Below are 55639 nucleotides of genomic sequence, written 5' to 3'. Positions count from 1 at the left end.
GCCGTGGCCGCGACGACTTCGGCAATGAGCCGCAGGTGTCCGAGGACGATGTGCTGATCCCCGTCGCGGGCATCCTCGACATCCTCGACAACTACGCGTTCATCCGCACCTCCGGCTACCTCCCGGGCCCGAACGACGTCTATGTCTCGCTCGCCCAGGTCCGCAAGAACGGTCTGCGCAAGGGCGACCACGTCACCGGCGCGGTGCGCCAGCCCCGCGAGGGCGAGCGCCGCGAGAAGTTCAACGCGCTGGTGCGGCTGGACTCGGTCAACGGCATGGCGCCCGAAACCGGGCGCGGGCGGCCGGAGTTCGGAAAGCTGACGCCGCTTTACCCGCAGGACCGGCTGCGCCTCGAGACCGAGGCCGGCGGGCTGACGACCCGGATCATCGACCTGGTCGCGCCGATCGGCAAGGGGCAGCGCGGTCTGATCGTGGCCCCGCCGAAGACCGGTAAGACCATGATCATGCAGGCGATCGCCAACGCGATCACCCGCAACAGCCCCGAGTGCCATCTGATGGTCGTCCTCGTCGACGAGCGGCCGGAAGAGGTCACCGACATGCAGCGGTCGGTCAAGGGCGAGGTCATCTCCTCGACCTTCGACCGCCCGGCCGAGGACCACACCACCGTCGCGGAGCTGGCGATCGAGCGGGCCAAGCGCCTGGTCGAGCTGGGCCATGACGTGGTCGTCCTGCTGGACTCGATCACCCGCCTGGGCCGCGCCTACAACCTGGCGGCGCCGGCCTCCGGCCGCATCCTGTCCGGTGGTGTCGACTCGACCGCGCTCTACCCGCCGAAGAAGTTCTTCGGCGCCGCGCGCAACATCGAGGACGGCGGCTCGCTGACCATCCTGGCCACCGCGCTGGTCGAGACCGGCTCGCGCATGGACGAGGTGATCTTCGAGGAGTTCAAGGGCACCGGCAACATGGAGCTCAAGCTGGACCGGAAGCTCGCCGACAAGCGCATCTTCCCGGCGGTGGACGTCGACCCGTCCAGCACCCGCAAGGAGGAGATCCTGCTGGCGCCGGAGGAGCTGAACATCGTCTGGAAGCTCCGCCGGGTGCTGCACGCGCTCGACTCCCAGCAGGCCATCGAGCTGCTGCTGGACAAGATGAAGCAGACGAAGTCGAACGCCGAGTTCCTGATGCAGATCGCCAAGACCACGCCCACTCCGGGCAACAACGGCGACTGAGCGGACATCCGCCGGAACGGACCGTGGCCGAGGCCCCCCGCATCGCGGGGGGCCTCGGCGCGTTCCATGAGAGGTGGGTCACAGCGAAAAACCGGGCCCCGGACCGGCTTTGATCATGTTATCGCCCGCGAAAGGGCAGGTCAGAGCGGTAAGGCGGACGAAGGGGACGAACGGAACGCCGGGCCGCCCGCCCGAAAAACGGCCACCGTGCGTATGCAACCCTGGCGCACGGCCTTCCATCTGTCAGGTCGGAATACGGGCCGGAACCCAGGCTGACTCCAGCGCGAATCCGCGACGCCACGCCTGACCGTGACGGCAGGGGGTACTCGGGGCAACAAACAGGACTGAGGAGCACATGGCCGAGGACAGCAGCAACGCACCGGTGACCCCGGGCCACCGCCGCGCCCGCGGGGCGACGGCCGGCCGCCGCCGCAAGCGGCCCAGCACACGCCGCAGGGCCGTGCTCTACACGGTGTGGACGCTGGCCGCCGTGCTGGTGCTGGGCGGCGCCGGACTCGGCTACCTCTACTACAAGCTGAACGGCAACCTCACCGGCGTCGACGTCAACGCGGCCCTCGGCGCCAACCGCCCCGAGAACGTCGACAACGGCTCGATGGACATCCTCGTCCTCGGCTCCGACTCCCGGGCCGGCAAGAACGCGGAGTACGGCACGGACGAGGGCACCTCCCGCTCCGACACGGCGATGATCGTCCACGTCTACAAGGGCCATAAGAAGGCCAGCGTCATCAGCATCCCGCGCGACACCCTGATACAGCGGCCCTCCTGCACCACCAAGGACGGGCAGCAGACGCCGGCCGTGCGGGCGGCCATGTTCAACAGCGCCTACGAGGCCGGCGGCCCGGCCTGCACCATCAAGACCATCGAGTCCATGACCGGCATACGCATGGACCACTTCCTCGAGGTCGACTTCTCCGGTTTCAAGCAGTTGATAAACGACCTCGGCGGCGTCGACATCACCACCACCGCCCCGATCCACGACCCGAAGAGCCACCTCGACCTCGAGGCGGGACCGCACACGCTGAACGGGGAGCAGTCCCTGGGCCTGGTGCGCACCCGGCACGGGGTGGGCGACGGCAGCGACCTGGGCCGGATCAAGCTCCAGCAGGCGTTCGTCAAGGCGCTGCTGGACCAGATCAAGCACGTCGATGTGTTCGGCAACCCGAAGAAGCTCTACGACCTCGCGGACACCTCCACCAAGGCGCTCACCACCGACTCCGAACTGGCCTCTGTGAGCAAGCTGAAGGGCTTCGCCGAATCCCTCAAGGGCATCGGCTCGGGCAACATGAAGATGACCACGCTGCCGGTCGAGTACGACCCGCAGAACCCGGCCCGGGTGCTGCCGATGGAGCGCAAGGCCCAGCTGATATGGACCGCGCTCAGCCACGACCAGCCGGTCCCCGCCTCCGCGACCAAGGGCTCCGCGGGCGACGCCACCAGCGCGGGCAAGGTCGTCGAGTAGCGCCGGGGGAGGGTGTCGAGCGGCGCCGGGGGAGGGCCGGGAATATCCCGGCCCGTACCCCGGTTTTGGGGGATGCGGCCAGTACTGGCAAACTGGATCGTCGGTCCCGGTTCACGACAGGCAACCCGCCCGTCGACCCGGTACCCTCCCGAACCTAGGAGATTCCCTTGAAGCGCGAGATCCACCCGGAGTACGTCGAGACGCAGGTCAGCTGCACCTGTGGCGCGTCCTTCACCACCCGTAGCACCGTGAGCGGCGGCGCCATCCGCGCCGACATCTGCTCCGAGTGCCACCCGTTCTACACGGGCAAGCAGAAGATCCTCGACACCGGTGGCCGTGTGGCGCGGTTCGAGGCCCGCTTCGGCAAGAACGCCGGGTCCGCCAAGAAGTAGCGACCCGCTCGGCGCCGGTCTTCGGTCGTCCCTCCCCTGGGGCGACCGGACCGGCGTTTTGTCGTCACCGGCCCTCCCGGCACTTCTTCCGCAACGCCACCCAGCAGACCACTCAGGGAGCCCTCCGATGTTCGAGGCGGTCGAGGAACTCATCGGCGAACACGCCGACCTCGAGAAGCGACTCGCCGACCCCGCGGTCCACGCCGACCAGCGGGAGGCACGGCGGCTCAACAAGCGTTACGCCGAGCTGACCCCGGTGATCACCGCCTACCGCGCCTGGAAGCAGGCCGGGGAGGACATCGAGACCGCCCGGGAGCTGGCCCAGGACGACCCCGACTTCGTGGACGAGGTCAAGGAGCTCGAGCTGAGCCGCGAGGAGCTGACCGACCGGCTCCGGCTGCTGCTCGTCCCCCGCGACCCCAGCGACGACAAGGACGTCATCCTCGAGGTCAAGGCCGGGGAGGGCGGCGAGGAGTCCGCGCTGTTCGCCGGCGATCTGCTGCGGATGTATCTGCGGTACGCCGAGCGGGTCGGCTGGAAGACCGAGATCCTCGACGCCAACGAGTCCGACCTCGGCGGCTACAAGGACGTTCAGGTCGCGGTCAAGACCAGGGGCACCGGCGAGCCCGGCCAGGGCGTCTGGGCCCGGCTGAAGTACGAGGGCGGGGTGCACCGGGTGCAGCGGGTGCCCGCCACCGAGTCCCAGGGCCGTATCCACACCTCCGCGGCCGGTGTGCTGGTCACGCCCGAGGCCGAGGAGGTCGAGGTCGAGATCGGCCCGAACGATCTGCGGATCGACGTCTACCGCTCCTCCGGCCCCGGCGGCCAGTCGGTCAACACCACCGACTCCGCGGTGCGCATCACCCACCTGCCCACCGGCATCGTGGTCTCCTGCCAGAACGAGAAGAGCCAGCTCCAGAACAAGGAGCAGGCGCTGCGCATCCTGCGCTCGCGGCTGCTGGCCGCGGCCCAGGAGGAGGCCGAGCGGGAGGCGTCGGACGCGCGCCGCAGCCAGGTCCGCACCGTCGACCGGTCCGAGCGCATCCGCACGTACAACTTCCCGGAAAACCGGATCTCGGACCATCGGGTCGGTTTCAAGGCGTACAACTTGGACCAAGTGCTCGACGGCGAACTCGATCCGGTCATCCAGGCGTGCGTCGACGCCGACGCGGCCGCCAAGCTGGCGGCCGCGGGCTGAGCCCCGTACCTCTCGAACGCTTCGTGCCCTTGTCCGGACCAGCTGGAGGAATTCAGTGAACGTGCTGCTCGCCGAGGTGGCGCAGGCCACTCAGCGGCTGGCCGACGCGGGCGTGCCCTCTCCGCGCTTCGACGCGGAAGAGCTCGCCGCCTTTGTGCACGGCGTCAAGCGGGGAGAGCTGCACGGCGTGCCCGACGCCGACTTCGACGCCCGCTACTGGGAGGCGGTGGCCCGACGTGAGGCCCGTGAGCCCCTTCAGCACATCACCGGGCGCGCCTTCTTCCGCTATCTGGAGCTCCAGGTCGGACCGGGGGTCTTCGTGCCCCGGCCGGAGACCGAGTCGGTGGTCGGCTGGGCGATAGACGCGGTCCGCGCCATGGACGTCGTGGAACCGCTCATCGTCGATCTGTGCTCCGGTTCCGGGGCCATCGCCCTGGCGCTCGCCCAGGAGGTGCCGCGCTCCCGGGTGCACGCCGTGGAGCTGGACGAGGGCGCCCTGCGCTGGGCCCGCAAGAACGTCGAGGGGTCCCGCGTCGTTCTCCATCACGCGGACGCGTTGACGGCCCTGCGCGAGCTCGACGGGCAGGTGGACCTCGTCATCAGCAACCCGCCGTACATCCCGCTGACCGAGTGGGAGTACGTCGCGCCGGAGGCCCGCGACCACGACCCCCAGCTCGCGCTCTTCTCCGGTGAGGACGGCCTCGATGTGATCCGTGGCCTGGAGCGCACCGCCCACCGGCTGCTGCGCCCCGGGGGCGTGGTGGTCATCGAACACGCAGACACCCAGGGCGGCCAGGTGCCGTGGATCTTCACGGAGGAGCGTGGCTGGGCGGACGCCGCCGACCATCCCGACCTGAACAACCGGCCCCGGTTCGCCACCGCGCGGAAGGCCATGCCGTGACGGCGGCACCGCACCACACATTGGCCACGTACGAGGAGGTCCGTTAAAGATGGCACGGCGATACGACTGCGGGGACGCGACCGACCGCAAGACCGGCCTGCGCGAGGCCGCCTCCGCCGTCCGCCGCGGCGAACTGGTCGTGCTGCCCACCGACACCGTCTACGGGATCGGCGCGGACGCCTTCAACGCCGAGGCGGTCGGCGATCTGCTGGAGGCCAAGGGCCGCGGCCGCAACATGCCCACCCCGGTGCTGGTCGGCTCCCCGAACACCCTGCACGGACTGGTCACCGACTTCTCCGAGATGGCCTGGGAACTGGTGGACGCCTTCTGGCCCGGCGCCCTCACCCTCATCGCCCGGCACCAGCCCTCGCTCACCTGGGACCTGGGGGAGACCCGGGGCACCGTCGCGATCCGGATGCCGCTGCACCCGGTCGCGATCGAGCTGCTCACGGACTTCGGCCCGATGGCGGTCTCCAGCGCCAATCTGACCGGCCACCCCTCCCCGCAGGACTGCGACGCCGCCCAGGACATGCTGGGGGACTCCGTCTCGGTGTACCTCGACGGCGGGCCGACCCCGGCCGCCGTGCCCTCCTCGATCGTCGACGTCACCGGCAAGGTGCCGGTGCTGCTCCGGGCGGGCGCGCTCACCGCCGAGCAGCTCCGGGAGGTCGTACCCGACCTCGAGGTGGCGAATTGACAGCCCCTGAGGGGCGTGGCATAGCGGAACACCGTGAGAAGAACGCCGAGGCCACCTTCCGCATCCTCCACGTCAGCACCGGCAATGTGTGCCGCTCGCCGATCACCGAGCGGCTGACCCGGCACGCCCTCGCGCACCGCCTCGGAAGCGCCCGCACCCGCGGTCTGATCGTGGAGAGCGCCGGCACCTGGGGCCATGAGGGCGCGCCCATGGAGGCGCACGCCGCGACGGTCCTGACCGACTTCGGCGCCGACCCGGCGGGCTTCCTCGGCCGTGAGCTGCTGGACGAGCACGTCATCCGCGCCGACCTGGTGCTGACCGCCACCCGCGACCACCGGGCCCAGGTCATCTCGATGGGGCATTCGGCGGGGCTGCGCACCTTCACGCTCAAGGAGTTCACCCGGCTGGTGCGGGCCATAGACCCCGCGACCCTGCCCGACCCGGAGGAGGCGGGCGGCGTGGTCGAGCGCGCCCGCGCCCTGGTCCAGGCGGCGGCCGCGCTGCGCGGCTGGCTGCTGGCGCCCAACGAGGACGCGGACGAGGTGCACGATCCGTACGGGGCGCCCATCACCTTCTTCCGTTCCATCGGGGACGAGATCAACCAGGCCCTGGACCCGGTCGTCACGGCGCTGACGGGCGTTCCCGCGCCCGCGTAGCCCCTCGGCGGTCCCAGGGGCTCACCATGGGGTTTTCCGGGCCGCACGGCGCGCCCGGAGGCCGTGTGGGGCCTACATTGGGGGTGACCACTTATGTCTGTCTGTGCCCCTCTTCGTCCCCTGTTGTCCCTTCCCGAGGCTGTGAGCACGCCATGGCCGTCACCCCCTGGGGCCCCGATTTCGGAGCGCTCACCCGCCAGGACCCGGAGCTGGCGGGGATCATCCTGAGCGAGATCGACCGCGTCTCCGGCGGACTTCAGCTGATCGCGGCCGAGAACTTCGCCTCGCCGGCCGTACTGGCGGCCCTGGCCTCGCCGCTGGCCAACAAGTACGCCGAGGGGTATCCAGGCGCCCGCCACCACGGCGGCTGCGAGATCGTGGACATCGCCGAGCGGGTGGCCCAGGACCGGGCGAAGGCGCTGTTCGGCGCCGAGCACGCCAATGTGCAGCCGCATTCGGGGTCCTCGGCGGTGCTGGCCGCCTACGCCGCGCTGCTGCGGCCCGGGGACACGGTGCTGGCGATGGCGCTGCCGCACGGCGGCCACCTCACCCATGGCTCACCCGCCAATTTCTCCGGCCGCTGGTTCGACTTCATCGGCTACGGCGTCGATCCGGCGACCGGTCTGATCGACTACGAGCAGCTCCGCGAGCTCGCCCACGCCCACCGGCCGAAGGCGATCGTCTGCGGTTCGATCTCCTACCCGCGCCACCTGGACTACGCCGCCTTCCGTGCCGTGGCCGACGAGGTGGGCGCGTATCTCATCGCCGACGCCGCCCATTCGATCGGTCTGGTCGCGGGGAAGGCGGCGCCCTCTCCGGTGCCGTACGCGGATGTGGTGTGCGCAACGACACACAAAGTGCTGCGCGGGCCGCGCGGCGGAATGCTGCTGTGCGGTGCGGAGCTCGCCGAGCGGGTCGACCGGGCGGTGTTCCCGTTCACCCAGGGCGGCGCCCAGATGCACTCCGTCGCGGCCAAGGCGGTGGCCTTCGGCGAGGCCGCGGCGCCCGCCTACACCGCCTATGCGCGGCGGGTGGTGGCCAATGCCCGGATGCTCGCGGACGCCCTGGTCGCGGAGGGTCTCGCGGTGACCACGGGCGGCACCGACACCCATATGATCACCGCCGACACGGCCCCGCTGGGCCTGGAAGGGCGCACCGCGAAGGGCCGTTGCGCGGCCGCCGGAATCATCCTGGACACCTGCGCCCTGGCGTCCGCCACGGACCCCCGGGGATGCGTGAAGGGGCTGCGGCTGGGCACCGCCGCGGTGACCACCCAGGGAATGGGAGCTCCGGAAATGGAGCGGATAGCCGCCCTCATGGGAACCGTGTTGCGGGACGAGGGCGTGGTACGGGAAAAGGTGGCGGAACTGGCCGGGAGATTTCCGCCCTATCCGGACGAGGGTCGAATCATGCAACCATCCGAAGGTGTAGGACGTCTGTAAGTACGTTCACCGCGAGGCGTCCGACACGCATAGGGTGTGGGGCTGTGATGGCCAGCGATACCTCTGGGGCAGCCTGTGCGTGAATACCTGCTGACTCTGTGCATCACGGCCGCGGTCACTTATCTGCTGACCGGGCCGGTGCGGAAATTCGCCATCGCGGCCGGTGCGATGCCAGAGATCCGTGCCCGTGATGTGCATCGCGAGCCCACGCCGCGGCTCGGTGGCATCGCCATGTTCGGCGGGCTGTGCGCGGGGCTGCTGGTCGCGGCCCACCTCACCAATCTCAAGGACGTCTTCGAGCTGTCCAACGAGCCACGGGCGCTGCTGTCCGGCGCCGGGCTGATCTGGCTGCTCGGCGTGCTGGACGACAAGTGGGGCGTGGACGCGCTGATCAAGCTCGGCGGCCAGATGATCGCCGCCGGTGTGATGGTGCTCCAGGGTCTGACCATCCTGTGGCTTCCGGTGCCCGGTGTGGGGCCGGTCTCGCTGACCCCCTGGCAGGGCACGCTGCTCACCGTCGCCCTGGTCGTCATCACCATCAACGCGGTCAACTTCGTCGACGGGCTCGATGGTTTGGCGTCCGGGATGGTGTGCATCGCCGCGGCCGCGTTCTTCATGTACGCGTACCGCATCTGGTACGGCTACGGCCTGGAGGCGGCCGCGCCCGCCACCCTGTTCGCCGCCGTCCTCATGGGGATGTGCCTGGGCTTCCTGCCGCATAACGCGCACCCCGCGCGGATCTTCATGGGCGACTCGGGCTCGATGCTGATCGGGCTGGTGCTGGCGGCGGGCGCCATCTCCATCACCGGCCAGGTCGACCCGGACGCGATGAAGCTGTTCGAGGGGTCGGAGCAGGCCGCGGTGCACGCCACCGTCCCGGTCTACATCCCGCTGTTGCTGCCGCTGACCGTCATCGCGGTGCCCTTCGCCGACCTGGTGCTGGCCATCGTCCGGCGCACCTGGCGGGGCCAGTCGCCGTTCGCCGCCGACCGTGGCCATCTGCACCACCGGCTGCTGGAGATCGGCCACTCGCACAGCCGGGCCGTCCTGATCATGTACTTCTGGTCGGCGCTGATCGCCTTCGGCGCCGTGGCCTACTCGGTGAACTCGGCGGGTGTGTGGTTCGTGCTCGCCATCGTCGCGCTGAGCGGGGTCGGGCTGGTGCTGTTGCTGCTGCCGCGGTTCACCCCGCGGGTGCCGCGCTGGGCGGAGGCGTTCGTTCCACCTCGCTACCGCCGCGCCAACCGGATCGGCCGGGCCGAGCAGGGCGCCGGGAGGCCGGCCGAGGCTCCCGCCGAGCCCGTGGCGGCCACGGCCGGCGCGGGGTCCGCGGCCTCGGAGCCGGAGATGATCGCGCCCGATCCGGTGGGCCCGGGGATGAACGGCGGAGCGGACAACGGGGCGAACGGCGCTGTGAACGGCGCCACCGCGATCGGCGACCGGTCCCGTTTCATCCATCGCCGCAGGATCGGATCACCCCGGTAATCCCCCTGGTAATTCCCCCAGAAAACGCCGGGAGATGCCGGTCGGGAAGGGCGCTGAAGATCACAGGACGGCGTCAGCACGGTACACACCGCATAACTCTCCCGTGTGACGTGCAGCACATCTGGTGGGTAAAGACCTCATCAAATAGTTTGTGATACCGTTCACTAAACCCGGTGCTTAGACCCGAGGGGCCGTAGGGCGATGGCTCTTCGTCGTGAGGTCTCCTCTGTCCCCGGGGATACGCTCGTCCACGACGAATCGTTGCTTCCGACTCTTGCCGGAGAAACCCTTCATGCAGTCCAACGACGCCAGAACGCTCCTGAGTTGCGCCGTGCCCACAGCCGTCGCCGGTGTGGTCGCGGTCGCTGTCAGTTCTGTGCTCGCAGGTGGCAAGGGAGCGATCGGTGCGGGCTTCGGCACATTCGTCGCCATGGTGGTGATGGCTTCGGGGTTGATCGTGCTGGAGCGAACCGCCAAGCACCTCCCGCATCTGTTCCAGGCCATGGGCATGTTGCTCTTCATCACCGAGTTCCTGCTGGTGGCTGTCGTCCTCGCGGTGTTCCAGAACACGACGCTGTTCAATGTCAAGGCTTTCGCGCTCGCGCTGCTCGCCGCGACGCTGGTGTGGGTCGGCGCACAGACCCGCGCTCATATGAAGGCCAAGATCCTTTATGTGGATCCGGAAGCCGAGGACGAACGCAAGCCCGGGGGGGCGAAGAAGTCCGCTCCCGCCGGGTCCGCGCCGTGAGAAGTAGGGCCGGGATAAGAGCATGTGCGCTCACCTGCTATCGTCCGGTGCCATCTGAGGCACAGCGGGCGCAGGTAGCCGAACTCCCGGAATCCACGGGATGGAGTCGGCGGCCCATGCAGCTGATGCCCGACATACCACTCGGCCATGCGCCGATCAGCCGCCCCCACATTCGCAAGACCAGTCCAGTGCCGTTCCGTGGCCGTGCGCCGCGCCGACACAACGAGGTTGCCGTACCCATGCGCCACGCTGAAGGAGCTCGCGGTGAGTTCTGACCAGACGCTCGCCTTCGAGACGAACTGCCACATCTTCGACGGGTGCGGCTTCCCGGCACCCGGACTTCATTCGTTCAAGTTCGAGCCGCTCTTCTCGGTGGGCGGGTTCGACTTCAACAAGCCGATGCTGCTCGCTCTGCTGGGCACCGTCGCCATCGTCTGGTTCTTCTGGGCCGCCTTCGGGCGGGCCAAGGTGGTCCCGGGCAAGCTCCAGATGGTCGGCGAGGCGGGGTACGACTTCGTACGCCGCGGGCTGGTCTACGAGGCTCTCGGGAAGAAGGAGGGCGAGAAGTACGTCCCCTTCATGGTCGCCCTGTTCTTCTTTGTGTGGATCATGAACCTGTGGTCGATCATCCCGGTCGCCCAGTTCCCGGTGACGTCGATCATCGCCTTCCCGGCCGGTCTCGCCGCGATCGTCTACATCCTGTGGATGTACCTGACGTTCAAGAAGCACGGCTTCGTCGGCGGCTGGAAGAACATCACCGGCTATGACAAGCAGCTCGGCGCGATCCTGCCGATGATCGTCGTGATCGAGTTCTTCTCGAACGTGATCATCCGGCCCTTCACCCACGCGGTCCGGCTCTTCGCCAACATGTTCGCCGGCCACCTGCTGCTGCTGATGTTCACCATCGGCACCTGGTACCTGCTGAACGGCATCGGGATCGCCTACGCGGGCGCGTCCTTCGTGATGACGATTCTGCTGACCGCCTTCGAGCTCTTCATCCAGGCTGTCCAGGCGTACGTCTTCGTGCTCTTGGCCTGCAACTACGTTCAGGGCGCGCTCGCCGAGCACCACTGAGCACACCTGCTTCCCAGACCAACAGACGTCCGGTGGCCAACCCCCACCGGCCCATGAAACGCAAAGGAAGAACCGGCATGTCCGCTCTCCAGACCCTCGCCGCCGACGGCATCACCGGCAACCTCGGTTCGATCGGTTACGGTCTCGCCGCCATCGGCCCCGGCGTCGGCGTCGGCATCATCTTCGGTAACGGCACCCAGGCCCTGGCCCGTCAGCCCGAGGCCGCCGGCCTGATCCGCGCCAACCAGATCATGGGCTTCGCTTTCTGTGAGGCGCTCGCGCTGATCGGTATCGTCATGGGCTTCCTTTTCAGGTCCTGAACGGGCCGCTTTAACCACGACAGACGGAAGGCACTGATGTGAACGCCCTGGTACAGGTGGCGGCTGAGGAGGAGAACCCCCTCATCCCGCCGATCCCGGAGCTGGTCATCGGCCTGATCGCCTTTGCCATCGTCTTCTTCTTCCTCGCCAAGAAGCTCCTCCCGAACATCAACCGGGTTCTGGAGGAGCGCCGCGAGGCGATCGAAGGCGGCATGGAGAAGGCCGAGGCCACTCAGGCCGAAGCCCAGCAGGTCCTCGAGGACTACCGAGCCCAGCTCGCCGACGCCCGTCACGAGGCCGCGCGGCTGCGCCAGGAGGCGCAGGAGCAGGGCGCCGCGCTCATCGCCGAGATGCGCGCAGAGGGCCAGCGGCAGCGTGAGGAGATCATCGCTGCCGGTCACTCCCAGATCGAGGCCGATCGCAAGCAGGCCGCTCAGACCCTGCGCCAGGACGTGGGCAGGCTCGCCACCGACCTGGCCGGCCGCATCGTCGGTGAGTCGCTCGAGGACGTGGCCCGGCAGAGCCGCACCATCGACCGGTTCCTCGACGAGCTCGAGACAAAGGCGGCCGACGGCTCGAAGGCAGAGGCCGGCCGATGAACGGAGCGAGCCGGGAGGCACTGGCAGCCGCGCGCGAGAGCTTCGACGCCCTGACGGACAACACCGCCGTCGACGCGACGAAGCTCGCCGATGAGCTGGCCGCCGTCACCGCGCTGCTCGACCGCGAGGTCTCGCTGCGCCGGGTCCTCACCGACCCGGCGCAGCCCGGCGAGGCCAAGGCCGGGCTGGCCGCGCGGGTGCTGGGCGGGCAGGTCGGCGGGGAGACCATCGACCTGATCTCCGGCCTGGTCCGTTCCCGCTGGTCGCGCTCGCGTGACCTGGTGGACTCGATCGAGGAGCTGGCCGACGCGGCCGACCTGGTGGCGGCCGAGCGGGCGGGCACCCTCGACAACGTCGAGGACGAGGTGTTCCGGTTCGGCCGGATCGTCTCCTCCTCGGCCGAGCTCCGGGGCGCGCTCACCGACCGGCGGGCGAGCGTCTCCGCCAAGGCCGGGCTGGTCCGCGAGCTGCTCGGCGGCCGGGCCGACCGGGTGACCGAGCGGCTGGTGATCCGCCTGGTGACCCATCCGCGGGGTCGTAGCCTGGAGGCGGGTCTCGACGAGCTGTCCAAGCTGGCGGCGGCGCGCCGGGACCGTACGGTCGCGGTCGTCACCTCGGCGGTGCCGCTCAGCGACCGGCAGAAGCAGCGGCTCGGTGAGGCACTGGGGAAGCTGTACGGACGGAAGATGCACCTCAATCTCGACGTGGACCCGGCGGTCCTCGGCGGGATCTCGGTGCGCATCGGCGACGAGGTCATCAACGGGACCATCGCGGACCGCCTCGAAGAGGCGACCCGGCGGATGGCCGGCTGACACAGCCACCAACTCAACAAGCATGTAAGCGGCCCGAGTTGGGCCGTAGTCAGATACTTCGGGCCCAACAAGGAGAGCAGGGAACCCAGATGGCGGAGCTCACGATCCGGCCGGAGGAGATCCGGGACGCGCTGGAGAACTTTGTCCAGGCGTACCAGCCGGACGCGGCCTCGCGCGAGGAGGTCGGTACGGTCAGCGTTGCCGGCGACGGCATCGCGAGGGTCGAGGGTCTTCCCTCGGCCATGGCGAACGAACTGCTGAAGTTCGAGGACGGCACCCTCGGTCTCGCCCTCAACCTCGAGGAGCGCGAGATCGGTGCGGTCGTCCTCGGAGAGTTCAGCGGTATCGAGGAGGGCCAGCAGGTGCACCGCACCGGCGAGGTCCTTTCGGTCGCCGTCGGCGAGGGCTATCTCGGCCGCGTCGTCGACCCGCTGGGTGCTCCGATCGACGGCCTCGGCGAGATCGAGACCGAGGGCCGCCGAGCCCTCGAGCTTCAGGCCCCCACGGTCATGGACCGCAAGTCGGTGCACGAGCCGATGGAGACCGGCTACAAGGCCGTCGACGCGATGACCCCGATCGGCCGCGGCCAGCGCCAGCTGATCATCGGCGACCGGCAGACCGGCAAGACCGCGCTCTGCGTCGACACGATCATCAACCAGCGCGACAACTGGCGCTCCGGCGACCCGAAGAAGCAGGTCCGCTGCATCTACGTCGCCATCGGCCAGAAGGGCTCCACCATCGCGTCCGTGCGCGGCGCGCTGGAGGAGGCCGGTGCCCTGGAGTACACCACCATCGTCGCCGCCCCGGCGTCCGACCCGGCGGGCTTCAAGTACCTCGCCCCCTACACCGGCTCGGCCATCGGCCAGCACTGGATGTACCAGGGCAAGCACGTTCTGATCGTCTTCGACGACCTGTCCAAGCAGGCCGATGCCTACCGTGCCGTCTCCCTGCTGCTGCGCCGCCCGCCGGGCCGTGAGGCGTACCCGGGCGACGTCTTCTACCTGCACTCCCGGCTGCTGGAGCGCTGCGCCAAGCTCTCCGACGACATGGGTGCCGGTTCGATGACCGGTCTGCCGATCGTGGAGACCAAGGCCAACGATGTCTCGGCGTTCATTCCGACCAACGTCATCTCCATCACCGACGGCCAGTGCTTCCTGGAGTCCGACCTGTTCAACGCCGGTCAGCGCCCGGCCCTGAACGTCGGTATCTCGGTCTCCCGAGTCGGTGGCTCCGCCCAGCACCGGGCCATGCGCCAGGTCTCCGGCCGGCTCCGGGTGGACCTCGCCCAGTACCGCGAGCTCGAGGCGTTCGCCGCCTTCGGCTCCGACCTGGACGCGGCCTCCAAGGCTTCCCTGGAGCGCGGTGCGCGCATGGTCGAGCTGCTGAAGCAGTCGCAGTACGCCCCGTTCTCCACCGAGGACGAGATCGTCTCCATCTGGTCCGGCACCACCGGCAAGATGGACGATGTCCCGGTCGAGGACATCCGCCGCTTCGAGCGGGAGCTGCTCGACTATCTGCACCGTGAGCACAAGTCGCTGCTGACCAGCATCGTCGAGGGCGGCAAGATGTCCGACGACACCATCCAGGCGCTGAGCGAGGCCGTCGACTCCTTCAAGCGGCAGTTCGAGACCTCGGACGGCAAGCTGCTGGGCGAGGGCTGAGCATGGGTGCCCAGCTCCGGGTCTACAAGAGGCGGATCAAGTCCATCTCTGCGACCAAGAAGATCACCAAGGCGATGGAGATGATCGCCGCCTCGCGCGTCGTCAAGGCGCAGCGCCGGGTGGCCGCGTCGAGTCCGTACGCCAGTGAGCTCACCCGGGCGGTGGGCGCGGTTGCCACCGGTTCCACCACCCAGCACCCGCTCACCACCGAGGCGAAGAACCCGACGCGGGCCGCGCTGCTGCTCATCACGAGCGACCGTGGTCTGGCCGGCGGCTACTCCTCCAATGTCATCAAGGCGGCCGAGCAGCTCACCGAGCGGCTCAGCGGCGAGGGCAAAGAGGTGGACGCCTACATCGTCGGCCGCAAGGGCGTCGCCTACTACGGCTTCCGTGAGCGCAAGGTCACGGAGTCGTGGACCGGCTTCACCGACAACCCGACCTACGCGGACGCCAAGAAGATCGCGGGCCCGCTGATCGAGGCGGTCTTCAAGGACACGGCCGACGGCGGCGTGGACGAGCTGCACATCGTGTTCACCGAGTTCGTCTCGATGCTGACGCAGACGCCGGTCAACGACCGGCTGCTGCCGCTCAGCCTCGAGGAGAAGGCGGACGAGGAGAAGGCGAAGGGCGAGATCCTTCCGCTGTTCGACTTCGAGCCGTCGTCGGAGGACGTCCTCGACGCCCTGCTGCCGCGGTACGTCGAGTCCCGTATCTACAACGCCCTGCTCCAGGCCGCCGCCTCCAAGCACGCGGCCACCCGGCGGGCGATGAAGTCGGCGACCGACAACGCCGAAGAGCTCATCAAGTCGCTCACGCGGCTTGCCAACGCGGCCCGCCAGGCCGACATCACCCAGGAAATCAGCGAGATCGTCGGTGGCGCGAGCGCTCTGGCCGACGCCTCTGCGGGGAGTGACTGACACTATGACCACCACTGTTGAGCCGACCGCTGTGGCCTCCGGCCGCGTCGCGCGGGTCATCGGCCCGGTCGTCGACGTGGAGTTCCCCGTCGACGCGATGCCGGAGATCTACAACGCGCTGACCGTCGAGGTCGCCGACCCCTCCCAGGAGGGGGCGAAGAAGACCCTGACCCTCGAGGTCGCCCAGCACCTCGGCGAGGGCCTGGTCCGCGCCATCTCCATGGAGCCCACCGACGGTCTGGTCCGCCAGGCCGCGGTGACCGACACCGGCGACGGCATCACCGTCCCCGTCGGCGACGTCACCAAGGGCCGGGTGTTCAACACCCTCGGCAAGATCCTGAACGAGCCCGAGGCCGAGTCCGAGGTCACCGAGCGCTGGTCCATCCACCGCAAGGCCCCGGCCTTCGACCAGCTCGAGTCCAAGACCGAGATGTTCGAGACCGGTCTGAAGGTCGTCGACCTGCTGACCCCGTACGTCAAGGGCGGCAAGATCGGTCTGTTCGGCGGCGCGGGCGTCGGCAAGACCGTGCTCATCCAGGAAATGATCATGCGTGTGGCCAAGCTGCACGAGGGCGTTTCCGTGTTCGCCGGTGTCGGCGAGCGCACCCGTGAGGGCAACGACCTGATCGAGGAGATGGCCGAGTCCGGCGTGCTCCCGCAGACCGCGCTGGTCTTCGGCCAGATGGACGAGCCCCCGGGCACCCGTCTGCGCGTCGCCCTGGCCGGTCTGACCATGGCGGAGTACTTCCGCGATGTGCAGAAGCAGGACGTGCTGTTCTTCATCGACAACATCTTCCGCTTCACCCAGGCCGGTTCCGAGGTCTCGACCCTGCTCGGCCGGATGCCCTCCGCGGTGGGCTACCAGCCGAACCTGGCCGACGAGATGGGCATCCTCCAGGAGCGCATCACCTCGACCCGCGGTCACTCGATCACCTCGATGCAGGCGATCTACGTCCCCGCGGACGACCTGACCGACCCGGCCCCGGCGACCACCTTCGCGCACCTCGACGCGACCACGGTGCTCTCCCGGCCGATCTCGGAGAAGGGCATCTACCCGGCGGTGGACCCGCTGGACTCGACGTCCCGGATCCTGGACCCGCGCTACATCTCGCAGGATCACTACGACTGCGCCTCGCGCGTGAAGTCGATCCTCCAGAAGTACAAGGACCTCCAGGACATCATCAACATCCTGGGCATCGACGAGCTCGGCGAGGAAGACAAGCTCACCGTCTTCCGCGCCCGCCGCATCGAGCGCTTCCTGTCGCAGAACACCCACGCGGCGAAGCAGTTCACCGGTCTCGACGGATCGGACGTTCCGCTGGACGAGTCGATCGCCGCGTTCAACGCGATCGCCGATGGTGAGTTCGACCACTTCCCCGAGCAGGCGTTCTTCATGTGCGGTGGCCTGGACGACCTGAAGGCGAAGGCCAAGGAGCTGGGCGTCTCCTGAGCCCGGTAGCTCCGCGAGAGGGGTGGGCCCGGTCCCGCCCCTCTCCGTACGCCCGTTATTCTTTGACGAAAGCCCTGCCCGACCCGGCAGGGAGAGACCCGAGGAGCCACGTTGGCTGCTGAGCTGCACGTCGAGCTGGTCGCGGCGGACCGTAGTGTCTGGTCCGGTGCGGCCACCTTGGTCATCGCGCGCACCACATCGGGTGACATCGGCGTCATGCCCGGCCACCAGCCGCTGCTCGGTGTGCTGGAGTCCGGCCCGGTCACCATCCGTTCGGTCGACGGCGGAACGGTCGTCGTCGCGGTGCACGGTGGGTTCATCTCGTTCGCGGAAGACAAGCTCTCACTGCTGGCCGAAGTCGCGGAGCTGTCCGACGAGATCGATGTCAAGCGCGCGGAGCGGGCGCTGGAGCGTGCCAAGTCGGAGGCGGACGCCGCCGCCGAGCGGCGCGCCGACGTCCGGCTGCGCGCGGTGGCGGGAGCGCACTGAGCCTGTCACGTACGGTCGGAAAACCTCAGCCGCGGACCTCGCTGGAGCTCTCCTTCAGCGGTCCGCGGCTGAGGCGATGCAGGTGCGGTTTTTCCGGATGACGCGAGGAGGTCGGTGAAGATGGTCCTCGCTCTGCTTGTGGGCGGCGTGGTCGTCGCGCTGGTGGTGGTGGGACTCTTCGTCTTCGGTCTCCGGCGGCGGCTGATCCAGCGGTCCGGCGGAACCTTCGACTGCTCACTGCGCTGGGAGCCGCCCACCGGCGAATCCGAGCCCAGCGGCAAGGGGTGGGTGTACGGGGTCGCCCGCTACAACGGTGACCGGATCGAGTGGTTCCGGGTCTTCTCGTACGCCCCCAGGCCCCGGCGGGTCCTGGAGCGCGCCTCGATCGAGGTCCTGGAGCGGCGCACCCCCAAGGGCGAGGAGGAGCTGGCGCTGCTCTCCGACGCGGTGGTGCTCGCCTGTCGGCACGGGGGTGTCTGGCTGGAGCTGGCCATGAGCGAGGACGCGCTGACCGGCTTTCTCGCCTGGCTGGAGGCCGCGCCCCCGGGCCAGCGCGTCAACGTCGCCTAAGCGCTCCGCTGGAAGTGCCCCGACCTGCCGTCGATCGTCCGCGGCGCCGTCGTGGCCGGCCGCGCCCACGCGGCGGAGCCGCACATCGACACGGCCCCGCGCCCCTTCGGGGCGCCACCGAACCGCAGCCGACTTCCGCCGATCTGCTGAGGCGCTCTGCCGTCGATCCGCTCAGCGCACGCCCAGCTCCTGGGCCAGCACCGCGGCCTGCACCCGGCTGCGCAGATCCAGCTTGTTCAGCAGCCGGCTGACATGCGTCTTCACCGTGGCCTCCGCCATCGTCAGCCGCGCCGCGATCTGTGCGTTCGACAGCCCCTGCCCCAGACAGGCCAGCACCTCCCGCTCCCGCGGGGTGAGCGTGGCCAGCACCTCGGGGCTCGGCGTGGTGGGGGAGGGGGCGGCCTGCGGCCGGGCGAACTCGGCGATCAGACGGCGGGTGACCGCCGGGGCGATCATCCCCTCGCCGCGCCCCACCGTACGGACCGCCGCGATCAGGTCGGCCGCCTCGCTGTCCTTGAGCAGGAACCCGGAGGCGCCGGCGCGCAGCGCCCCGAAGACGTACTCGTCGAGGTCGAAGGTGGTCAGCACCAGCACATCCGCCAGCCGCTCCGCGACCACCTGGCGGGTGGCCGACACCCCGTCCAGCCGGGGCATCTGCACGTCCATGAGCACCACGTCGGGGCGCAGCGCACGGGCCATCTCCACCGCCTGGAGGCCGTCGACCGCCTCGCCCACCACCTCGACATCGGGGGCGGACCGCAGTATCAGCACCAGCCCGGAGCGGACCGAGCCCTGGTCCTCGGCGACCAGAACCCGGATCGGGGCGGACGCGGTACCGGAGGGCGGGGCGGGCGGGGTCACGGTGGCTCCTGGTCGTCGAAGGGTCATGTCACACTCTGGACGCTCTCGTCCCCCAGCGGCAGCGCGGCCCGCACCCGCCACACCATGCCCTGGGGTCCGGTGACCGGGCCGGCGTCGAGGGTGCCGCCGAGCAGGGTGACCCGCTCGCGCATTCCGATCAGCCCGGTGCCGGAGCCGGGCGCCCGGGGGCCGGAGCTCTCGCCGTAGGGGCTGATCACGCTGACCTCGAGCGGGCCGTCCGTGCGATGCGCCAGCGTCACGTCCACCCGGCCGGGCGCGGCGTGCTTGAGGGCGTTGGTGAGCGACTCCTGGACGATGCGGTACGCGGCGAGCTCGACCGGGGCGGGCAGCGGGGCGGCGCCGTCCGGCCGCTCATCGCACAGGACGATGTCCTGGCCGCCGGGACGGCCGTTGGTGCGGGCCTGCTCCAGCAGGGTGTCGAGGGCGTCGAGCGTGGAGGTGGCGGCGGGTTCCGCGGTCTCCCCGGGGTCCCGCAGCAGCCCGATCAGCCGGCGCATCTCGGCCAGGCCGCGCACGCTGTTCTCCCTGATGACGCCGAGCGCCTCGTCGGTGGCGGCGGGGTCCTTCAGGGAGAGCGCGGCGCTGGAGTGGATGGCGATGGCCGAGAGGTGGTTGGCCACCATGTCGTGGAGTTCGCGCGCCATCCGGGAGCGTTCGGAGGCGACCGCCTCCCGCCGGTCCAACTCGGCCAGCAGGGCGACGCGTTCGGTCTCCAGACGGGCGGCCTCGGCCGCCTCGCGGTGGTTGCGGACCACCGCCCCGGTCCATGCCGGGGTGAGGGTGAGCAGCGCGACGAACGTGCCGACCAGCAGCGCCAGGGGGTCGCTGTAGATGGCCAGCGGCACCACGGTGGCCAGCCCCGTGAGGAGCCCGCAGAGCCGGGGGATGCGCCGGGCGGCGACGGGGCCCGAGTACATGACGGCCGCGTAGACCAGGTCGGTGTACATCAGGAACGTCACGGCGAGACCGCCGCTGAGGATGTCGGCGGCGAGCGCGACGGTCCCCACGCCCAGGCCGACGAGGGGCCTGGAGCGCCGCAGCAGTTCGGCCGCCGAGACCACGACCAGCGCGATCAGCCCCAGCCAGGTGGGCGTATGGAGGAACGACTGGTTGTTGTGCACCCCCATCACCCACATCAGGACCCCGCCGAGCAGTCCGGCGAGGCCGATCAGGACGTCATGCCGATGTGGGGGTGGGAAGTGGGGACGGGACGGCATGGCACCCATCACACCATGCGCGCTCCGCGCCGGGCCTCCCCCTTGGGACCGGGCCCGCCGCCCGGCCGCGTACATCGAAGGATGCAGTCGGGTTTCATCGCCGCCGACGACGCGTGTGAGCTGATCGCCGGGGATGGTTGGGGGCCAAGGGCAGAGCGAGAGAGGAAACATCGTGGTTGTCGCGCTGATCATCGCCTGTGAGGTCGGCTTCTGGGTGCTGCTGGGCATCGGCCTCCTGCTGCGGTACGTGGCGAAGATGCCGAAGGCGAGCACCGTGGTGCTGCTGTGCGAGCCGGTGCTGGAGGTGGTGCTGTTCGTGACGACCGTGATCGACCTGAGGAACGGCGCCGAACCGGACTGGAAGCACGGCCTCGCGGCGGTCTACATCGGCTACTCGGCCGCGCTCGGCCATTCGACGATCAAATGGGTCGACGCCCGGGTGGCCCACCGCTTCTTCGGCGGCCCGCCGCCGGTCAAGCCGGCCAAGTACGGTGCGGCGCGGACGCTGCACGAGTGGAAGACCGCGGGCCGCTGGGTGCTCGCCGCGGTCATCGCCCTCGCGCTGCTCCAGGGCGGGATCTGGTACGTCGGCGACGACGGCGAGATCGGCTCGCTGCGCGACTGGCAGCGGAACATGCTCTTCCTGATCGGCATCAATGTGGCGATCGCGCTCAGCTACACGCTCTTTCCGAAGCGGGAGCGCTCCGCGTCGTCTGCCCGCTAACCCCCGTAGCAGGCAGAGGCACCGGGCCCCGCCCCGCCCCGTCGGCCCCGGCCGCGCCATCGCGCAGCGCCGGTGCCGGCGGGGCTCAAGGGGTTTCAGCGGTTCTCGCCCGGAACCCAGAGGACGTCGCCGACCTCCTTGTTGGCCGCGCGGGCCAGGATGAACAGCAGATCCGAGAGCCGGTTGAGATAGGTGGCGGTGAGCGCGTTCATCGAGTCCCCGTACTCGGCGAGCGCCGCCCAGGTGGAGCGCTCGGCGCGGCGCACCACCGTGCACGCCTGGTGCAGCAGCGCCGCGCCCGGGGTGCCGCCGGGGAGGATGAAGCTGCGCAGCTTCTCCAGATCCGCCAGGAAGCTGTCGCAGTCCGCCTCCAGTTTGTCGATATAACTCTGCTCCACGCGCAGCGGGGGATGGGCGGGGTTCTCCACCACCGGAGTCGACAGGTCGGCGCCCACGTCGAACAGGTCGTTCTGGACGCGGACCAGCACCTTGACGATCTCGGCGGGCAGCCGGCCCAGCGCGATGGCCACCCCGATCGCCGCGTTCGCCTCGTTGGCGTCGGCGTACGCGGCGATCCGCGCATCGGTCTTGGCGGTGCGGCTCATATCGCCGAGGGCGGTGGTTCCCGTGTCCCCGGTACGCGTATAGATGCGGGTGAGATTGACCATGGGTCCGAGCCTACGCGGCGGCCCTACGCCCCGGCCTGCCGGAAGAGCCGTGCGCCGAGGGTGACGGCCACCACCGCGAGTCCGGAGGCGACCAGCGTGGCCAGCGCGATCTTCCCGTCCCCGTACTCACCGGCGAAGGCGGCCCGCACCCCGTCCACGAGATAGCGGAACGGCACGAAGTGCGAGGCGATGTCGAGCCAGCGGGGCCCGAGCGACATCGGCAGCAGGATCCCGGACAGCAGCATCGCGGGCATGGTGATGGAGTTGATGACCGGCGCGAAACCCTGCGGGGAGGACACCCGGATCGCCAGCGCGTAGGAGAGCGAGGCGAGCGAGACGGTCAGCACACCGACGAAGACGAAGCCGATCGCCACGCCCAGCACCGGGGCGCGCAGCCCGAGCACCACGGCCACGCACACCAGCACCAGGGACTGCGCCAGCAGTTGCACGACGTCCTTGAGCACCCGGCCCATCAGCAGCGCCAGTCGGCTGACGGGGGTGACCCGCATCCGCTCGATGACGCCCGTGCGCCGTTCGAGGATCAGCCCGATCCCGGTGAACGAGGCGGAGAACAGGCCGAGTTGGACGAGGATTCCGGGGACGATGGTCTGCCAGGAGCTCGCCGTGCCGCCCAGCGGCAGATCGGTGAGCAGCGGGCCGAAGAAGACGAGGAAGAGCAGCGGCTGGACCATTCCGAAGATCAGGGCGGGTTTGGAACGCAGTGTCTGGCGGGCGTAGCGGCCGAATATCAGGGCCGTGTCGGAGACGAGATGAGGCATCGGGCCTTCTTCCGGAGCGGACTTCTTGCGGTGCTTGCTGTGCTTGCGGCGCTTACTGTGCTTGTGGTGTCTTCCGGGACGTGCGGGGCGTCTTCCGGGACGTGCGGTGTCCTCCGGGTCAGACGGCGAGCGGAGCGGGGGTCTGCGGGGCGGTGCCGCGCCCGGTGACGGCGATGAACGCGTCCTGGAGGGTGGCGTCCGGCGAGCCGCCGTACTCGGCCTTGAGCCGCTGTGCCGTCCCCTCGGCGGCCACCAGACCCTGGTCGACGATGACGAGCCGGTCGGCCAGCGCCTCGGCCTCGTCCAGGTAGTGGGTGGTCAGGAAGACCGTCATGCCGTGCTCGGCGCGCAGCTCGCGGATCAGCTGCCACAGATCGGCGCGGCTGCCGGGGTCGAGCCCGGTGGTCGGCTCGTCCAGGAAGAGCACCTCGGGCCGGTGGACCAGCCCGAGGGCGATGTCCAGCCGCCGCCGCTGCCCGCCGGAGAGCGCGCCGCAGGGGCGGTCCAGCAGCTCGGTCAGGCCCAGGTCCCGGGCCAGCTCCGCGGTGCGGGCGGCCGCCTCGGCCCTGTCCATCCGGTAGAGCCGCCCCTGGGTGACCAGCTCCTCCCGTACGGAGACGGTCGGGTCGACCCCGCCGGACTGGGCCACATAGCCGATCCGCCGGCGCACCCCGGCCGGATCGCGGGCGAGGTCGTGCCCGGCGACGGTGGCGCTGCCGCCGGTGGGCGGGAGCAGCGTGGTGAGCATGCGCAGCGTGGTGGTCTTGCCCGCTCCGTTGGGCCCGAGGAAGCCGAGGATCTCACCGCGTTCGACGGTCAGGTCGATACCGCGCACGGCCGCCACGGGGCCGCGCTTGGTCCGGAAGGTGTGGGTGAGGCCGTTCGTCGTGATGACTGCCATGGACTCAGAAAAACAGAGCAGCTCTATTTTTGCAATCACCCCAAAAATCAATGAGCACCAGCGAAGCTAGGATGAGGTCATGGCGGAGGGACTCAGGGAGCGGAAGAAGCGGCAGACCAGGCAGCACATCTCGGACGTCGCGACCGGGCTGTTCATGGCCCGCGGCTTCGAGGCGGTCACGATCGCGGAGATCGCCGAGGCGGCCGAGGTCTCCGTCAACACGGTCTACAACTACTTCCCGACCAAGGAGGACCTCTTCGTCGACCGCGAGGAGGAGGTCGTCGACCGCCCCTCCCGGCTGGTACGGGAGCGCCCGCCCGGACGGTCGGCGGCGCGGGCCCTGATGGACCAGCTGCGCCAGGACATCCGCGAGCGGCACGCCTATGTGGGGCTGAGCGAGGGCTATGAGCGGTTCCGGCAGGTCATCGTGGAGTCCCCGGCGCTGATGGCCCGGCTCTTCGTGATCCAGGGCAAGGCGGTCCACCAGCTCGGCGTCACGCTGCGCGAGGAGGCCGGCGCCGACCCGCGGGACCCGACCCCCGAGTTCATCGCGCACCAGCTCGTCGGGCTCCAGAACGCCGTGCTGCGCTCCATCATCCGCGGGCTCTCGGAAGGCGGCGGTGTGGACCAGGTGGCCGAGGACGCGCTCCGCGAGGTGGACGTCATGGAGTCGCTCCTGAGCGACACGGTCCTCAACTATGCGGTGAAGAACACACCGTGACGCGCGTTACGAGGGCTGCCCGCGGGGGTGAACGGACGTTAAGGTCCGGCACATCGGAACTGTCGCGCTGGGCAGACGGAACAGACGGAACAGAGAGGTGTGTGTCGTGGCCAAGAAGCTCGCGGTCATCGGAGCCGGACTCATGGGGTCCGGTATCGCGCAGGTCTCGGCCCAGGCGGGCTGGGACGTCGTGTTGCGCGATGTGACCGACGAGGCGCTGCGCCGCGGCACGGACGGCATCCGGGCCTCGTACGACAAGTTCGTCTCCAAGGGCAAGCTGGAGGCGGAGGAGGCCGAGCGGGCGCTGGGCCGGATCACCACCACGACCGACCTCGACGCCGCCGCGGACGCGGATGTCGTGGTGGAGGCGGTCTTCGAGAAGGTCGAGGTCAAGCGGGAGATCTTCCGCGCCCTCGATGAGCTGGTCAAGGACGACACGATCCTGGCCTCGAACACCTCCGCCATCCCGATCACCAAGATCGCCGCGGCCACCCGGCGCCCGGAGCGGGTCGTCGGCACCCACTTCTTCTCGCCGGTGCCGATGATGGGGCTGTGCGAGTTGGTCCGCGGTCATAAGACCAGCGATGAAACCCTGGCCGCCGCACGGGAGTTCGCGGAGGGCGTGGGCAAGACCTGTATCGTCGTCAACCGCGATGTCGCGGGTTTCGTCACCACCCGGCTGATCTCCGCCCTCGTCGTGGAGGCGGCGAAGCTGTACGAGTCGGGGGTCGCCACGGCCGAGGACATCGACACCGCCTGCAAGCTGGGCTTCGGCCATGCGATGGGCCCTCTCGCGACGGCCGACCTGACCGGCGTGGACATCCTGCTGCACGCCGCCGACAACATCTACACCGAGTCGCAGGACGAGAAGTTCGCACCGCCGGAGATCATGCGCCGGATGGTTGACGCGGGGGACAACGGCCGTAAGAGCGGAGAGGGCTTCTACCGCTACTGAGGGCTCTGTTGCGGCGTCAGTTCCGGAACTCACCCTCCTGGGTGAATTCGGTATCGGTTCGCTTACAGACGGCAACTTCCTCGTGTGAGAGGCAGTCAGTTCTGTAGACAGAAATGGCGCATTGACGACACGACGCACCGTATTGGGGAGCGCATATGCACATCAAGGGCGACCACGCCGAGCTGGTCGTCGGGGGCCGACTGGACGTCCGGAGCGCGGCGGACGCCCGTACGGCCCTGCACACTGCCGTTGACGCGGGCGGCGGGGACCTCGTCCTCGACCTCACCGAACTGGACTCCTGGGACGCGACCGGTCTCGGGGTGATCATGGGGGCCCACCGCCGGGCCGGCCGGGTGGGCAGACGGCTGGTGCTGCGCGGGGTGCCGCCCCAGATGCAGCGCCTGCTGGTGGCCACCCGGCTGCACCGCATCCTGGCGATCGAAGGCGGGCTGGAGGCGGAATCCCTGCCGCGGGTCTGAGCGGCGCGGACCGGTCACCCGGGGGGTGATGTGTTACCCGGGGTGGCGTGGGCGCCCTCCGGCACGGTGGATACTGTGAGCAGGTCCAGGCCGTCTGATACGGCCCGGGGTTCGGTGGTTGCCGGACACATTCCCTACGGCGGCACCGGACCAGAAGCGAAGGCAGGCCGGGGAGCCTTACAGCACGCCACGCATCTGGGGGGCAAGGACCATGGACCCGAAGAACCGCGGATCGCAGGAGCACGGCCACGACGAGACCGCCCCGGGTGCGGCTTCCGGTGCGTCGGGTGCGGCGGACGGTCCGGGCGGCGGCTCGCCGTCGGGCCCGCCCGCGCCGTCGGGGCTGCCGGGGCTGCCGGGGGATGTTCCGACGCCCCCGCTGGGCGCGCCGGTGCCCGGCGCGGCCGCCTCCTCCGCGTCTTCTGTGTCTTCCGCTTCATCTCCTTCTTCTTCGTCCTCCGCGTCCTCCGCTTCTTCCGCCTCCTCTGCTTCTTCCTCGTCCTCCTCCGAGTCTCCGGCCCGCACCGTGCGCATCGTCGCCGGTGACCATCTGCTCACGGTCAACCCCGTCGACGGCAGCGAGATAGAACCCTGTCCGCCCGGAGAGCGCCGCGCCCGGCCCGAGCGCCGTGACCCCGACGAGCGGGCCGAGCTGCGCCGCGCGGCCGCCGCGCCGCGCCCGTCCGGCACCGTTCTGCCCGAACTGCCGATGCTGGAGCGCGACGAGGAGCGGGAGCGGCTCGCCCGGCTGCTCGCCCGCGGCCGCTCGGTGCGGGTCACCGGGCCCTCCGGGTCGGGGCGCAGCACCCTGCTGGACGCCGTGGCCTCCGACTGCGAGCGGCTCGCGCCCGACGGTGTCGTACGGCTCACCGGGTACCACCGCACCTCCACCGATCTCCTCCACGACCTCTACGCCGCCGTCTTCAGCGCCCCGCTGTACCGGCCGGACCGCGCGGAGTTGCTGGAGTCGGTCCAGGAGGTCGGTGCGGTCGTTGTCCTCGACGACATCGAGTTCGGCGGCGCCGCGCTGGACGAGTTCCTCGACGCGACCCCCGAATGCGCGTTCCTGATCTCCGCCACGCCCGATGTTCCGGCGCCGTCCGCCGATTCCCACCTGGAGGAGGTCTTCCTCTCCGGGCTCAGCCGTACGGCCGGTCTCGACCTGCTGGAGCGGGCCGCACGGCGGCCTTTGGCGGAGGACGAGGCGAGCTGGGCGGCGGACCTGTGGTTCGAGTCCGAGGGGCTGCCGCTGCGCTTCGTCCAGGCGGGCGCGCTGCTGCGGCAGCGGGAGGCCCTGGGCGACGATGCCTCCGCGCGGGAGGCGGACGGGGGCTCCGAGGCTCCGCTGCCCTCGATCGCCGAGGCGGCGTCCCCCGCCGCGCTGCTCGCCGGACCGCTGGGCGAGGCGGCCCAGGACGCCCTGCGGTTCGCGGTCGCGCTCGGCGGTGAATGCCCGCACCAGGCCCATCTGCCCGCGCTGTCCGCGGACACCCACGCCGAGGCGGCCCTCGGCGAGTTGCTCGGCTGTGGCCTCGTCACCCCGGCCGGATCGCACTACCGGCTGGCGGCGCGCGTCACCGCCCAGCTCGCGGAGGCCGGTTACGCCGACGAGGACGCCGGGCGCGCGCACACCGTCGCCCGGCACTACGCCTGGTGGGCCGGCCACCCCTCGGTGGCCCCCGAGCGCGTCGCCGCCGAGGCCGACGCGATCCTCGCGGCGCTGACCGCGCTCATCGGCAGCCGGGAGGCGGGCCACGCCGACGCCGCCGTGCTGCTCGCCCGCGCCGCCGCGCCCGCCTTCGCCGCGGCGCTGCACTGGGGCGCCTGGGAGCGCACGGTGCGGCACGGCCAGGAGGCCGCGCGGCTGGCGGGGCAGGTCGCGGACGAGGCGTACTTCCACCATGAGCTGGGCGTCCTCGCGCTGTGCACGGGCAATCTGGACCGGGCCCGCGCCGAACTCGAGGCGTCCATCGGGCTGCGCGGCGTCCTCGCGGACAAGCGGGGCACGGTCGCGGGGCGGCGCGCGCTGGCGCTGGTCGCCGACCGCTCGCCCGGCTCGGCGATGGCCGGGGCGTTCGGGGCGAGCGGTGGGAACCGTAAGGGCGGCGACGAGCCCTCGGCGGCGGGCGCCGCGCCCGACGACACGGCGACCACGATCGTCACCCCGAAGGTGGCGGCCACGACGCCGATGGCCGCCCTGGGCGATCCGGCGACGACGGCGGTGACGGCCGCGGTCCCGGCCGCCTCCCGGCCCGCCGTGACGGCCTCCACCACGCCCACGGCCCTGGCCGGCGCCTCCGCCGCCGCTTCCGGCCCCGCCGGGCCGTCCGGCGGCTCCGGCGGCCCCGGCGGCAAGCCGCGCGGGCCGCGTCGGCCGGCGATGCGGGGCACCCGGCGCAATGTGGTCGCGGCGGCCGCGGGTGTGCTGCTGGTGGCCGTGCTCGGCACCGTGGTGACCCTGGGCGCCACCTCGGGCGACGACTCCCACAACCCCGCCGACAAGGTCAAGCCGGGCCGGTCGGCCAGTCAGCGGGACGACGACAAGGGCCTGACCGCCGACGAGCCCACGAGCGGCACCAGCCAGGCCCCCCAGCCGGGCCTCAGCGGAACACCGCTGACGTCCACCTCCCCGACCGCGCCGAGCGACAGCGCCTCGCCCAGCGACTCCACGGAGTCCGGCGGTCCGTCGTCCACGAGCGGTACGCCCTCGGACACCGAGCGGCCGCCCTCGCCCCCGTCGTCGGACCCCACGACCTCCGACCCGCGGCCGACGACCAAGCCGCCGACGAGCAAGCCGCCGACCCCGACCGGTGAGCCCACCAAGCCGACGCCCACCACCTCGTCCCCGACCACGACCCCCACCGACGACACCTCCACCACCGCGAGCGCCCCCACCACCCACACGGCGCCGAGCACCGCCAGCCCGGTCGCGTAGTCGCGCGGCCTGGGAGCGCGGGGCGCCGGGGGCGGGGCGCTGGGGGCGGGGCGTCGTGGGCACGGGGCTGACCTGGCTGAAGGCCACCGCGGAGGCGATGCTCCCGAGGATCGATCTGCCGGACCTGCTGTTCGAGGTCCACTCCTGGACCGGGTTCCTCGACGCCTTCGGCCACGTCTCCGAGCGGCGCACCCGCATGGAGGGCCTGCTCGTCTCCCTGGTCGCGCTGCTGGTGGCGGAGAGCCGCAACATCGGCCTGACCCCGTCATCGCGCCGGAGAACAAGGCGCTGACCCGCTCGAAATACGCGGTGTCCGGGCCCTGCGGCGACCTGCTGCCGATGGACCGTTTCACCCTCACCCTCACCCGCTCCCGCCGCGCCTGACCCGTCGGCGGGGGCCGGTCCTCCGGCTTGACTTCGAGCGCGCTCCAAGTCCTAGCTTCGGAGGGGTTCGTCAGTGCTCAAGGTACCGCCCGGTCCGCCGGGCAGGAGGAGTATCCGCGCATGATCACCCGAACCACGCTCGGCTCGCCCGGTCTCACCGTCAGCGCGATGGGCCTGGGGTGCATGGGGATGAGCGAGAGCTATGGCGCCGCCGACTGGGACGGCGGCCTGGCCACCATCGACCGGGCCCTGGAGCTGGGCATCACGTTCCTGGACACCGCCGACGCCTACGGCACCGGGCACAACGAGGTGCTGGTGGGCCGGGCCATCCACGGCCGCCGGGACCAGGTGCAGCTGGCCACCAAGTTCGGCATCGACCGCAGCGCCGGCGACCGGGCACGCCGCATCCGCGGTGCCCGGGACTACGTGCTGCGCTCCTGCGACGCCTCGCTGCTGCGCCTGGGCGTCGAGGTGATCGACCTGTACTACGCCCACCGCCCGCCCCAGGACGTGGAGATCGAGGAGACCGTCGGGGCGATGGCCGAGCTGGTCGAGGCGGGCAAGGTCCGCCATCTGGGCCTGTCCGAGGTCGACGGCGAGCTGTTGCGCCGGGCGCACGCGGTGCACCCGATCACCGCGGTGCAGAGCGAGTACTCGCTGTGGACCCGCGACGTCGAGGCGGTCACCCCGGTGATGGCCGAGCTGGGGGTCGGGCTGGTGCCGTACTCGCCGCTGGGGCGGGGGTTCCTGACCGGCGCCCTGGACCGCTCCACACTGGGCGAGAAGGACTTCCGGCGCACCAACCCCCGCTTCGCCGGCGAGGCGGGCGAGGCCAACGAGAAGATCGCGCAGACCGTGCGCGAGGTGGCCGACCGGCTGGGTGCCACCCCGGCCCAGGTGGCGCTGGCCTGGGTGTACGCCCAGGCCGAGCGGCTCGGGGTGGCGGTGGCGACCATTCCGGGCACCCGCAGCCCGGCCCGGCTGGAGCAGAACGCGGCCGCGCTGGAGCTCACCCTGGACGCCGAGGCGCTGGCCGCGCTGGACCCGCTGAGCGACCAGGTGATGGGCGAGCGCTACACCCCCGCGCACACCGCTGAGGTCGCTCGGGGTTAGCCGGCCGAACCGTGATCGTTCTCACCGGGATTTCCTGTACGCCAAGTACTCACACCCGGGTGAGCACGGGGCGTGGCCGGCAGAGGGCGCGGTGAGCGCGGGGTGTGGCGGGCACGGGGCGTGGCGGGCAGAGGGCGCGGTGAGCGCGGGGTGTGGCGGGCACGGGGCGTGGTGAGCAGGGGGCGTGGCGGGCCGGGGCGTCGGCGGCGGGTGTTGGCAGCGCCGGGCGTGGGCGCCGGATCGCGCCAGAGGGCGCCCCGCCTCCGTGGCGGGATGTGGTCAGCCCAGGGGGTGTCCGTCGGATCTTGACGCCTGCGGCGAGCTGCTCCCCTCCCCGCCCCTTCCCACAACTGGGGCTCCGCCCCAGCCCCCGAAGCGGGGCCCCGCCCCGGGCGCCGGTTTGGGGCCGCGCCCCAGCCCCTGGGCGGGCTTGCGCCGGGCCCCCTGGGTTGGGGCTCCGCTCCAGGCCCTGGGCGGGTCTGTGCCGGGCCCCGGCTTGGGGCTCCGCCCCAAATCCCGGGTCGGGGCTTCGCCCCTTCCCGTGGCGTCGATGTGCGGCTCCGCCGCGTGGCCCGCCGCATGCCCTGTAGGGGCCCGGCTCCGAGGGCCGGGCGCGAGCCCGTACGGGCGTACGGGGCGTACGGGCAGCCTCCAACGTCGCGGAGGGCCCCACGTCGGAGAGGTCCCCACGTCGGGAGAGCCCAGCGTCGGAAAGGCCCCGCGTCGGAAAGGGCCCACGTCCGGGAGGGCCCCGCGTCGGGGAGGGCCCCGCGTCGGGGAGGGCCCCGCGTCGGGGAGGGCCCCGCCTCGGGGAAGGCCCCGTGTCAGAACAGGCGGAGCTTGTCGTCCTCGATGCCCCGGAGCGCGTCGTAATCCAGCACCGCGCACCCGATACCCCGGTCCGTCGCCAGCACACGCGCCTGAGGCTTGATCTCCTGGGCGGCGAAGATGCCCTTCACCGGGGCGAGGTGCGGGTCCCGGTTGAGGAGTTCGAGATAGCGGGTGAGCTGCTCGACGCCGTCGATCTCACCACGGCGTTTGATCTCCACGGCGACCGTCGTCCCGTCCGCGTCGCGGCAGAGAATGTCCACGGGGCCAATGGCAGTGGGGTATTCACGCCGAATAAGCGTCCAGCCATCACCGAGTGTCTCGATACGATCGGCGAGCAGCTCCTGGAGATGGGCCTCCACACCGTCCTTGATCAGGCCGGGGTCCACGCCGAGCTCATGCGAGGAGTCATGGAGGACCTCCTCCATGGTGATGATGAGCTTCTCGCCCGCTTTGTTCACGACCGTCCACACATCGTCATCGCCTTCCTTCAGCGTGCACGGCGGAGACATCCAGTTGAGGGGTTTGTAGGCCCTGTCGTCCGCGTGGATGGACACACTGCCGTCGGCCTTGACGAGGATCAGGCGGGGTGCCGAGGGAAGGTGGGCGGTGAGGCGGCCGGCGTAGTCCACGGAGCACCGGGCGATGACGAGACGCATGGTCGGCAACGCTACTCGACCACCGCCGCTCCACGCGATTCGTCCGGCGATGGACCCCTTCGGAGATGGCTGGTTGTGTGCCCGTTCTCCTGGTGCGGGCGCAGTGGCCGAATTACCGTTGAAGCGGGCGGTCGTCGGACGGGCACGCTGCGTCGCCGTCCGCCCTTCCCATCCCTGAGACCCCGCTCGCGGGGTCGCGAGAGGAGAACCCATGTCGCTCGACGTCTCACCGGCCCTGCTCGAACAGGCCGAGCGAGGCGAGGTCGACGAAGCGGCCTTCGTCGACTGCGTCCGGAACTCCCTACCCTACGCATGGGAGATGATCAGCTCGCTGGTGGCCCAGCTGAAGGTGGACGGCGGGGAGTTCGCCGACAACCAGACGCCGCCCCCCAATGAGCAGGCACGCGGTCAACTGCTCCGCGCACTCGCCAGTGACGCGATACGCGGCGCGCTCCAGCGCCACTTCGGGGTGCGGCTGGCCTTCCAGAACTGCCACCGGGTGGCGGTCTTCCCGATGGACGCATCGGCTGACGAACGCCTCGCCCGCTTCACCTCGGTCCGGGGGCAGCTGCTCAACCAGTCACCCGAACTCCGCGACTGCTGACGCGACTTCCGCTGCCGCTCCACCAGGGGGAGGTGTATCAGCGCAGGAGCGGCAGCACCTCACCACCGAGCCGTCGTACGTTCTCCTCGGTGGCCGCCAGATCGCCCGAACCTTCGACCAGCAGGGCGAACCGGCGGATCCCGGTGCGCTCCGCGGTCGCCGCCAGCCGGTCCGCGCACAGCCGTGGCGACCCCACCGGATGCAGCTCGCACAGCAGCTCCGCATAGGCCACCGGGTCGCGCATCCGGCGCTCCCGGCCGTCGACCGTCACATGCGCCTCGAGCCCCTGCCGCAGCCAGCCGGGCATCGCCTTGGTCAGGACCTCGGCCGCCGCGGGCCCGTCGTCGGCGATCTGCGCCACCCCGGCCGAGACATGGCGCGCCGCCACCGCCTCGACCTCCTCCGGTGAACGGCCCGCCGCCAGCGCGGACTTCCGCCACAGGCCGACCACCTCGGCCTTCTCCTCGTCCCCGCAGTGCATACCGAGCAGCATGGGAAGACCGCGCTCGGCGGCAAGCCGCACACTGCTGGGCGAGGTGCAGGCGACTATCACCTGCGGGGCGATCACCCGCGGGGCGCCCACTGCCTGCCCGGCGCGGACGTCGTCGGAGCGCGGCACCACCGTCACCTCGCGGAACGCGAACCGCTCGCCGTCCGCCCCCACCCGTGGTTCGCGCAGCCAGCGCAGCAGCAGATCGAGCGATTCGGGGAAGCCCCGCTCGTACGCGCCCAGTCCGGAGCCGAAGACCTCGAGATCCACCCAGGGGCCGCCGCGGCCGACCCCCAGGGTGAACCGGCCGCCGGAGAGGAGGTGGAGCAGTGCCGCCTGCTCACCCAGAGCGACGGGATGCGCGGTCGGGAGTACGCTCACCGCCGTACCGACGCCGATCCGGCGGGTACGTCCCAGCAGCAGTGCGGCGAGGGTGACCGCGGACGGGCAGACCCCGTACGGAACGAAGTGGTGCTCGGCGACCCAGACCGCGTCCAGCCCGGTCTCCTCGGAGAGTTCGGCCGACCGCACCGCCCGGTGCAGCGCCTCCTCCTGTCCCTGGCCTGGGAATTGAGCGGCCAGGATGAAAGCCCCCACATCCATCGTGATCTGCCTCCTTGTCGCGGCTGATATGCCGGCGCGGGCACCTCGCCTCATCCCCCTCCGCAGGCTTCACAGGCAATAACGCCTGACACGTGCCAAGGGCACGGCTTGGCAAGAAGTTTTCATGATGATCGGAGTGTGGGTGTGGACGACGGCTTACCAGGACGGTGACCGTAGCGCGTACGCTGGTCACAGCCCGTTAGCTCCCAGCTCTGTCGAGGTGCCCCGTGTCTCCACGCCGAAACCGCCCGCGAGGCGGCGACAAGCCCGTCGGCCACGAGGGCATGGACCGCTACGGTCTGGACCGCATGGAGACCTGGCAGGGCGAGGAGTGGGTGGTCCGGCAGGTCGGCGGCGGAGCGGCCGCCAAGCACTACCGCTGCCCGGGCTGCGACCAGGAGATTCCGCCGGGGGTCGCGCATGTGGTCGCCTGGCAGCAGCACATGGGCGCGGACGACCGGCGCCACTGGCACAAGGCGTGCTGGAACGCACGGGACCGCCGGAGCGCCAAGCTCCAGCGGTCCCGGAACGCGCCGCGGTACTGACCGTCTCAGGCGCCGCACATCCCGCTCGGGCCAGCCTCGTAGGCCCTGCGCATCACCTTGCGTATCCCCTGGCACATCGCTCTGCGTATCGCCCTACACATCGCGCTTCTCCAGCAGCGCGTACGCGGCGACCATCGCCGCCGCCGTGATCCCGGCCAGCACCGACAGCTGGGGCCAGCCGTTGTTCAGACCGTCGTCGATCTGGAAGAGGGAGGCCAGCGACTGGGGCGAGGAGTACTCCAGCATCTTCGATCCCAGATCGCGGAGGCTGTCCGACATCATCAGGAACGCGGGGAGGATGGACGGCAGCAGCACCACACCGAGCATCGTGGTGATCGCGCCCGCGGAGTGCCGCAGGATGGCTCCCACGGCCAGCGAGAGCAGCCCCAGCAGCGACACATACAGCCCCGCGCCGACGGTCGCGCCCAGGATCTGGTCACCGGTCGGTTCCGCGACCGCCGGCCCGCTGTGCATCCCCATGCTGGCGTAGGCCACCAGCACGAGCGCGACGGTCGTGATGGTGAACGAGAGGGTGAAGAAGACCAGCGCCTTGGCGGTGAGCACCCGGGAGCGCTGCGGGCAGGCGGTGAGGGTGGTCCGGATCATCCCGGTGCTGTACTCGGAGGTGATCACGAGCACCCCGAGGGTGACGACGCACAGCTGGCCGAGCAGGGTGCCGAAGAAGCCGGGGAGGGTGGTGGGGACCGTGTCGTAGTCGGAGTCGGCGGTGGTCGCCGCCACCAGGAGTCCGATCCCGATCACCAGCGCGACCATCACGCTCAGCGTCCAGATCGTGGAGCGCACCGACTTGATCTTCGTCCACTCGGAGGCGAGGGCGTTGCCGAGGCTGGTGCGCCGGACCGGTATCGGCGAGGTGTACGGACCGACACCGGCGTACGGCTGCGACGGGGGCCCGGACGGCATCTGCTGATGCGGCTGATGCGGCTGGGGCTGCGGTGGCTGCGTGTGGTGGTGCGGGGCGTGGTGGTGCGGTGCCGCCTGGTACGGGTTCGTCTGGTGCGGGGCCTGCGGTGGCATCGGCGGGGCCGCCTGAGGGGGACCCTGCGGAGGGCTCTGCGGCGGGCTCTGTGGGGGAACGGGCGCCTGGGACTGCTGCTGGTACGGGGTCGTCATCGGGCGTCCTCGGTGTCGCTCTTGGTCAGATCGGCGGGGGCGGGCGGCGCCGCGGGCGGCTGGGCCGGGGGAGCGGCGGGAGCCGCCTGGGGCGCGGTGGGCGGCATCGCGGCGGCGGGTGCGGGTGCGGCTGCGGCCGGGGCGGAGGTGGCGGGTGCGGCAGGTGGGGCGGGTGCGGCAGGTGCGGAGGGTATCGCGCCACCCGGGGCGTGCGGCTGGCTCGGCGGGGCCGGCGGTTCGGCGTACCCCGGCAGCACGGTCCCCGGTGGGAAGCCCACCGGCTGCCCCTGAGCGCCCGGCGCATAGCCGTACGGCGCGCCCTGCGGCACCGCGCCCGGGACCGGCTGCTGCGGCTGTTGCAGGGCGGCGCGCTCGTCGATGGTCGAGCGGTAGTCCACCGCGCCCTGCGTCATCCGCATGTACGCCTCTTCCAGCGACGCCTGGTGCGGGGAGAGCTCCCACAGCCGGACGTCCGCCTTATGCGCCAGATCGCTGATGCGCGGCAGCGGCAGCCCGGTCACCCGCAGCCCGCCGTCCTGCTCCGGCAGCACCTGGCCGCCCGCCTCGCTCAGCGCGGCGGTCAGCTTTTCGCGCTGCCCCGGGTCGCCCTCGGGGGTGCGGACGCGTGCGAAGTCCGCCGAGTTGTAGGAGATGAAGTCCTTGACGTTCATATCGGCGAGCAGCTGACCGCGCCCGATCACGATCAGATGGTCGGCGGTGAGCGCCATCTCGCTCATCAGATGGCTGGAGACGAAGACGGTACGGCCCTCGGAGGCCAGCTGCTTCATGAAGTTGCGGACCCAGAGGATGCCTTCGGGGTCCAGGCCGTTGACCGGCTCGTCGAAGAGCAGCACCTGCGGATCGCCGAGGAGGGCGGCCGCGATGCCCAGTCGCTGCCCCATACCGAGCGAGAACCCCTTGGAGCGCTTGCGCGCCACGTTCTGGAGCCCCACCACGCCCAGTACTTCGTCGACCCGGCGGGCCGGGATCCCGGACAGCTGGGCCAGGCAGAGCAGATGCTGACGCGCGCTGCGGCCGCCGTGCACCGCCTTGGCGTCGAGCAGCGCGCCCACCTGGCGGGGGGCGTTGGGCAGTTTGCCGAACGGGTAGCCGCCGACCGTGACATGGCCGGCGGTGGGCTCGTCGAGGCCCAGGATCATTCGCATCGTGGTGGACTTGCCCGACCCGTTGGGCCCGAGGAAGCCGGTGACGGCACCCGGCCTCACCTGGAAGGACAGGTTGTACACGGCCGTCTTGGCGCCGTAGCGCTTCGTCAGACCGACTGCCTCGATCATTGTCCGCCCCTCATGAGCATGGGTCGGGCGCGCTTGCCCCCGGTGAGGGTTAGGAGGATAACCGGCGGGTTGACGGTTCCCGCTATTCGGGAGTTGAGAGCGCATCGTGACCCTGGGGCCCTACGGCGCCGCCGGGCCCGTGGTGGGGGCGGTGGAGAAGGTCGGGCTGCGGCAGTGTCCAGCCCTCCTCCTGGAAGATCCGGGTGCCCTCGCGACGGACGGCGGGGTCGGTGCCCGCGCGGGTGACCCAGGAGCGGGGGTCGGGGCCGAGGAGTTCCCGCAGCCGGGGCGAACCGGCGAGGAGGCGGGTGAGCAGGGCGCTCTGATCGCCGCCGCCGGGGAGGGGGCGTTCGGTGCCGTCCGGGGACATCAGCACTCCGCGCTCGCCGACGTAGAGATACGCGGCGGGCAGCCGCTCGCCGGACGGCATGAGCATGGGGTATTGCTCGCCGGAGAGCAGGACGCGGCGGTAGTTGGGGTACTCGGTGGCGTCCACGGCCGCCAGCTGTTCGTTGTCCAGCCAGCTGATGACCAGGGGGGTGCGGGCTTCCGGTGCCGTGTACGGGGCCGAGGCCACGTAGCCGTAGCGGCCGATGTGGGCTGAGCAGCCGACCGCGATGCCGTGCACCTCGACCGGGACCATGGGGACGGTGGCTGGGTGGCCGGGGCGGGACAGCTTGTGGTGCAGCTGGGCGGGGGAGGCGTTGGAGCCGACGGCGATGACGGGGTGGCGGTGGGGGGTTGGGGGGTGGCCGAGGCGGGTGAGGACGGCGTCCAGTGGCTCTTCCGGCTTCGGCTCTTCTGGTTTTGGCTCTTTCGTTCTCGGCCCTTTCGGCTGGCCGCCGGGGCTTGTGAGGACTGGCCAGGTGCCGAGATCGCCCGGGGTGGGGGTGAGGTCCCAGAGCTCTCCGGTGGTGAGGAGGGTGGGGTGGGTGATGGGGCGGCCGGGGTAGGTCAGGGGGTGTTTGGCGGGGGTGTCGGCGAAGCCGAGGGATGTGAGGGTGCGGTTGGTCATGGGGGGTTGCCTCCCCCACCCCGCCCCTACCCGAAACCGGGCCCCGCCCGCCCCCGCCGGGGGCTCCGCCCCCGGGCCCCCGCTCCTCAATCGCCGGAGGGGCTGGATGCAAGCGCCGGAGGGGCTGGATGCAAACGCCGGAGGGGCTGGGTGCGGATGGTTTCGGTCGGCCCGGGGGCGGATGTGCGCGTGCCCCGCGCCGCGGTTCGCGGCGCGGGGCATCGTGCGCTCTGTTGTGACCGTCGGTCACCGGGACTGCTGGGCCGGGACGCCGCGGGTGACCGCCTCGTCCTCGCCCGGGGCACCGGCCGCGGCGACCGCCGCACCGGTCAGCGTGGCCAGCATCTCGCGGACGTTGGTCAGCTGGGCGTTGATGCTGTCGCGGCGGTTGGTGAGGGCCGCGAGCTCGCGCTCGGATTCGCTGCGGATCCGGTCGGCCTTGGCGTTGGCGTCGGCCACGATGTCCTCGGCCTGGCGCTGTGCGGTCTCCACCGTCTGGCGGGCGCGGCGCTCGGCGTCGGTGCGCAGCTTCTCGGCCTCGAGGCGGAGCTGCTCGGCGCGGTGCTCGATCTCCGCGAGCCGCTTCTCGGCCTTGGCCTGACGCGAGGCCAGGTCGCGCTCGGACTGCTCGCGGCGCTTGGCGAGGTTGGTCTCGAAGTCGGCGGCGGCCTGCGCGGCCTTGGCGCGGGTCTCCTCGAAGAGGGAGTCCGCCTCCTCGCGCTTGGACTGGGCGTCCTTCTGTGCCTCCTGGCGCAGCGTGGCCGCCTCGCCCTTCGCCTTCTCGACGATCCGCGCGCCCTCGTCCTCGGCCTTGGCCTTGCGGTCGGCGGCGAACGACTCGGCGTCGTTGCGGACCTGCTGGGCGGCCGACTCGGCCAGCTCACGGTGCTGTTCGGCGGCGCGGCGAGCCTCCTCGCGCAGATCCTTCGCCTCTTCCTCGGCGAGCCGGAGGATCTTCTCGACCCGGGCGCCGAGCCCCGCGTAGGACGGCTCCGAATCGTTGATCTGGGCCTGAGCGTTCTGCGTCTCGAGGTGCAGCTCCTCGATGCGCTTTTCCAGAGAGGTGATACGGGCCAGTGCACTGTCACGATCGGCGACGAGCTTGGAAATGCGGTCGTCCACCTGACCGCGGTCGTACCCACGCCGCACGAGCTCGAAGCCGAAGGGGGAGGAAGTGTCGCTCATGGGGTTCCTGTCGAAAGAGACCGGTGAGGTGATAGAGGGAATCCTAGGGGGCCGAACGGCGTGTCATCGAGTCAACGTCTGTTTGATCTGCATTATGTCCAGCCTTTTGAGTGGCAGTAAGACGGAGACCTCGTCACTCGTCGGGATGATACGGACATGCAGTGATGGACGCAGACCGACGCGAGACTTACGTGAGACCGACGCGGATGTGCACGGTCGGGGTTGGTCCCCCGCGTACGGCTACCCTTCCGACCGCTTTCCACTCCTCGTCGCACCCGCGCCCGCCGCCGTCTTGACTCCACCGTTCTCCTTGCCGCCCGCGCCGCCCGAGCCGCCTGATCCGGGGGTTTCGAAGGATTCCAACGCCTCGAGGACGTCCTGGACACGGGAGATCTCCGCGTTGATGTCCTCGCGGCGGCGCTTGAGCAATTCCAGCTCGCGCTTGCCCTCGTCCACGATCTGTTTGGCCTCTTCCGTGGCGCGGGCCCGCAGCCGGTCCGCTTCCCGCTCGGCCTCGGACTTCTTCTGCTCGGCTTCCTTCAGCAGACCCTCGGCCTTCTTCACCGCCGCGATCCGCACCCGGCTCGCTTCGCTCCCCGCCTCCGCGACCAGCGACTTGGCCTTCTCCTCGGCCTTCATCAGCTGCGCGGTGGCCGCCGCGACCAGCTTGTCGACGCGCTCGCCCGTGGCCTTCATCTGCTCCGCGGACTCCCGGCGGGCCCGCTGGTGCAGCTCCTCGACCTCGGCCTCGGTACGGGTGCGCAGCTCCTCGGCGCGCTCCCGGATGGCCGTGGCGTCGCCCCGGGCCTCGCTCAGCATGGTGTCGGAGTCCGTACGGGCCTTCTCCACCATGGCGTTGGACTCGGCCGTGGCCTCGGAGACCAGCCGGTCCGCCTCATGGCGGGCCATGCCCACCATGGTGTCCGCCTGCTCCTCGGCCGCGGTCGCCGTGCGCAGCGCGGCCTCCCGGGCCTCGGAGGTGAGCCGCTCGGCCTCCGCGGAGGACTCGGTGACCAGCCGGTCGGCCTGTTCGGCGGCGTCGGAGCGCCGCTTGTTGGCGTCCTCGCGCGCCTTGTCGATCAGGCGGTCGGCCTCGGCCTGCGCCTCGTTGCGCAGCCGCTCCGCCTCGGCCGCCGCACGGGCCTCGACCCGCTCGGCCTCGGCACGGGTGCGTGCCGCGTGCTGCTGTGCGGAACCGACGGTCTCCGCGGCCTCGTTGCGCATCCGCTCGGCCTCGGCACTGGCCTCCGCATGCAGCCGCTCGGCCTCGTTCCGGGCCTCGTTGACCAGCCGGTCCGCCTGCTCGGCGGCCTCCGAACGGATGTTGTTGGCGTCGCCGCGGGCCTGGGCCCGGGTACGGGCCGCGTCCTGCTCGGCGGTGGCCCGTGCGTCGGACGCCTCCGTACGGAGCGCCTGCGCCCGCGTGGTGGCCTCCGAGACCAGCCGCTGCGCCTCCTCGGTGGCACCGGTGATGAGCGTATCGGCCTGTTCGGCGGCCTCGGCACGGGTCTTGTTGGCCGAGCGGCGCGCGTCGTCGAGCGTCTCGTTGGCCTCGGCGCGCATCCGCTCGGCCTCGTGGGTGGCCTCGTTGACCAGCCGGTCGGCCTGCTCGGCCGCGTCGGCGCGGCGCCTGCCCGCCTCCTCGCGGGCCTGCTCGGTCAGCCGCTCCGACTCGGTGATCGCCTCCGCGACCGTGCGCTCCGCGAGCGACTTGGCGGCCTCGGACTCCTCCTGGGCCTCCCGCCGCACCCGCGTGGCGTCCTGCGAGGCGCGCTCCCGCTCCGCGTAGGCGTCCGCGCGGACCCGGTCGGCCTCGCCCTGCGCCTCTTCGCGCACCCGCTCCGCGGCGTGCTCCGCGGAGGTGCGCAGCGCCGTGATCTCCTGCTCGGCCTGCTCGTGCAGCCCCGCGACTGCGTCCCGCACCTGCTGGGCGGTCTGCTCGGCGGCGGCCACCAGGTCGGCCGAGCGCTGCTCGGCCTCCTCGACCAGCCGCTGCGCCTCCGCCTGCGCCTCGGAGACCCGGTTCCGGGCGGCGGCCAGCAGCTCCTCGCTCTGCTCGCGCGCCGCCGTCCGCTCCGCCTGTGCCTCCTCGCGGGCGTCGGCGAGCAGTTCCTCGGCCTCGCGGCGGCGGCGGGCCGCCTCCTCCTGGGCGGCGGCCAGGGCCTCCGCGGCTTCGGTGCCGATGCGCTCGGCGGCGCTCGCCGCCTCCGCCCGCACCCGGTCGGCCGTCTCCTGGGCCTCGGAGCGCAGCCGCTCGGCCTCCGCGGCGGCCTCGCCGCGCAGCCGTACGGCCACCGACTCGCCCTCGGCGCGCGCGTTGGAGGCGTCCGCTGCGGCCTCGTCGCGCAGCCGGGCGGCCTCCTCCTCGGCCTGCTGCCGCAGCGCGTTCAGCCGCTCGGCGGACTCCGTGCGCTGCCGCTCGATCTCCTCGGCGGTCTCCTTGCGCAGCCGCTCCGCCTCTTCGCGGGCGTCCCGCTGCGTCTGGTCGGCGGAGGAGAGCCGCTGCTCGGCCTCCTGGTGCAGCCGGTTGAGCTCGGTCTCGGCCTCGGCGCGGCGGTCCTCGGCGGCCCGCTCGGCCTCCTCGCGCAGCTTCTCGGCCGCGGTGGACGCCTCCGACTTGACCCGCTCGGCCTGCTCCTCGGCCGAGGTCACCAGCTCGTCGGCCTCGCCGCGGGCCCGCTTGAGCAGCTCATCGGCCTGCCGGCGCAGCGCGTTGGCCCGCTCGATGGCCTCGGTGCGCACCCGCTCGCTCTCGGCGGTGGCGCCCGAGCGGGTCTCCTCGGCGTCGGCCTTCGCCTTGGTCAGCAGGTCCTCGGCGGTGCTGGCCGCCTCCTCGATCTGCTGGACCGCCTCGCGGCGCGCCTCGGCGCGGACCCGCTCGCCCTCGGCGACCGCCTCCGACCGCAGCTGCTCGGCCTCGCCGCGCAGCCGCCGGGCCTCCTCCTGGAGCTCGACGGTCTTGGCGCGGTAGTCCTTGGTGTCGTCCTTCGCCGCGCCCTTGAGCTGCTCGGCGGTGTCATGCGCCTCGGCCCGCAGCCGGTCGGCCTCTTCCTCGGCCTCGCGCCGGATCCGCTCGGCGTCGTCGGTGGCCGCCTTGGTGGTGGCCTGCGCCTTCTCCGAGGCGCGGGTGAGCACCTCCTCGGCGCTCCGGGCCGCCTTGGCCAGCTGGGCCGCCGAGTCCTCGGCCGCCCTGGCGCGGGCGTCGTCGCCCGCCTCGGTGACCATCCGCTCGGCCTCGGCGCGGGCGTCGTCCCGCAGTTGCTCGGCCTCGGCCCGCAGCCGCTCGGCCTCCTTGGTGGCCTCGCCGACCAGCCGGGCGACCTCCGCCTTGGCGGTACGGGTGCGCTGCTCGTTGTCCGACTCGGCGGCGGAGAGCCGCTTGGCCGCCGCGTCCTTGGCCTCGGCGACCACCTTCTCGGCCTCGCTGCGCGCCTCGCGCAGCGCCTGCTCGGCCTCGTGCATCCGCTGCTCGGCGGCGCGGGTCTGCTCGGCCGCGGCACGGCGGGCCTGGTCCGCCTCGCTGGCGGTGGAGGTGCGCAGCTGCTCGGCGTGGTCGGTGGCCTCCTGGGCCTGCGCGCCCGCGTTGGTCAGCAGCCGCTCGGCGTCGGTACGGGCCCGGCGCAGAATCGCCTCGGCCTCGGCGCGGGCCGCCTCCGCCTCCGAACCCAGCCGCTGACGGGCCTGTTCGGTCATCCGCTGGGCCTCGGCGCGGGCCTCGGCCAGGGCGTGCTCGGCCTCCGTGCGGGACTCGTCCATGAGCCGGCGGGCCTGCGCCTCGGTACGGGCCCGCAGCTGCTCGGCCCAGGCCACGTTCTCGTTGACGTGCGACTCGACGGTGGCGCGGCGCTCGGCCAGCTCCTGGTCCAGCCGCTGGCGGCGGGCCACGGCCTCGGCGTGCAACTCGGCCTCGAGCCGGGCCTGCCGCTCGGCCTGCTCCTGGAGCAGCCGCTGGGTCTGGGCCCGGGTGTCGCGCAGCTCCCGCTCGGCGTTGGCGCGCAGCTGGTCCGCCTGGATCTGCGCGTCCCGCAGCAACTGCTCAGCCTGGTAGCCGACGTTGGCGCTGTCGTAGGCGGGGCGGGCCGCCAGATTACGGCGCGCCTCATGCAGCTTGGCGCGCAGCACCTCGACTTGGTAGCCGAGGTCGTCGGCGTGCTGGACGGCCTTCTCCCGCTCGGTCTTCAGCCGCTCCATCTCGGCCTCGAACTTCGAGAGCTGATCGTCAGGCTCGTAGCGGTCGTAGCCCCGCACTGCGCGGTCCCATCCGTCCCCTGGTCGCATTGGCGGCCGGCTCCGTCTCCATCGCGGCCCCCGTGGTCCCTTGCGGTGTCCCGGGGTTCCTCGACGGTTCCCTTGCGGTACCGACCCTGGCGAGATGCGTGCCGGGTCGGACCGGAGCTGGCCCTTCCGAAGAAATGGTGTCAGATCATCGGCGTGGCCCGGGCCGGACCCGATCCCTTTCCGATTCCGTACCCCGGCCGATGCTGCACTCTACCGGCCGGGGAAGGGGTAGGTCAGTGGTCAGCTTCAGTGATCCTCTTCGCCCTTGTGAGCGGCGGGGTTCGCGGCGGTGACGAGCTCGGTCAGCACACCGTGACAGTCCTTGGGGTGGAGGAAGGTGATCCGGGAGTCCATCGAGCCGCGGCGGGGCTGTTCGTAGAGGACCCGGACGCCCTTGTCGCGGATGGCCTCCGAGTCGGTGTCGACGTCGGCGGTGCCGAAGGCGATGTGGTGGACGCCCTCACCGTTCTTGGCCATCCACTTGCCGACCGCGGAGTCCTCCCGGATCGGCTCCAGGAGCTGGAGGTACGAGGCCCCGCCGTCGGAGGTCTCATTGATCTTGAGCATGGCCTCGCGGACGCCCTGCTCCTCGTTGATCTCGGAGTGGAACACCTCGAAGCCGTACGTGGCACGGTAGAACTCGACGGTCTTGTCGAGGTCGGAACAGGCGATCCCGATGTGGTCGATTCTCGTCAGCATGGGAACAGTGCACAGGCGCACGCCCGGTTACGCAACGTGCGCGCGATCACACTGATGGGCCGGTGACCGAGCGGGTACTCGTCAGTACATTGACGATAACCCTCGTTAACTTCTCTTCTTCTCCTGAAGGGACGCTCCAATGACTCGTACGACCTCTGTGATGGTGGCGGGCGCCCGTACGCCCATGGGACGGCTGCTCGGCAGCCTGCGCTCGTTCTCAGGCGCCGATCTGGGCGGGATCGCGATCAAGGCCGCGCTGGAGCGGGCCGGGGTCGGAGCGGACCAGGTGCAGTACGTCATCATGGGCCAGGTGCTCCAGGCGGGCACCGGCCAGATCCCGGCCCGGCAGGCGGCGGTCAAGGCCGGAATCCCGATGAGTGTGCCCGCCCTCACGATCAACAAGGTCTGCCTCTCCGGGCTGGACGCGATCGCCCTGGCCGACCAGCTGATCCGCGCGGGTGAGTTCGACATCGTGGTCGCGGGCGGGCAGGAGTCCATGACCAACGCCCCGCATCTGCTGCCCAAGTCCCGTGAGGGCTACAAGTACGGCGCGGTCGAGATGATCGACGCTATGGCGCACGACGGGCTGACCGACGCCTTCGAGTCCATCGCCATGGGCGAGTCCACCGAGAAGCACAACACCCGGCTGGGCATCCAGCGCCCCGAGCAGGACGAGTTCGCCGCCCAGTCCCACCAGCGGGCCGCGGCCGCCCAGAAGAACGGCCTCTTCGACGCCGAGATCACCCCCGTGGAGATCCCGCAGCGCAAGGGCGAGCCGGTGGTCTTCGACAAGGACGAGGGCATCCGCGGCGAGACCACCGCGGAGCTGCTGGCCCGGCTGAAGCCCGCGTTCACCAAGGACGGGACGATCACCGCCGGCACGTCTTCGCAGATCTCCGACGGTGCCGCCGCGGTCGTCGTGATGAGCAAGGCCAAGGCCGAGGAGCTGGGGCTGGAGTGGATCGCCGAGATCGGCGCCCATGGAAATGTGGCGGGACCCGACAACTCGCTCCAGTCGCAGCCGTCCAACGCGATCGCGCACGCCCTGGGCAAGGAGGGGCTGACGGTGGACGATCTCGATCTCATCGAGATCAACGAGGCGTTCGCCGCGGTCGCCGTGCAGTCAATGAAGGACCTAGGTGTTTCCCCCGAAAAGGTGAACGTGAATGGGGGCGCGATCGCCCTCGGCCACCCCATCGGGATGTCCGGTGCGCGGATCGCGCTGCATCTGGCGCTTGAGCTGCGGCGGCGTGGTGGTGGGACCGGGGCGGCGGCGCTGTGCGGTGGCGGTGGGCAGGGGGACGCGCTGATTCTTCGGGTGCCGGCCGGGGAGTAGGCGGTCCGCTCCTCGTTGTTCACGGGGCCTGGTTTCCGTTGTGGTCGAGCGTTTGTGGTCAAGCGTTCGTGGTCGAGTGTTTGTGGTCGAGCGATAAGGAGTACGGCACTCATGGCTGATGTGCCCACGCTGGTGGAGCAGGCGCGGCACGGGCGGCCGCGTGCGGTCGCCCGGCTCATCTCGCTGGTCGAGGGCGCCTCGCCGCAGCTGCGCGAGGTGATGGCCGCGCTCGCTCCGCTGGCCGGGGGCGCGTATGTGGTCGGGGTGACCGGCTCGCCGGGCGTCGGCAAGTCCACCTCGACCTCCGCGCTCGTCTCCGCCTACCGGCGGGCGGGCAAGCGGGTGGGCGTGCTCGCCGTGGACCCCTCCTCGCCGTTCTCCGGCGGGGCGCTCCTCGGCGACCGCGTACGGATGTCGGAGCACGCCTCCGACCCCGGCGTCTACATCCGCTCCATGGCCACGCGCGGCCACCTCGGCGGGCTCGCCTGGGCCGCCCCGCAGGCCATCCGGGTGCTGGACGCGGCGGGCTGCGATGTGGTGCTGGTGGAGACGGTGGGCGTCGGCCAGTCCGAGGTCGAGATCGCGGCCCAGGCCGATACGAGTGTGCTGCTGCTCGCGCCGGGCATGGGCGACGGGATCCAGGCGGCCAAGGCCGGGATCCTGGAGATCGGCGATGTGTACGTGGTCAACAAGGCCGACCGGGAGGGCGCCGACGCCACCGCCCGCGAGCTCAACCACATGCTGGGCCTGGGCGAGGCGCGGGCGCCGGGGGACTGGCGGCCGCCCATCGTGAAGACCGTGGCGGCGCGTGGCGAGGGGATCGAGGAGGTCGTCGAGGCGCTGGAGAAGCACCGTGCGTGGATGGAGGAGCACGGGGTGCTCGCGGAGCGGCGGCTGCGGCGGGCGGCGGGCGAGGTCGAGACGATCGCGGTGACGGCGCTGCGGGAGCGGATCGGGGATCTGCACGGGGACCGGCGGTTGGGCGTGCTCGCGGAGCGGGTCGTCGCGGGTGAGCTGGATCCGTATGCGGCGGCGGATGAGCTGGTGGCGGGGGTTACGGAGCAGGGGTAGCGGAACAGGAGTAGCGGGGGCGTGGCAGGTTCGTTTGGGTGCGCCTGGGTTTGCTTGGTGCGGGTGCGTTTTGGGTGCGCCGGGGTTCGTTCGGGTGCGCCTAGGTTTGCGCGGTGCGGGTGCGTTTCGGGTGCGCCCGGGTTCGTTACGGGTGCGGGGGCGGGGCCTCCGGGGCGGGGCCCTGGACCGTATATCTACGGCGCCGACGAACGATGATCGTTGCGTTGGCCGGAGATAAGCGCCACAAATACGCCCCTGGCCTTCGGCATGGGGAACCCCGAGCGTCCAGGACCCCACCCCTCCGACCCCGCCCCCTCCCGTCTCGTCGGCGGCTCTCCCTAGTCGTCGTCGCCGTGGTCGTCGTCGCCGTCGTGGTCGTCGCCGTCGTGGTCGTCGGCCGGGGCCTGGGTGACCTTGCCCGAGTGGGCGTCCACGTTCAGGTCGCGCTCCTTGTGGTCCTTCACGGTCTCGACCTCCCACGCCGGGGTGCGGTCGTCGTCGAATTCCACGGAGGTCACCGTGCCCCTGGACGCGGCCTTGCGGGCCGCCTCGATGGCCGAGACATCGGCGTTCCGCAGGGCCCTGGCCTCGGCCGCGTCCTCGGCGTCGGTGTCCCTGTCGATGCGCTGGCCGATCACCTTGGCGTTCGACGCGTCCAGCGTGACCTCGTGCCACTTGCCGTCCTTGCCCAGGACGTCCGCCTCCCAGCGGCCGTGTTCCCGGTCGATGGAGTCCAGCGTGCCCGGGACCGCCTTCAGGGCGGCGTGGGCGGCGTCGGACAGGGACGCGCGGGCGGCGGCGGGTGCGTCGGTCGGCTGGGAGGCGGTGGACGTCGACTGTGCGTCGTCGGTTCCCTTGCCCGCCACGGCGAAGGCCGTACCGCCGGTGAGCAGCGCGGCCGCGGCGACGGATGCGATGACGATGCGCTTCATGTGGGTTCCTCCCCATTCGTATTCGGACGAGAACCACCATGGCCGATCGATGCTGAAGGCCACCTGAAGACACCTGAAGGGATCTTCAGGTGGGTTTTGGGACCCTGTTCGCATGCGTTTGCTGATTGTGGAGGACGAGCGGCGGCTGGCCCTGTCGCTGGCCAAGGGGTTGCGGGCGGAGGGGTTCGCCGTCGATGTGGTGCATGACGGCCGGGAGGGGCTGCACCGGGCGCAGGAGGGCACGTACGACCTCGTCGTCCTCGACATCATGCTTCCGGGGCTGAACGGCTATCGCGTGTGTGGGGCGCTGCGGGCGATGGGCAGTGAGGTGCCGATCCTCATGCTCACCGCCAAGGACGGCGAGTACGACGAGGCGGAAGGGCTCGACACGGGCGCCGATGACTATCTGACCAAGCCGTTCTCGTATGTGGTGCTCGTGGCGCGCGTCCGCGCGCTGTTGCGGCGGCGTGGCTCCGGGGCGTCGCCCGTGGTGCGGGTGGGGGCGCTGACGGTGGACCGGGGTGCGCGCCGGGTGGAGCGGGACGGGCGGGAGGTGGCGCTGACCGCCAAGGAGTTCTCCGTGCTGGAGCAGTTGGCGACGCGGGCGGGGGACGTCGTCTCCAAGCCGGACATCCTGGAGCATGTGTGGGACTTCGCCTACGACGGCGACCCCAACATCGTCGAGGTGTATGTGAGCGCCCTGCGCCGCAAGTTGGGTGCGGGGCTCATCGAGACCGTGCGGGGAGCGGGGTACCGGCTCCGTGCGTAAGGTTTTCGGTTCGGTACGGTCGCGGGCCGCGCTCGGGGCGACCCTGGTGGTGGCGGTGGCCCTGGTGGCGGCGGGGATCGCGGTGTTGCAGGTGCTGCGCGCCGATCTGGGGGACCAGGCGCGGCTGAAGGCTCTGGTGGACGCGCGGGAGGTCGCGTCGAAGATCGCGGCCGGGGCGGGCTACGGGGCGCTGAAGCTGGACGAGGACATCCCGGTGCAGGTCGTGGACGAGGACGGCCGGGTGCGGGCGGTCAGTGAGGACCTGGAGGCCGTGACGGGCACCGGGAGCGCTTCCGTGACGCCCGTGGCGGGCGGTGAGGACGACGACAAGGACGATGACGACGGCGCGGGGCGGGTCTCCTCCGAGGAGGAGTACCGCGACGGTTCCGCCCGTGTCGACGGGGAGAGGGGCGACTACGTCTGGGCGGCCGTGGAGGCCACCGACCGATGGGGCGACGACGTCACCGTCTACGCGGGCGCCCCGCTGGCCACCGAGCGCGGCGCGGTGACCACGGTGCGGAACGCGATGCTGCTCGGGCTGCCGCTGCTCCTGGTGGTCGTGGCCGCCGTGACCTGGCTGGTGACCCGGCGCGCGCTGCGGCCGGTGGAGGGCATCCGGCGGGAGATGGCCACCATCACGGCGAGTACGGACCTGTCCCGGCGGGTGCCCGTGCCGGGGTCGTACGACGAGGTGGCGCGGCTGGCCCGGACCACCAACGAGACGCTCGCGGCGCTGGAGGCGTCCGTGGAGCGGCAGCGGGCCTTTGTGGCCGACGCCTCGCATGAGCTGCGCTCCCCGGTGGCCTCGCTCCGTACCCAGCTGGAGGTGGGCGCCGCCCATCCGGAGCTGCTGGACCTGGACGGCGCGGTGGAGGACGTGGTGCGGCTCCAGCGCCTCTCGGCCGATCTGCTGCTGCTGGCCCGGCTGGACGCGGGGGAGCGGCCCTCGAGCGGGACTCCGGTGGCGCTGGACGCCCTGGTGCGCGAGGAGCTGGCCCAGCGGCTGGGGGACCGGGTGCCGGTGCGTACGGAGGCGGCGCCGGTGGCGGTGCCGGGCTCGCGCGGGCAGCTGGCCCGGGTGCTGGGCAATCTGGTGGACAACGCTCAGCGGCACGCCGTGGGCGGGGTGCGGGTGGCGGTGCGCGCCGAGGGCCGGTGGGCCGTGCTGGAGGTCGCGGACGACGGTGCGGGGGTGCCGGAGGGCGAGCGGGAGCGGATCTTCGAGCGGTTCGTACGGCTCGACGACGCCCGCAGCCGCGACGATGGCGGGGCCGGGCTCGGCCTCGCCATCGCGCGGGACGTGGCGGTGCGCCACGGCGGCACACTGGCCGTACGGGCGGCACCCGAGGGCGGCGCCCTGTTCGAGCTGCGGCTGCCGACGGGCTAGACCCGGCCCCGCTGGGTGCGCAGATGGTCCGCGACGGGCACCAGCGATCCGTACAGCGCCTTGAGGTCCTCCGGCGTGAGCAGATCGATGAAGTGCCTGCGCACGGAGGCCACATGATGGGGTGCGACCTTGCGCATGGTGTCCCAGCCGAGCTCGGTCAGCACGGCGTACAGCCCCCGCCGGTCGGATTCGCAGTTCTCGCGGCGGACCAGACCGGCGTTCTCCATCCGGGTGATCTGGTGCGACAGCCGGCTCTTGGACTGCAAGGTCGCGGACGCGAGATCGCTCATCCGCATCCGGCGGTCCTCCGACTCCGAGAGGTTGACCAGGATCTCGTAGTCGTTCATGGTCAGGCCGAACGGCTGGAGGTCCTTTTCGAGCTGGTAGGTCAGCAGCCGGCTGACGTCCAGGTGGGTGCGCCAGGCGCGCTGTTCCTCTTCGCTGAGCCAGCGCGCGCCGTTCTCGGTCTCCATGGGATGTATTCTACCTATAGAAGTTGAATTCCGAACCAATGGATGTATCGGGCTAGAGGTCACCTGTTCGACGTTACACTCCGCACCTTCGCGCTCACGAACCGGTACCCCCTGTCTCGCCGACCGATATCTCGGCCACGACCTCCTCCGTGGACTGGAGCAGTACGGTTCCCGCGCCCACGAACTCGAATTGGTGCTCCTCGCCCGAAGTGCCCCCGATGCCCGTGTGCGCCCTGATGCCCCCGAGGAAGCCGCGCAGATACGCGTGGTCGTAGTGGTGGCACGGCGTCGGGCAGTCCGCCCAGCCCACCAGCGCCTGCGGATCCACCCGGATCGGCGGCTCCATGAAGACCACCGGCCCATTGGAGGCGGCCACGAACTTCCCGGTGCCGATGAGGGTGAGGAAGCCCGGGACGATGGACTGCTTCAGCGACAGCGAGGGCTGGAAGGCCAGCAGATTGCCGGACCGGATGGAGAGGTTGCCGTCGTCCAGGTCATAGGAGTTGACGTCGAAGGCGCGGTCCGCGAGCACCATCTTGCCCCGGCCCTCGGCCACCACCCACTCCGCGGCGTGCAGCGGGGAGTGGAAGCTGTGCGCGATGAGGTGGTCGAGGTGGCCGAGCCCGACGCCCTGGAAGTCGATCTGCCCGTAGTAGGCGACCATCTTCCCCTTTTGCAGAAACCACTGACCGTTCAGATCCACGCTGAAGGCGTACGAGTTGATGTTGTCGTCGACGGGCAGCGTCCAGGCGTCATGGACCACGGGGCCGTTCACAGCTTCTCCTCCGATGCCTGGACATAGACCATGCCGGTGCCGGACAGCTCCAGTTGGAACGCCTCCCCCGAGCCGCGGCCCACCATTTCGCGCCAGCCGATCGCCGTCGAGAGCTTATTGCGAACATCACCCCGGTGGGCGACATAGGCTTGCGGATCGACATGCACCGGACGTCCCGGGCCGATCGGCAGCTCCAGCACCCCGCCGTGCGCCATGACCGCCGCGGAGCCGTGCCCCTCCAGGGTGGTGGTGAACAGCCCCTGCCCGGTGACCTGGCCGCGCACCATGCCCATCACCCCGCCCTGGGAGCCCATGAACATCGTGCCCTGGCGCAGCGAGCCGTCGAAGGCCAGCAGCCGGTCGGACTCCACGTAGAGGGTGTCGCCGGCCAGGTCGATCACATGGACGTGGTGGCCGCCGTGCCCGAACATCACCGTGCCCTGGCCCTCGACGGTCATCAGCGGGGTGTCCTCGTCGGCCACCCGCCGCCCGATCATCCCCATCACCCCGCGCTGTCCGCCGGTGATGCTGGGCGTGAACCGCACGTCCCCGCGGTAGGCGAGCATCGCGCCGCGCTGGCTGAACAGGGTCTGCCCGGGGAACACCTGGGCCTCGACCATCCGTGAGGTGAGGACCTTGAACGCCATCACACCTCACCTCCGATCGTGTTGCGCTCACTGGGCTGGACGTACACCAGTCCGTCCCCCTCGAAGCGGATCTGGAAGGATTCCCCGCCGCTCTCGCCTATGAGCGCGCGGAAGTTCACCCCCGCCTGGAAGTGCTGTTTGAGGCCGCCGGTGTGGGCGATGTACGCGCCCGGGTCGACCTGGAGCGGGGTCTGGGGGGTGACGCGCAGGACGACCGCCGTGCCCAAGGAGACGAGCGCGGCCTGGCCGGTGCCCTCGACGGTCGTGGTGAACAGGCCGTTGCCCTGTGAGGAGCCGCGCAGCCCGGTGAAGGAGGTGCCGGTGCGCAGCGCGGAGTCCGTGCACAGCAGATTGCTGGCCTCCACATAGAGCTTCTCGCCGTTCAGCGACACCAGATTGATCTCGCTGGCCCGGTCGGCGAAGTAGCACGTGCCGTGCCCCTTCACCTCCATGACCGCCATCTGCTCACCGGTGAGCCGCCGGGTCACCATCCCGCGCAGCCCCTCTCCGCCGCCGGTCTTCTTCTTGAAGGTCATCTCCCCCTCGTAGGCGACCATCGCGCCGTTCTTGGCCTTTACGGAGTCGCCGGTCAGATCGACCGCGAGCACCCTGCTTCCCTGGAGCCGGAACTGAGCCACGAAGCCGACGGTAGCGGTCTCCGACGTCGGCGGACAGGGAGCGCCGGGGCGTGGGGGTGCCCCCCGGACGTTGATCGCCCGCGATGCTGCGACAATGGGCGCAGGCTTGTGCATTGGTTCACAAGCCGGGCTGTGCCCTAACGTTCCTTCTCTTCACCCGAAGGTGCTCTCGTGGACTTCAAGACCGCCACCGCGCTGCGCCGGCTCCGCCTGGTCTCCGCGCCCGAGGCCGTGTCGTTCCTGCTGCTGCTCATCTGCTCGGTGCTCAAGCGCACCACGGACTTCAACGCGGTGCCGGTGATGGGCATGGTGCACGGCGTGCTCTTCATCCTCTACCTGGTCTTCTGGGCGGACGCCTGGAACCGCACCAAGTGGAAGTGGCAGACCGCGGCCCTGTACTTCGTCCTCTCCGTCCTGCCCACCGGCGGCTTCTTCGCCGAGCGCAAGCTCAAGCGGGAGGCCGAGGCCGATGTGATCGCGGCCCGCGCCCGTAAGGAGGGCGTGGTCAACGCATGATCGTCGCCTTTTCGGTGACGCCGCTCGGCGTCGGCGAGGACGTGGGGGAGTATGTCGCCGACGCGGTGCGGGTGGTCCGGGAGTCGGGGCTGCCCAACCGTACGGACGCGATGTTCACCTCGATCGAGGGCGAGTGGGACGAGGTCATGGACGTCGTCAAGCGCGCCGTCTCGGCGGTGGAGGCGCGGGCGCCGCGGGTCTCGGTGGTCCTCAAGGCCGATATCCGTCCCGGTGTCACGGACGGTCTGACCTCCAAGGTCGAGACGGTCGAGCGTCACCTTTCCGTGTGAATCCTCGGGTGGGCGGGTCCTCAGCCCCCGCCCACCAGCGCCATGCCCAGCGGTGTGCGCTCGTACAGCACCTGATGGCCCTGGCGCCGTGAGCTGAGCAGCCCGGCCGCGCGCAGCACCGCCAGATGCGCCGAGACCGACGAGGGCGCCAGACGGTGCCGGGCGGCCAGGGCGGTGGTGGACGCGGGCTCCTCCAGACCGGAGAGGATCGCGGCCCGGCTAGCCCCCAGGAGCCGTACGAGCGCGTCCGCCGCGAGCGCGTCCGGCTCCCGCCACAGCCCGCCGACCCCGCGCGCCGGATAGATCACCGTGGGCTGCCACGGCGGGGCGAAGCCGCTCACCACATCCGGCCAGACGAAGACGCTGGGCATCAGCAGCACCCCCCGCCCGTCGAGGTCCTGGGTCTGGGCGGGCACCACGGACGTACGGATGGTGAGCGTGCCGTCGGTCCAGCGCAGCGCCGGCCGCAGATCCGCGAACAGCCGCTCCAGACCGCCGTCGGCCAGCTGCCGTGAGCGATAGGCGATATCGGCCTCCAGCAGGGCCCGCAGCCGGGGCCAGTCCGGTGCGACCAGGGCGTGCCAGGCCCGTTCGGTCAGATCCGCCAGCCGCGATACGGCCCGCGCCGGATCGGCCAGCATCGCCCGGCCCCGCGGGGAGTCGGCGGCCCCCGGGGCGCTCTCCAGCGACAGGGCCAGCTCACGGCGGGCCTCGGCGGGGTCCGTGGCCCGCAGCCGCGCCAGCTCGTCCTCGAACGGCGCGTACGGCACGTCCGGCGGCGGCCCCAGGAAGTCCGGGGTGTAGCCGCCCCGCCCCGGCATCAGCAGCCACAGCTCCGACAGATCCAGCCCGGCCACCGCCTCCCGCACCCGCCGCAGCCACGGCAGGTGGTAGCCGTGCCGCTCGGTCCTGCGCAGGGTGCGCACCGCCTCATGTGTCTGACACAGGGGCGAGATGGCGAACCGGCAGCGCAGCAGGTCGTCCGCTCCGAACTGCATATGCAGTGGCATGGCGGCACCCCTTCGGCCCGAAGATTCGGCTCAGGCCGAAACACTAGAGCCCGCCCCGCCCGCACGGGCACGCTTCCGGCATGTCAACGCCCTCCGGGCCCGGCACCACGGGCCCCAGCCAGTCGCGCCCCGACGCGCACGCCTCCCGACCCGAGCTCGCGCCCGGTGGCGACGAGGGGACGCCGGGGGGCCCGGGGAGCGTTGGCTACGGCGCGGTGTTCGCGGTCCGGGAGTTCCGGGCCGTCTTCGCCGCGCATCTGGTCTCCATGCTCGGCGAGGTGGTCGGCCAGATCGCGCTGTCCGTCCTGGTCTTCCGGCTCACCGGATCGCCGCTGCTGAGCGCACTGACGTTCGCCACCTCGATGCTGCCGTATGTGATCGGCGGGACCCTGCTGTCCTCCGTCGCCGACCGCTTCCCGGCCCGCCGGGTGCTGGTGGTCTGCGATCTGGTGCACGCCGGATGTGTGGCCGCCATGGTCGTGCCGGGGATGCCGGTGGCCGCGCTGCTGGCGCTGCGCTGTGTGCCCGCCGCGATCTCACCGGTGTTCAGCGGGACCCGGGCGGCGACGCTCGGCGACATCCTCGGCGAGGGCGACGCCTTCGTGCTGGGCCGCTCGGTCATCCGGATCACCGCCCAGACCGCACAGCTCGCCGGGTTCGGGGTCGGCGGGCTGCTGCTGGCCGCCGTCTCGCCGCGCGCCGCGCTGGCGCTCACCGCGGCGGCGCTCCTCGGCTCGGCGCTGGTGCTCCGCTTCGGCACCCGCCGCCGCCCCGCGCGGCGGCTGAGCGGGGGCGGGGCTCCGCCAGCTACCGCTGGGAGGTGCCCCCTGCTCGGGGACTCGCTGAGCGGGATGCGGCGGCTGTTCGCGGACCGCCGGATCCGGGCGCTGATGCTGCTGGCGTGGGTGCCGCCGATGTTCGTGGTGATGCCGGAGGTCCTGCTGACGCCGTACTCCGATGGGCTGGGGCTCGGCTCGGTGGGTCTTGGGCTGCTGATGTGCGGGATGCCGGTGGGCGCGGTCGCCAGTGAGGCGCTGGTGGGCTCGCTGCTCGGACCGCGCGCCCGGGCCCGGCTGACGCTGCCGGTCGGCATCGCGGCGATGCTGCCGGCGCTGGGGTACGCCGTCCGCCCGTCGTTCGGCTGGGCGCTGGCCCTCCAGATGCTGACCGGCTGCGGTATCGCCTACAGCCTGGGCCTGGACCAGTGGTTCTTCGCCGCCGTACCGGATGAGCTGCGTGGCCGGGCGATGACGGTGATGACGGCCGGGCTGATGACCGCGCAGGGTCTCGGCATGACGGTGGCGGGCGCGGTCGCCGAGTTCGTACCGGTCCATGTGGTGGCCGCGGCCGCGGGCGGCTGCGGGGCGCTGTGCTCGCTGCTGGTGGCGCTCGAGGTGCGGCGCACGGTTTCCGGGCCCGCCCGAATTGTGAGATTGGGCTGACCACGATATGACCGGCCGGTAGGGTCGATGGTGTGCCGAAGCCGCTCAGCCTGTCGTTCGACCCCATCGCCCGCGCCGATGAGCTCTGGAAGCAGCGGTGGGGGTCCGTGCCCTCCATGGCCGCGATCACCTCGATCATGCGGGCCCACCAGATCCTGCTCAGCCAGGTGGACGCGGTCGTCAGACCGTACGGACTGACCTTCGCCCGCTATGAGGCGCTGGTGCTGCTCACCTTCTCCAAGGCCGGTGAGCTGCCCATGTCCAAGATCGGCGAGCGGCTGATGGTCCACCCGACCTCGGTCACCAATACGGTGGACCGCCTGGTCACATCGGGTCTGGTCGACAAGCGGCCGAACCCCAACGACGGCCGCGGCACCCTGGCCTCGATCACCGAGCGGGGCCGTGAGGTGGTCGAGTCGGCCACCCGCGACCTGATGGCGATGGAATTCGGGCTCGGGGTCTACGACGCCGAGGACTGCGGCCAGATCTTCGAGCTGCTGCGCCCGCTGAGGGTCGCCGCGCAGGACTTCGACGAGGACTGAGGACCACCGGCCCGGGACGGCCGGGCCAGGGCGGCCGGGGGCGGCCGGTGAAGACCGGGGGCGGCGGAGATCGCCCCGGAACGGGCGGTTACGCTCGGGGCATGAAACGCAGCGTGCTGACCCGCTACCGGGTCATGGCCTACATCACCGCAGTGATGCTGCTCGTGCTCTGCACCTGCATGGTGTTCAAGTACGGCTTCGACACGGGCGAGGACCTCACGCTCGTGGTCTCCCAGGTCCACGGCGTGCTCTACATCGTCTACCTGGTCTTCGCCTTCGACCTCGGCTCCAAGGCCAAATGGCCGTTCGGCAAGCTGCTGTGGGTCCTGGTCGCGGGCACCATCCCGACGGCCGCGTTCTTCGTCGAGCGCAAGGTCACCCACGAGGTGGAGCCGCTGGTCAGCGGCGCCGAGCCGGCGCCCGCACAGGTCTGACCCGCACGGTTCCGGAGCAGTCGGCGCGTCCCGTCCGGGTCCGGGCGAGGCGCGCGGTCGGCGTAGCGGAGTCCACCCGATCGGCCGGGTGTGGTGATTCTCGCGTCGACAATTAGTAGGACGTCCAAGTACTTTTGAACCATGGACGCCGAAGGCATTGAGGCGGGCCGCCGACGCTGGCAGGCCCGGTACGACGCGGCACG

At 71.0% G+C, this 55639-nt stretch carries 57 protein-coding genes and 1 pseudogene (2 of these 58 cut by a window edge); 38 read left to right on the top strand and 20 right to left on the bottom strand.

What is annotated here, in order from left to right; genetic code table 11:
* From rho to AB0E24_RS01220, 19 genes are all read left to right on the top strand, one after another.
* Positions 1-1190: the 3' portion of a transcription termination factor Rho gene (gene rho / locus AB0E24_RS01310; RefSeq protein ID WP_069866852.1), read on the top strand. The gene continues 943 nt to the left of window position 1, outside the view; the window shows 1190 of its 2133 coding nt (coding positions 944-2133); its start codon lies beyond the left edge, outside the window; the stop codon is at positions 1188-1190.
* Between the two features lie 355 nt (positions 1191-1545).
* Positions 1546-2670, top strand: a complete 1125-nt coding sequence (locus AB0E24_RS01305) for an LCP family protein (protein WP_232637859.1) — start codon at positions 1546-1548, stop codon at positions 2668-2670.
* A gap of 167 nt (positions 2671-2837) precedes the next feature.
* Positions 2838-3062 carry a 50S ribosomal protein L31 gene (gene rpmE, locus AB0E24_RS01300; protein ID WP_020868416.1) on the top strand — a complete coding sequence of 75 codons (225 nt, stop codon included), beginning with the start codon at positions 2838-2840 and terminating at the stop codon, positions 3060-3062.
* A 127-nt stretch (positions 3063-3189) separates the two neighbouring features.
* The gene (gene prfA / locus AB0E24_RS01295) at positions 3190-4260 is read left to right on the top strand and encodes a peptide chain release factor 1 (protein ID WP_069866850.1); all 1071 of its coding nucleotides are present in this window, start codon (positions 3190-3192) and stop codon (positions 4258-4260) included.
* Between the two features lie 55 nt (positions 4261-4315).
* On the top strand, positions 4316-5161 hold the full coding sequence (prmC, locus tag AB0E24_RS01290) for a peptide chain release factor N(5)-glutamine methyltransferase (RefSeq protein WP_069866849.1): 846 nt from the start codon (positions 4316-4318) through the stop codon (positions 5159-5161).
* 49 nt (positions 5162-5210) lie between these two features.
* Positions 5211-5858, top strand: a complete 648-nt coding sequence (locus tag AB0E24_RS01285) for an L-threonylcarbamoyladenylate synthase (RefSeq protein ID WP_069866848.1) — start codon at positions 5211-5213, stop codon at positions 5856-5858.
* Positions 5855-6514 carry an arsenate reductase/protein-tyrosine-phosphatase family protein gene (locus tag AB0E24_RS01280; protein ID WP_069866846.1) on the top strand — a complete coding sequence of 220 codons (660 nt, stop codon included), beginning with the start codon at positions 5855-5857 and terminating at the stop codon, positions 6512-6514. The genes AB0E24_RS01285 and AB0E24_RS01280 overlap by 4 nt, the downstream gene beginning before the upstream one ends.
* A gap of 152 nt (positions 6515-6666) precedes the next feature.
* Positions 6667-7956 carry a serine hydroxymethyltransferase gene (glyA, locus tag AB0E24_RS01275; protein WP_359374239.1) on the top strand — a complete coding sequence of 430 codons (1290 nt, stop codon included), beginning with the start codon at positions 6667-6669 and terminating at the stop codon, positions 7954-7956.
* Between the two features lie 63 nt (positions 7957-8019).
* Positions 8020-9441: an MraY family glycosyltransferase gene (locus AB0E24_RS01270; protein ID WP_099014974.1), complete on the top strand. Its 1422-nt coding sequence runs from the start codon at positions 8020-8022 to the stop codon at positions 9439-9441.
* Positions 9442-9733: 292 nt separating this feature from the next.
* Complete coding sequence (locus tag AB0E24_RS01265) at positions 9734-10189, top strand: Cg1360 family ATP-synthase-associated protein (RefSeq protein WP_069866839.1); 456 nt, start codon at positions 9734-9736, stop codon at positions 10187-10189.
* Positions 10190-10453: 264 nt separating this feature from the next.
* Positions 10454-11263: a F0F1 ATP synthase subunit A gene (atpB, locus tag AB0E24_RS01260; RefSeq protein ID WP_069866837.1), complete on the top strand. Its 810-nt coding sequence runs from the start codon at positions 10454-10456 to the stop codon at positions 11261-11263.
* 77 nt (positions 11264-11340) lie between these two features.
* Complete coding sequence (gene atpE / locus AB0E24_RS01255; RefSeq protein ID WP_069866835.1) at positions 11341-11583, top strand: ATP synthase F0 subunit C; 243 nt, start codon at positions 11341-11343, stop codon at positions 11581-11583.
* A gap of 38 nt (positions 11584-11621) precedes the next feature.
* Complete coding sequence (locus AB0E24_RS01250) at positions 11622-12182, top strand: F0F1 ATP synthase subunit B (RefSeq protein ID WP_069866833.1); 561 nt, start codon at positions 11622-11624, stop codon at positions 12180-12182.
* A complete protein-coding gene (locus AB0E24_RS01245; RefSeq protein ID WP_069866831.1) occupies positions 12179-12994 on the top strand; it encodes a F0F1 ATP synthase subunit delta in 816 nt (271 codons plus the stop codon). The genes AB0E24_RS01250 and AB0E24_RS01245 overlap by 4 nt, the downstream gene beginning before the upstream one ends.
* An 89-nt stretch (positions 12995-13083) precedes the next feature.
* On the top strand, positions 13084-14655 hold the full coding sequence (atpA, locus tag AB0E24_RS01240; RefSeq protein ID WP_069866829.1) for a F0F1 ATP synthase subunit alpha: 1572 nt from the start codon (positions 13084-13086) through the stop codon (positions 14653-14655).
* Between the two features lie 2 nt (positions 14656-14657).
* Positions 14658-15572, top strand: a complete 915-nt coding sequence (locus AB0E24_RS01235; RefSeq protein ID WP_069866827.1) for a F0F1 ATP synthase subunit gamma — start codon at positions 14658-14660, stop codon at positions 15570-15572.
* Positions 15573-15576: 4 nt separating this feature from the next.
* A complete protein-coding gene (gene atpD, locus AB0E24_RS01230) occupies positions 15577-17022 on the top strand; it encodes a F0F1 ATP synthase subunit beta (protein WP_069866825.1) in 1446 nt (481 codons plus the stop codon).
* 111 nt (positions 17023-17133) lie between these two features.
* Complete coding sequence (locus tag AB0E24_RS01225; RefSeq protein ID WP_069866823.1) at positions 17134-17511, top strand: F0F1 ATP synthase subunit epsilon; 378 nt, start codon at positions 17134-17136, stop codon at positions 17509-17511.
* A 120-nt stretch (positions 17512-17631) separates the two neighbouring features.
* Entirely contained in the window at positions 17632-18081 is a 450-nt protein-coding gene (locus tag AB0E24_RS01220; protein ID WP_069866821.1) for a DUF2550 domain-containing protein, read from the top strand.
* A 171-nt stretch (positions 18082-18252) separates the two neighbouring features.
* Here the strand turns inward: AB0E24_RS01220 and AB0E24_RS01215 are convergent, their stop codons facing one another.
* Together AB0E24_RS01215 and AB0E24_RS01210 are read right to left on the bottom strand one after the other, a co-directional pair.
* A complete protein-coding gene (locus AB0E24_RS01215; protein ID WP_370684963.1) occupies positions 18253-18969 on the bottom strand; it encodes a response regulator in 717 nt (238 codons plus the stop codon).
* The gene (locus tag AB0E24_RS01210) at positions 18966-20180 is read right to left on the bottom strand and encodes a sensor histidine kinase (protein ID WP_069866926.1); all 1215 of its coding nucleotides are present in this window, start codon (positions 20178-20180) and stop codon (positions 18966-18968) included. Before AB0E24_RS01210 ends, AB0E24_RS01215 begins: the two co-directional genes overlap by 4 nt.
* 172 nt (positions 20181-20352) lie before the next feature.
* Here AB0E24_RS01210 and AB0E24_RS01205 point away from each other — a divergent pair, with 172 nt between their 5' ends.
* Positions 20353-20904, top strand: coding sequence for a hypothetical protein (locus AB0E24_RS01205; protein WP_069866817.1), 552 nt, complete (start codon positions 20353-20355; stop codon positions 20902-20904).
* Between the two features lie 95 nt (positions 20905-20999).
* Here AB0E24_RS01205 and AB0E24_RS01200 read toward each other — a convergent pair whose 3' ends face one another.
* The 3 genes from AB0E24_RS01200 to AB0E24_RS01190 form a co-directional block, all read right to left on the bottom strand.
* On the bottom strand, positions 21000-21572 hold the full coding sequence (locus AB0E24_RS01200; RefSeq protein WP_069866815.1) for a cob(I)yrinic acid a,c-diamide adenosyltransferase: 573 nt from the start codon (positions 21570-21572) through the stop codon (positions 21000-21002).
* A 23-nt stretch (positions 21573-21595) separates the two neighbouring features.
* On the bottom strand, positions 21596-22351 hold the full coding sequence (locus tag AB0E24_RS01195) for an ABC transporter permease (RefSeq protein ID WP_069866813.1): 756 nt from the start codon (positions 22349-22351) through the stop codon (positions 21596-21598).
* A gap of 118 nt (positions 22352-22469) precedes the next feature.
* On the bottom strand, positions 22470-23252 hold the full coding sequence (locus AB0E24_RS01190; RefSeq protein WP_359374226.1) for an ABC transporter ATP-binding protein: 783 nt from the start codon (positions 23250-23252) through the stop codon (positions 22470-22472).
* 79 nt (positions 23253-23331) lie between these two features.
* On the opposite strand from AB0E24_RS01190, the gene AB0E24_RS01185 reads away from it, so the two are divergent.
* The 3 genes from AB0E24_RS01185 to AB0E24_RS01175 all read left to right on the top strand — a co-directional run bounded on the left by AB0E24_RS01185 (position 23332) and on the right by AB0E24_RS01175 (position 25407).
* On the top strand, positions 23332-23973 hold the full coding sequence (locus AB0E24_RS01185) for a TetR/AcrR family transcriptional regulator (RefSeq protein ID WP_232637854.1): 642 nt from the start codon (positions 23332-23334) through the stop codon (positions 23971-23973).
* Between the two features lie 106 nt (positions 23974-24079).
* On the top strand, positions 24080-24928 hold the full coding sequence (locus AB0E24_RS01180; protein ID WP_102937932.1) for a 3-hydroxyacyl-CoA dehydrogenase family protein: 849 nt from the start codon (positions 24080-24082) through the stop codon (positions 24926-24928).
* Between the two features lie 155 nt (positions 24929-25083).
* A complete protein-coding gene (locus AB0E24_RS01175) occupies positions 25084-25407 on the top strand; it encodes an STAS domain-containing protein (RefSeq protein ID WP_069866806.1) in 324 nt (107 codons plus the stop codon).
* A gap of 177 nt (positions 25408-25584) precedes the next feature.
* Here the strand turns inward: AB0E24_RS01175 and AB0E24_RS01170 are convergent, their stop codons facing one another.
* Positions 25585-25932 carry a hypothetical protein gene (locus tag AB0E24_RS01170; RefSeq protein WP_359374221.1) on the bottom strand — a complete coding sequence of 116 codons (348 nt, stop codon included), beginning with the start codon at positions 25930-25932 and terminating at the stop codon, positions 25585-25587.
* Between the two features lies 1 nt (position 25933).
* On the opposite strand from AB0E24_RS01170, the gene AB0E24_RS01165 reads away from it, so the two are divergent.
* The 3 genes and pseudogenes from AB0E24_RS01165 (at position 25934) to AB0E24_RS01155 (ending at position 29839) form a co-directional block, all read left to right on the top strand.
* A complete protein-coding gene (locus AB0E24_RS01165) occupies positions 25934-28342 on the top strand; it encodes an ATP-binding protein (RefSeq protein WP_359374219.1) in 2409 nt (802 codons plus the stop codon).
* Between the two features lie 67 nt (positions 28343-28409).
* Positions 28410-28645: pseudogene (locus tag AB0E24_RS01160) on the top strand (Tn3 family transposase); the annotation flags it as partial.
* Between the two features lie 201 nt (positions 28646-28846).
* Positions 28847-29839, top strand: coding sequence for an aldo/keto reductase (locus AB0E24_RS01155; RefSeq protein WP_137982150.1), 993 nt, complete (start codon positions 28847-28849; stop codon positions 29837-29839).
* 824 nt (positions 29840-30663) lie between these two features.
* Here the strand turns inward: AB0E24_RS01155 and nucS are convergent.
* The gene (nucS, locus tag AB0E24_RS01150; protein ID WP_069866798.1) at positions 30664-31326 is read right to left on the bottom strand and encodes an endonuclease NucS; all 663 of its coding nucleotides are present in this window, start codon (positions 31324-31326) and stop codon (positions 30664-30666) included.
* 211 nt (positions 31327-31537) lie between these two features.
* On the opposite strand from nucS, the gene AB0E24_RS01145 reads away from it, so the two are divergent.
* Positions 31538-31930, top strand: a complete 393-nt coding sequence (locus AB0E24_RS01145) for an SCO5389 family protein (protein ID WP_030823907.1) — start codon at positions 31538-31540, stop codon at positions 31928-31930.
* Positions 31931-31967: 37 nt separating this feature from the next.
* Here the strand turns inward: AB0E24_RS01145 and AB0E24_RS01140 are convergent, their stop codons facing one another.
* Positions 31968-33023 carry an LLM class flavin-dependent oxidoreductase gene (locus tag AB0E24_RS01140; protein WP_079259015.1) on the bottom strand — a complete coding sequence of 352 codons (1056 nt, stop codon included), beginning with the start codon at positions 33021-33023 and terminating at the stop codon, positions 31968-31970.
* A gap of 227 nt (positions 33024-33250) precedes the next feature.
* Here AB0E24_RS01140 and AB0E24_RS01135 point away from each other — a divergent pair, with 227 nt between their 5' ends.
* Positions 33251-33568, top strand: coding sequence for an Rv1322 family protein (locus tag AB0E24_RS01135; protein ID WP_069866794.1), 318 nt, complete (start codon positions 33251-33253; stop codon positions 33566-33568).
* 93 nt (positions 33569-33661) lie between these two features.
* Here AB0E24_RS01135 and AB0E24_RS01130 read toward each other — a convergent pair whose 3' ends face one another.
* The 6 genes from AB0E24_RS01130 to mce form a co-directional block, all read right to left on the bottom strand.
* Positions 33662-34702 carry an ABC transporter permease gene (locus tag AB0E24_RS01130; RefSeq protein ID WP_359374214.1) on the bottom strand — a complete coding sequence of 347 codons (1041 nt, stop codon included), beginning with the start codon at positions 34700-34702 and terminating at the stop codon, positions 33662-33664.
* Entirely contained in the window at positions 34699-35997 is a 1299-nt protein-coding gene (locus tag AB0E24_RS01125) for an ABC transporter ATP-binding protein (protein ID WP_359374211.1), read from the bottom strand. The genes AB0E24_RS01130 and AB0E24_RS01125 overlap by 4 nt, the downstream gene beginning before the upstream one ends.
* Positions 35998-36079: 82 nt before the next feature.
* The gene (locus AB0E24_RS01120; protein ID WP_359374208.1) at positions 36080-37012 is read right to left on the bottom strand and encodes a hypothetical protein; all 933 of its coding nucleotides are present in this window, start codon (positions 37010-37012) and stop codon (positions 36080-36082) included.
* Between the two features lie 246 nt (positions 37013-37258).
* Positions 37259-38197: a coiled-coil domain-containing protein gene (locus tag AB0E24_RS01115; RefSeq protein ID WP_069866790.1), complete on the bottom strand. Its 939-nt coding sequence runs from the start codon at positions 38195-38197 to the stop codon at positions 37259-37261.
* Between the two features lie 240 nt (positions 38198-38437).
* Positions 38438-42475, bottom strand: coding sequence for a polarized growth protein Scy (gene scy, locus AB0E24_RS01110; protein ID WP_305793799.1), 4038 nt, complete (start codon positions 42473-42475; stop codon positions 38438-38440).
* Positions 42476-42721: 246 nt separating this feature from the next.
* Positions 42722-43174, bottom strand: a complete 453-nt coding sequence (gene mce, locus AB0E24_RS01105; protein ID WP_069866786.1) for a methylmalonyl-CoA epimerase — start codon at positions 43172-43174, stop codon at positions 42722-42724.
* 139 nt (positions 43175-43313) lie between these two features.
* On the opposite strand from mce, the gene AB0E24_RS01100 reads away from it, so the two are divergent.
* Together AB0E24_RS01100 and meaB are read left to right on the top strand one after the other, a co-directional pair.
* On the top strand, positions 43314-44510 hold the full coding sequence (locus tag AB0E24_RS01100; RefSeq protein WP_202542948.1) for an acetyl-CoA C-acetyltransferase: 1197 nt from the start codon (positions 43314-43316) through the stop codon (positions 44508-44510).
* 111 nt (positions 44511-44621) lie between these two features.
* The gene (meaB, locus tag AB0E24_RS01095) at positions 44622-45581 is read left to right on the top strand and encodes a methylmalonyl Co-A mutase-associated GTPase MeaB (protein WP_069866782.1); all 960 of its coding nucleotides are present in this window, start codon (positions 44622-44624) and stop codon (positions 45579-45581) included.
* A gap of 338 nt (positions 45582-45919) precedes the next feature.
* Here the strand turns inward: meaB and AB0E24_RS01090 are convergent, their stop codons facing one another.
* Complete coding sequence (locus tag AB0E24_RS01090) at positions 45920-46513, bottom strand: PepSY domain-containing protein (protein ID WP_359374202.1); 594 nt, start codon at positions 46511-46513, stop codon at positions 45920-45922.
* Positions 46514-46625: 112 nt separating this feature from the next.
* On the opposite strand from AB0E24_RS01090, the gene AB0E24_RS01085 reads away from it, so the two are divergent.
* Positions 46626-47282: a response regulator transcription factor gene (locus AB0E24_RS01085; RefSeq protein WP_069866778.1), complete on the top strand. Its 657-nt coding sequence runs from the start codon at positions 46626-46628 to the stop codon at positions 47280-47282.
* Positions 47275-48669: a sensor histidine kinase gene (locus AB0E24_RS01080; RefSeq protein WP_359374199.1), complete on the top strand. Its 1395-nt coding sequence runs from the start codon at positions 47275-47277 to the stop codon at positions 48667-48669. Before AB0E24_RS01085 ends, AB0E24_RS01080 begins: the two co-directional genes overlap by 8 nt.
* Here the strand turns inward: AB0E24_RS01080 and AB0E24_RS01075 are convergent.
* From AB0E24_RS01075 to AB0E24_RS01060, 4 genes are all read right to left on the bottom strand, one after another.
* Positions 48666-49142 carry a MarR family winged helix-turn-helix transcriptional regulator gene (locus AB0E24_RS01075; RefSeq protein ID WP_069866774.1) on the bottom strand — a complete coding sequence of 159 codons (477 nt, stop codon included), beginning with the start codon at positions 49140-49142 and terminating at the stop codon, positions 48666-48668. The genes AB0E24_RS01080 and AB0E24_RS01075 overlap by 4 nt on opposite strands.
* Before the next feature lie 94 nt (positions 49143-49236).
* Positions 49237-49917, bottom strand: coding sequence for an AIM24 family protein (locus tag AB0E24_RS01070; protein ID WP_167503373.1), 681 nt, complete (start codon positions 49915-49917; stop codon positions 49237-49239).
* A complete protein-coding gene (locus tag AB0E24_RS01065; RefSeq protein ID WP_069866770.1) occupies positions 49914-50564 on the bottom strand; it encodes an AIM24 family protein in 651 nt (216 codons plus the stop codon). Before AB0E24_RS01065 ends, AB0E24_RS01070 begins: the two co-directional genes overlap by 4 nt.
* On the bottom strand, positions 50564-51202 hold the full coding sequence (locus AB0E24_RS01060; protein ID WP_079153137.1) for an AIM24 family protein: 639 nt from the start codon (positions 51200-51202) through the stop codon (positions 50564-50566). The genes AB0E24_RS01065 and AB0E24_RS01060 overlap by 1 nt, the downstream gene beginning before the upstream one ends.
* 171 nt (positions 51203-51373) lie before the next feature.
* Here AB0E24_RS01060 and AB0E24_RS01055 point away from each other — a divergent pair, with 171 nt between their 5' ends.
* Both AB0E24_RS01055 and AB0E24_RS01050 read left to right on the top strand, forming a co-directional pair.
* On the top strand, positions 51374-51718 hold the full coding sequence (locus AB0E24_RS01055; RefSeq protein WP_069866766.1) for a DUF3817 domain-containing protein: 345 nt from the start codon (positions 51374-51376) through the stop codon (positions 51716-51718).
* A complete protein-coding gene (locus tag AB0E24_RS01050; protein WP_099014982.1) occupies positions 51715-52008 on the top strand; it encodes an MTH1187 family thiamine-binding protein in 294 nt (97 codons plus the stop codon). The genes AB0E24_RS01055 and AB0E24_RS01050 overlap by 4 nt, the downstream gene beginning before the upstream one ends.
* A 20-nt stretch (positions 52009-52028) precedes the next feature.
* Here AB0E24_RS01050 and AB0E24_RS01045 read toward each other — a convergent pair whose 3' ends face one another.
* Positions 52029-53018 (bottom strand): ArsR/SmtB family transcription factor, encoded by a 990-nt coding sequence (locus AB0E24_RS01045; RefSeq protein ID WP_099014983.1) that lies wholly within the window; start codon positions 53016-53018, stop codon positions 52029-52031.
* An 80-nt stretch (positions 53019-53098) separates the two neighbouring features.
* On the opposite strand from AB0E24_RS01045, the gene AB0E24_RS01040 reads away from it, so the two are divergent.
* The 4 genes from AB0E24_RS01040 to icmA all read left to right on the top strand — a co-directional run.
* Positions 53099-54460: an MFS transporter gene (locus AB0E24_RS01040; protein ID WP_359374192.1), complete on the top strand. Its 1362-nt coding sequence runs from the start codon at positions 53099-53101 to the stop codon at positions 54458-54460.
* Positions 54461-54492: 32 nt separating this feature from the next.
* On the top strand, positions 54493-55002 hold the full coding sequence (locus AB0E24_RS01035) for a MarR family winged helix-turn-helix transcriptional regulator (RefSeq protein ID WP_069866758.1): 510 nt from the start codon (positions 54493-54495) through the stop codon (positions 55000-55002).
* Positions 55003-55103: 101 nt separating this feature from the next.
* Positions 55104-55436, top strand: coding sequence for a DUF3817 domain-containing protein (locus AB0E24_RS01030; RefSeq protein WP_069866756.1), 333 nt, complete (start codon positions 55104-55106; stop codon positions 55434-55436).
* A gap of 141 nt (positions 55437-55577) precedes the next feature.
* Positions 55578-55639 carry the 5' portion of a coenzyme B12-dependent isobutyryl-CoA mutase large subunit gene (gene icmA, locus AB0E24_RS01025; protein WP_359374188.1) on the top strand. Its footprint extends 1639 nt past the window's final position, so 62 of the gene's 1701 nt are visible here — the first part of the coding sequence; its start codon is at positions 55578-55580; its stop codon lies beyond the right edge, outside the window.

The organism is Streptomyces malaysiensis subsp. malaysiensis, assembly GCF_040653035.1.
GTDB classification, from domain to species: domain Bacteria; phylum Actinomycetota; class Actinomycetes; order Streptomycetales; family Streptomycetaceae; genus Streptomyces; species Streptomyces malaysiensis.
This window is presented reverse-complemented; position numbering and strand designations above follow the sequence as displayed.

What these genes read in the sequence shown, in the direction of transcription:
- AB0E24_RS01200 (WP_069866815.1), bottom strand. Translation starts at nt 21,572, where the DNA reads ATGGTCAATCTCACCCGCATCTATACGCGTACCGGGGACACGGGAACC.
- AB0E24_RS01045 (WP_099014983.1), bottom strand. Translation starts at nt 53,018, where the DNA reads ATGCCACTGCATATGCAGTTCGGAGCGGACGACCTGCTGCGCTGCCGG.
- AB0E24_RS01185 (WP_232637854.1), top strand. Translation starts at nt 23,332, where the DNA reads ATGGCGGAGGGACTCAGGGAGCGGAAGAAGCGGCAGACCAGGCAGCAC.
- AB0E24_RS01130 (WP_359374214.1), bottom strand. Translation starts at nt 34,702, where the DNA reads ATGACGACCCCGTACCAGCAGCAGTCCCAGGCGCCCGTTCCCCCACAG.
- mce (WP_069866786.1), bottom strand. Translation starts at nt 43,174, where the DNA reads ATGCTGACGAGAATCGACCACATCGGGATCGCCTGTTCCGACCTCGAC.
- AB0E24_RS01145 (WP_030823907.1), top strand. Translation starts at nt 31,538, where the DNA reads ATGTCGCTCGACGTCTCACCGGCCCTGCTCGAACAGGCCGAGCGAGGC.
- AB0E24_RS01140 (WP_079259015.1), bottom strand. Translation starts at nt 33,023, where the DNA reads ATGGATGTGGGGGCTTTCATCCTGGCCGCTCAATTCCCAGGCCAGGGA.
- AB0E24_RS01155 (WP_137982150.1), top strand. Translation starts at nt 28,847, where the DNA reads ATGATCACCCGAACCACGCTCGGCTCGCCCGGTCTCACCGTCAGCGCG.
- AB0E24_RS01040 (WP_359374192.1), top strand. Translation starts at nt 53,099, where the DNA reads ATGTCAACGCCCTCCGGGCCCGGCACCACGGGCCCCAGCCAGTCGCGC.
- AB0E24_RS01175 (WP_069866806.1), top strand. Translation starts at nt 25,084, where the DNA reads ATGCACATCAAGGGCGACCACGCCGAGCTGGTCGTCGGGGGCCGACTG.
- AB0E24_RS01195 (WP_069866813.1), bottom strand. Translation starts at nt 22,351, where the DNA reads ATGCCTCATCTCGTCTCCGACACGGCCCTGATATTCGGCCGCTACGCC.
- atpD (WP_069866825.1), top strand. Translation starts at nt 15,577, where the DNA reads ATGACCACCACTGTTGAGCCGACCGCTGTGGCCTCCGGCCGCGTCGCG.
- AB0E24_RS01220 (WP_069866821.1), top strand. Translation starts at nt 17,632, where the DNA reads ATGGTCCTCGCTCTGCTTGTGGGCGGCGTGGTCGTCGCGCTGGTGGTG.
- AB0E24_RS01245 (WP_069866831.1), top strand. Translation starts at nt 12,179, where the DNA reads ATGAACGGAGCGAGCCGGGAGGCACTGGCAGCCGCGCGCGAGAGCTTC.
- AB0E24_RS01065 (WP_069866770.1), bottom strand. Translation starts at nt 50,564, where the DNA reads ATGGCGTTCAAGGTCCTCACCTCACGGATGGTCGAGGCCCAGGTGTTC.
- AB0E24_RS01215 (WP_370684963.1), bottom strand. Translation starts at nt 18,969, where the DNA reads ATGACCCTTCGACGACCAGGAGCCACCGTGACCCCGCCCGCCCCGCCC.
- AB0E24_RS01305 (WP_232637859.1), top strand. Translation starts at nt 1,546, where the DNA reads ATGGCCGAGGACAGCAGCAACGCACCGGTGACCCCGGGCCACCGCCGC.
- atpA (WP_069866829.1), top strand. Translation starts at nt 13,084, where the DNA reads ATGGCGGAGCTCACGATCCGGCCGGAGGAGATCCGGGACGCGCTGGAG.
- AB0E24_RS01030 (WP_069866756.1), top strand. Translation starts at nt 55,104, where the DNA reads ATGAAACGCAGCGTGCTGACCCGCTACCGGGTCATGGCCTACATCACC.
- AB0E24_RS01050 (WP_099014982.1), top strand. Translation starts at nt 51,715, where the DNA reads ATGATCGTCGCCTTTTCGGTGACGCCGCTCGGCGTCGGCGAGGACGTG.
- AB0E24_RS01090 (WP_359374202.1), bottom strand. Translation starts at nt 46,513, where the DNA reads ATGAAGCGCATCGTCATCGCATCCGTCGCCGCGGCCGCGCTGCTCACC.
- AB0E24_RS01075 (WP_069866774.1), bottom strand. Translation starts at nt 49,142, where the DNA reads ATGGAGACCGAGAACGGCGCGCGCTGGCTCAGCGAAGAGGAACAGCGC.
- AB0E24_RS01115 (WP_069866790.1), bottom strand. Translation starts at nt 38,197, where the DNA reads ATGAGCGACACTTCCTCCCCCTTCGGCTTCGAGCTCGTGCGGCGTGGG.
- AB0E24_RS01285 (WP_069866848.1), top strand. Translation starts at nt 5,211, where the DNA reads ATGGCACGGCGATACGACTGCGGGGACGCGACCGACCGCAAGACCGGC.
- AB0E24_RS01265 (WP_069866839.1), top strand. Translation starts at nt 9,734, where the DNA reads ATGCAGTCCAACGACGCCAGAACGCTCCTGAGTTGCGCCGTGCCCACA.
- AB0E24_RS01190 (WP_359374226.1), bottom strand. Translation starts at nt 23,252, where the DNA reads ATGGCAGTCATCACGACGAACGGCCTCACCCACACCTTCCGGACCAAG.
- scy (WP_305793799.1), bottom strand. Translation starts at nt 42,475, where the DNA reads ATGCGACCAGGGGACGGATGGGACCGCGCAGTGCGGGGCTACGACCGC.
- AB0E24_RS01100 (WP_202542948.1), top strand. Translation starts at nt 43,314, where the DNA reads ATGACTCGTACGACCTCTGTGATGGTGGCGGGCGCCCGTACGCCCATG.
- AB0E24_RS01120 (WP_359374208.1), bottom strand. Translation starts at nt 37,012, where the DNA reads ATGACCAACCGCACCCTCACATCCCTCGGCTTCGCCGACACCCCCGCC.
- prfA (WP_069866850.1), top strand. Translation starts at nt 3,190, where the DNA reads ATGTTCGAGGCGGTCGAGGAACTCATCGGCGAACACGCCGACCTCGAG.
- meaB (WP_069866782.1), top strand. Translation starts at nt 44,622, where the DNA reads ATGGCTGATGTGCCCACGCTGGTGGAGCAGGCGCGGCACGGGCGGCCG.
- nucS (WP_069866798.1), bottom strand. Translation starts at nt 31,326, where the DNA reads ATGCGTCTCGTCATCGCCCGGTGCTCCGTGGACTACGCCGGCCGCCTC.
- AB0E24_RS01210 (WP_069866926.1), bottom strand. Translation starts at nt 20,180, where the DNA reads ATGCCGTCCCGTCCCCACTTCCCACCCCCACATCGGCATGACGTCCTG.
- AB0E24_RS01125 (WP_359374211.1), bottom strand. Translation starts at nt 35,997, where the DNA reads ATGATCGAGGCAGTCGGTCTGACGAAGCGCTACGGCGCCAAGACGGCC.
- AB0E24_RS01085 (WP_069866778.1), top strand. Translation starts at nt 46,626, where the DNA reads ATGCGTTTGCTGATTGTGGAGGACGAGCGGCGGCTGGCCCTGTCGCTG.
- AB0E24_RS01235 (WP_069866827.1), top strand. Translation starts at nt 14,658, where the DNA reads ATGGGTGCCCAGCTCCGGGTCTACAAGAGGCGGATCAAGTCCATCTCT.
- atpE (WP_069866835.1), top strand. Translation starts at nt 11,341, where the DNA reads ATGTCCGCTCTCCAGACCCTCGCCGCCGACGGCATCACCGGCAACCTC.
- glyA (WP_359374239.1), top strand. Translation starts at nt 6,667, where the DNA reads ATGGCCGTCACCCCCTGGGGCCCCGATTTCGGAGCGCTCACCCGCCAG.